Origin of the sequence: Nonomuraea candida, assembly GCF_000725485.1 — a bacterium.
Classification (GTDB): Bacteria; Actinomycetota; Actinomycetes; order Streptosporangiales; family Streptosporangiaceae; genus Nonomuraea; species Nonomuraea candida.
In genome coordinates this window covers 1-57086 of record NZ_JOAG01000024.1, presented here as the reverse complement: position 1 = coordinate 57086, position 57086 = coordinate 1, and the positions used below count along the sequence as shown (strand labels likewise).

The 57086-nt window shown below is 72.1% G+C and carries 50 protein-coding genes and 1 pseudogene (1 of these 51 running past the window's edge); 21 read left to right on the top strand and 30 right to left on the bottom strand.

Features of this window, described 5'->3' with window-relative positions; translation table 11 throughout:
• Positions 1 to 259: the 5' end (the start) of an alanine dehydrogenase gene (gene ald, locus IO39_RS23370; RefSeq protein ID WP_043627096.1), read on the bottom strand. It extends 851 nt beyond the left edge of the window; the window shows 259 of its 1110 coding nt (coding positions 1–259); it begins with the start codon at positions 257 to 259; its stop codon lies beyond the left edge, outside the window.
• Between the two features lie 106 nt (positions 260 to 365).
• Positions 366 to 1748, bottom strand: coding sequence for an aspartate aminotransferase family protein (locus tag IO39_RS23365; protein ID WP_043627093.1), 1383 nt, complete (start codon positions 1746 to 1748; stop codon positions 366 to 368).
• A 274-nt stretch (positions 1749 to 2022) separates the two neighbouring features.
• On the opposite strand from IO39_RS23365, the gene IO39_RS23360 reads away from it, so the two are divergent.
• The gene (locus IO39_RS23360; RefSeq protein WP_084773349.1) at positions 2023 to 3378 is read left to right on the top strand and encodes a dipeptidase; all 1356 of its coding nucleotides are present in this window, start codon (positions 2023 to 2025) and stop codon (positions 3376 to 3378) included.
• A 49-nt stretch (positions 3379 to 3427) separates the two neighbouring features.
• Here the strand turns inward: IO39_RS23360 and IO39_RS23355 are convergent, their stop codons facing one another.
• The 3 genes from IO39_RS23355 to IO39_RS54685 all read right to left on the bottom strand — a co-directional run bounded on the left by IO39_RS23355 (position 3428) and on the right by IO39_RS54685 (position 5559).
• A complete protein-coding gene (locus tag IO39_RS23355) occupies positions 3428 to 4228 on the bottom strand; it encodes a polyprenol monophosphomannose synthase (protein WP_245642158.1) in 801 nt (266 codons plus the stop codon).
• 69 nt (positions 4229 to 4297) lie between these two features.
• The gene (locus tag IO39_RS23350) at positions 4298 to 5422 is read right to left on the bottom strand and encodes a methyltransferase domain-containing protein (RefSeq protein WP_043627090.1); all 1125 of its coding nucleotides are present in this window, start codon (positions 5420 to 5422) and stop codon (positions 4298 to 4300) included.
• Entirely contained in the window at positions 5422 to 5559 is a 138-nt protein-coding gene (locus tag IO39_RS54685; RefSeq protein ID WP_157548792.1) for a hypothetical protein, read from the bottom strand. The genes IO39_RS23350 and IO39_RS54685 overlap by 1 nt, the downstream gene beginning before the upstream one ends.
• 391 nt (positions 5560 to 5950) lie before the next feature.
• Between IO39_RS54685 and IO39_RS23345 the strand changes: the two genes are divergently transcribed.
• Both IO39_RS23345 and IO39_RS23340 read left to right on the top strand, forming a co-directional pair.
• Positions 5951 to 6640 carry an RNA polymerase sigma factor gene (locus IO39_RS23345; RefSeq protein WP_043627087.1) on the top strand — a complete coding sequence of 230 codons (690 nt, stop codon included), beginning with the start codon at positions 5951 to 5953 and terminating at the stop codon, positions 6638 to 6640.
• Between the two features lie 6 nt (positions 6641 to 6646).
• Positions 6647 to 7657: a CU044_5270 family protein gene (locus IO39_RS23340; RefSeq protein WP_043627084.1), complete on the top strand. Its 1011-nt coding sequence runs from the start codon at positions 6647 to 6649 to the stop codon at positions 7655 to 7657.
• A 59-nt stretch (positions 7658 to 7716) separates the two neighbouring features.
• On the opposite strand, the gene IO39_RS56095 is transcribed toward IO39_RS23340, so the two are convergent.
• Together IO39_RS56095 and IO39_RS23335 are read right to left on the bottom strand one after the other, a co-directional pair.
• Positions 7717 to 7872: a hypothetical protein gene (locus tag IO39_RS56095; RefSeq protein WP_169789101.1), complete on the bottom strand. Its 156-nt coding sequence runs from the start codon at positions 7870 to 7872 to the stop codon at positions 7717 to 7719.
• Positions 7873 to 7999: 127 nt separating this feature from the next.
• Entirely contained in the window at positions 8000 to 8530 is a 531-nt protein-coding gene (locus IO39_RS23335; RefSeq protein WP_043627082.1) for a cysteine dioxygenase family protein, read from the bottom strand.
• A 110-nt stretch (positions 8531 to 8640) separates the two neighbouring features.
• Between IO39_RS23335 and IO39_RS23330 the strand changes: the two genes are divergently transcribed.
• A complete protein-coding gene (locus IO39_RS23330) occupies positions 8641 to 9684 on the top strand; it encodes a LysR family transcriptional regulator (protein ID WP_084773344.1) in 1044 nt (347 codons plus the stop codon).
• A 3-nt stretch (positions 9685 to 9687) separates the two neighbouring features.
• Here the strand turns inward: IO39_RS23330 and IO39_RS23325 are convergent, their stop codons facing one another.
• Positions 9688 to 10200 (bottom strand): MarR family winged helix-turn-helix transcriptional regulator, encoded by a 513-nt coding sequence (locus IO39_RS23325; RefSeq protein WP_052423273.1) that lies wholly within the window; start codon positions 10198 to 10200, stop codon positions 9688 to 9690.
• Positions 10201 to 10413: 213 nt separating this feature from the next.
• Here IO39_RS23325 and IO39_RS23320 point away from each other — a divergent pair, with 213 nt between their 5' ends.
• The 3 genes from IO39_RS23320 (at position 10414) to IO39_RS23310 (ending at position 12831) form a co-directional block, all read left to right on the top strand.
• A complete protein-coding gene (locus IO39_RS23320; protein WP_043627079.1) occupies positions 10414 to 11025 on the top strand; it encodes a flavodoxin family protein in 612 nt (203 codons plus the stop codon).
• 127 nt (positions 11026 to 11152) lie between these two features.
• A complete protein-coding gene (locus tag IO39_RS23315) occupies positions 11153 to 11848 on the top strand; it encodes a CTP synthase C-terminal region-related (seleno)protein (protein WP_043627076.1) in 696 nt (231 codons plus the stop codon).
• The gene (locus tag IO39_RS23310; RefSeq protein WP_052423272.1) at positions 11845 to 12831 is read left to right on the top strand and encodes a LysR family transcriptional regulator; all 987 of its coding nucleotides are present in this window, start codon (positions 11845 to 11847) and stop codon (positions 12829 to 12831) included. The genes IO39_RS23315 and IO39_RS23310 overlap by 4 nt, the downstream gene beginning before the upstream one ends.
• On the opposite strand, the gene IO39_RS50890 is transcribed toward IO39_RS23310, so the two are convergent.
• Positions 12770 to 16306 (bottom strand): serine/threonine-protein kinase, encoded by a 3537-nt coding sequence (locus tag IO39_RS50890; RefSeq protein WP_169789100.1) that lies wholly within the window; start codon positions 16304 to 16306, stop codon positions 12770 to 12772. The two genes, IO39_RS23310 and IO39_RS50890, sit on opposite strands and share 62 nt — an antisense overlap.
• A gap of 157 nt (positions 16307 to 16463) precedes the next feature.
• On the opposite strand from IO39_RS50890, the gene IO39_RS23300 reads away from it, so the two are divergent.
• A complete protein-coding gene (locus IO39_RS23300; protein ID WP_052423270.1) occupies positions 16464 to 17363 on the top strand; it encodes an NAD(P)-dependent oxidoreductase in 900 nt (299 codons plus the stop codon).
• 163 nt (positions 17364 to 17526) lie between these two features.
• Here IO39_RS23300 and IO39_RS23295 read toward each other — a convergent pair whose 3' ends face one another.
• Positions 17527 to 18132, bottom strand: a complete 606-nt coding sequence (locus IO39_RS23295) for a TetR-like C-terminal domain-containing protein (RefSeq protein WP_043627071.1) — start codon at positions 18130 to 18132, stop codon at positions 17527 to 17529.
• A gap of 184 nt (positions 18133 to 18316) precedes the next feature.
• Between IO39_RS23295 and IO39_RS56840 the strand changes: the two genes are divergently transcribed.
• The 3 genes from IO39_RS56840 to IO39_RS23280 are packed head-to-tail and all read left to right on the top strand — an operon-like array spanning position 18317 to position 20402.
• Positions 18317 to 18925 carry an MFS transporter gene (locus IO39_RS56840; RefSeq protein ID WP_043627068.1) on the top strand — a complete coding sequence of 203 codons (609 nt, stop codon included), beginning with the start codon at positions 18317 to 18319 and terminating at the stop codon, positions 18923 to 18925.
• Positions 18814 to 19215, top strand: a complete 402-nt coding sequence (locus tag IO39_RS56835; RefSeq protein WP_211267129.1) for an MFS transporter — start codon at positions 18814 to 18816, stop codon at positions 19213 to 19215. Before IO39_RS56840 ends, IO39_RS56835 begins: the two co-directional genes overlap by 112 nt.
• A complete protein-coding gene (locus IO39_RS23280) occupies positions 19212 to 20402 on the top strand; it encodes an epoxide hydrolase family protein (protein ID WP_052423269.1) in 1191 nt (396 codons plus the stop codon). The genes IO39_RS56835 and IO39_RS23280 overlap by 4 nt, the downstream gene beginning before the upstream one ends.
• A gap of 92 nt (positions 20403 to 20494) precedes the next feature.
• Here IO39_RS23280 and IO39_RS23275 read toward each other — a convergent pair whose 3' ends face one another.
• Positions 20495 to 20794, bottom strand: coding sequence for a putative quinol monooxygenase (locus tag IO39_RS23275; protein WP_043627063.1), 300 nt, complete (start codon positions 20792 to 20794; stop codon positions 20495 to 20497).
• A 168-nt stretch (positions 20795 to 20962) separates the two neighbouring features.
• Here IO39_RS23275 and IO39_RS23270 point away from each other — a divergent pair, with 168 nt between their 5' ends.
• Positions 20963 to 21838, top strand: coding sequence for a helix-turn-helix domain-containing protein (locus tag IO39_RS23270; RefSeq protein WP_043627060.1), 876 nt, complete (start codon positions 20963 to 20965; stop codon positions 21836 to 21838).
• Between the two features lie 35 nt (positions 21839 to 21873).
• Here IO39_RS23270 and IO39_RS23265 read toward each other — a convergent pair whose 3' ends face one another.
• Positions 21874 to 22692, bottom strand: coding sequence for an MBL fold metallo-hydrolase (locus tag IO39_RS23265; RefSeq protein ID WP_043627058.1), 819 nt, complete (start codon positions 22690 to 22692; stop codon positions 21874 to 21876).
• A gap of 110 nt (positions 22693 to 22802) precedes the next feature.
• On the opposite strand from IO39_RS23265, the gene IO39_RS23260 reads away from it, so the two are divergent.
• The 3 genes from IO39_RS23260 (at position 22803) to IO39_RS23250 (ending at position 25449) form a co-directional block, all read left to right on the top strand.
• A complete protein-coding gene (locus IO39_RS23260) occupies positions 22803 to 23411 on the top strand; it encodes a helix-turn-helix domain-containing protein (RefSeq protein ID WP_084773338.1) in 609 nt (202 codons plus the stop codon).
• 195 nt (positions 23412 to 23606) lie between these two features.
• Positions 23607 to 24305 (top strand): hypothetical protein, encoded by a 699-nt coding sequence (locus tag IO39_RS23255; RefSeq protein WP_043627056.1) that lies wholly within the window; start codon positions 23607 to 23609, stop codon positions 24303 to 24305.
• 253 nt (positions 24306 to 24558) lie between these two features.
• Positions 24559 to 25449 carry an alpha/beta fold hydrolase gene (locus IO39_RS23250; protein WP_084773365.1) on the top strand — a complete coding sequence of 297 codons (891 nt, stop codon included), beginning with the start codon at positions 24559 to 24561 and terminating at the stop codon, positions 25447 to 25449.
• A 265-nt stretch (positions 25450 to 25714) separates the two neighbouring features.
• Here IO39_RS23250 and IO39_RS23245 read toward each other — a convergent pair whose 3' ends face one another.
• Genes IO39_RS23245 through IO39_RS23220 form a run of 6 tightly spaced genes read right to left on the bottom strand, consistent with a single transcriptional unit; the run spans position 25715 to position 32683 of the window.
• Positions 25715 to 26422 (bottom strand): DUF4158 domain-containing protein, encoded by a 708-nt coding sequence (locus IO39_RS23245; RefSeq protein ID WP_084773336.1) that lies wholly within the window; start codon positions 26420 to 26422, stop codon positions 25715 to 25717.
• A gap of 59 nt (positions 26423 to 26481) precedes the next feature.
• On the bottom strand, positions 26482 to 28068 hold the full coding sequence (locus IO39_RS23240; protein WP_043627053.1) for an acyl-CoA synthetase: 1587 nt from the start codon (positions 28066 to 28068) through the stop codon (positions 26482 to 26484).
• Positions 28068 to 29216: a thiolase family protein gene (locus IO39_RS23235; protein WP_043627051.1), complete on the bottom strand. Its 1149-nt coding sequence runs from the start codon at positions 29214 to 29216 to the stop codon at positions 28068 to 28070. The genes IO39_RS23240 and IO39_RS23235 overlap by 1 nt, the downstream gene beginning before the upstream one ends.
• Before the next feature lie 2 nt (positions 29217 to 29218).
• Positions 29219 to 30238 (bottom strand): thiolase family protein, encoded by a 1020-nt coding sequence (locus IO39_RS23230; RefSeq protein ID WP_043627049.1) that lies wholly within the window; start codon positions 30236 to 30238, stop codon positions 29219 to 29221.
• Positions 30235 to 31134 carry a Zn-ribbon domain-containing OB-fold protein gene (locus tag IO39_RS23225; RefSeq protein ID WP_043627046.1) on the bottom strand — a complete coding sequence of 300 codons (900 nt, stop codon included), beginning with the start codon at positions 31132 to 31134 and terminating at the stop codon, positions 30235 to 30237. Before IO39_RS23225 ends, IO39_RS23230 begins: the two co-directional genes overlap by 4 nt.
• Complete coding sequence (locus tag IO39_RS23220; RefSeq protein WP_043627044.1) at positions 31124 to 32683, bottom strand: acyl-CoA synthetase; 1560 nt, start codon at positions 32681 to 32683, stop codon at positions 31124 to 31126. Before IO39_RS23220 ends, IO39_RS23225 begins: the two co-directional genes overlap by 11 nt.
• A gap of 117 nt (positions 32684 to 32800) precedes the next feature.
• Between IO39_RS23220 and IO39_RS23215 the strand changes: the two genes are divergently transcribed.
• Positions 32801 to 33610, top strand: a complete 810-nt coding sequence (locus tag IO39_RS23215) for a crotonase/enoyl-CoA hydratase family protein (RefSeq protein WP_043627041.1) — start codon at positions 32801 to 32803, stop codon at positions 33608 to 33610.
• Positions 33611 to 33693: 83 nt separating this feature from the next.
• On the opposite strand, the gene IO39_RS23210 is transcribed toward IO39_RS23215, so the two are convergent.
• Positions 33694 to 34800, bottom strand: a complete 1107-nt coding sequence (locus tag IO39_RS23210; protein WP_043627037.1) for an NAD(P)H-dependent flavin oxidoreductase — start codon at positions 34798 to 34800, stop codon at positions 33694 to 33696.
• A gap of 72 nt (positions 34801 to 34872) precedes the next feature.
• Entirely contained in the window at positions 34873 to 35787 is a 915-nt protein-coding gene (gene pgfA, locus IO39_RS23205) for a cell envelope lipid trafficking protein PgfA (RefSeq protein WP_043627033.1), read from the bottom strand.
• Positions 35788 to 36112: 325 nt separating this feature from the next.
• On the opposite strand from pgfA, the gene IO39_RS23200 reads away from it, so the two are divergent.
• On the top strand, positions 36113 to 36832 hold the full coding sequence (locus IO39_RS23200; RefSeq protein ID WP_043627032.1) for a class I SAM-dependent methyltransferase: 720 nt from the start codon (positions 36113 to 36115) through the stop codon (positions 36830 to 36832).
• Positions 36829 to 37974 (top strand): acyltransferase family protein, encoded by a 1146-nt coding sequence (locus IO39_RS23195; RefSeq protein WP_052423266.1) that lies wholly within the window; start codon positions 36829 to 36831, stop codon positions 37972 to 37974. The genes IO39_RS23200 and IO39_RS23195 overlap by 4 nt, the downstream gene beginning before the upstream one ends.
• Here the strand turns inward: IO39_RS23195 and IO39_RS23190 are convergent.
• From IO39_RS23190 to IO39_RS23175, 5 genes are all read right to left on the bottom strand, one after another.
• Positions 37901 to 42088 carry an alpha-(1->3)-arabinofuranosyltransferase domain-containing protein gene (locus IO39_RS23190; protein ID WP_157548790.1) on the bottom strand — a complete coding sequence of 1396 codons (4188 nt, stop codon included), beginning with the start codon at positions 42086 to 42088 and terminating at the stop codon, positions 37901 to 37903. The genes IO39_RS23195 and IO39_RS23190 overlap by 74 nt on opposite strands.
• Positions 42085 to 43197: a glycosyltransferase family 4 protein gene (locus IO39_RS23185; protein WP_052423264.1), complete on the bottom strand. Its 1113-nt coding sequence runs from the start codon at positions 43195 to 43197 to the stop codon at positions 42085 to 42087. The genes IO39_RS23190 and IO39_RS23185 overlap by 4 nt, the downstream gene beginning before the upstream one ends.
• A complete protein-coding gene (locus tag IO39_RS23180; protein WP_084773330.1) occupies positions 43194 to 43997 on the bottom strand; it encodes a glycosyltransferase in 804 nt (267 codons plus the stop codon). The genes IO39_RS23185 and IO39_RS23180 overlap by 4 nt, the downstream gene beginning before the upstream one ends.
• 11 nt (positions 43998 to 44008) lie before the next feature.
• Positions 44009 to 44143, bottom strand: coding sequence for a hypothetical protein (locus IO39_RS59000; protein WP_281200123.1), 135 nt, complete (start codon positions 44141 to 44143; stop codon positions 44009 to 44011).
• 101 nt (positions 44144 to 44244) lie between these two features.
• On the bottom strand, positions 44245 to 46026 hold the full coding sequence (locus IO39_RS23175) for a hypothetical protein (RefSeq protein ID WP_052423263.1): 1782 nt from the start codon (positions 46024 to 46026) through the stop codon (positions 44245 to 44247).
• 78 nt (positions 46027 to 46104) lie between these two features.
• Here IO39_RS23175 and IO39_RS23170 point away from each other — a divergent pair, with 78 nt between their 5' ends.
• Positions 46105 to 47949, top strand: a complete 1845-nt coding sequence (locus tag IO39_RS23170; protein ID WP_043627027.1) for a hypothetical protein — start codon at positions 46105 to 46107, stop codon at positions 47947 to 47949.
• Between the two features lie 44 nt (positions 47950 to 47993).
• Here the strand turns inward: IO39_RS23170 and IO39_RS23165 are convergent, their stop codons facing one another.
• Positions 47994 to 50171, bottom strand: coding sequence for an acyl-CoA dehydrogenase family protein (locus tag IO39_RS23165; RefSeq protein WP_043627024.1), 2178 nt, complete (start codon positions 50169 to 50171; stop codon positions 47994 to 47996).
• Between the two features lie 70 nt (positions 50172 to 50241).
• Positions 50242 to 51048 (bottom strand): hypothetical protein, encoded by an 807-nt coding sequence (locus IO39_RS23160; RefSeq protein ID WP_043627022.1) that lies wholly within the window; start codon positions 51046 to 51048, stop codon positions 50242 to 50244.
• A 1040-nt stretch (positions 51049 to 52088) separates the two neighbouring features.
• Between IO39_RS23160 and IO39_RS23155 the strand changes: the two genes are divergently transcribed.
• On the top strand, positions 52089 to 53519 hold the full coding sequence (locus IO39_RS23155; protein ID WP_043627019.1) for an AMP-binding protein: 1431 nt from the start codon (positions 52089 to 52091) through the stop codon (positions 53517 to 53519).
• An 18-nt stretch (positions 53520 to 53537) separates the two neighbouring features.
• Positions 53538 to 54650 carry a S1C family serine protease gene (locus tag IO39_RS23150; protein WP_043627015.1) on the top strand — a complete coding sequence of 371 codons (1113 nt, stop codon included), beginning with the start codon at positions 53538 to 53540 and terminating at the stop codon, positions 54648 to 54650.
• Between the two features lie 165 nt (positions 54651 to 54815).
• Here IO39_RS23150 and IO39_RS23145 read toward each other — a convergent pair whose 3' ends face one another.
• The 3 genes and pseudogenes from IO39_RS23145 to IO39_RS23135 form a co-directional block, all read right to left on the bottom strand.
• Positions 54816 to 55352, bottom strand: a complete 537-nt coding sequence (locus IO39_RS23145) for an OmpA family protein (RefSeq protein ID WP_052423262.1) — start codon at positions 55350 to 55352, stop codon at positions 54816 to 54818.
• Positions 55336 to 55935, bottom strand: coding sequence for a hypothetical protein (locus IO39_RS23140; RefSeq protein WP_043627012.1), 600 nt, complete (start codon positions 55933 to 55935; stop codon positions 55336 to 55338). Before IO39_RS23140 ends, IO39_RS23145 begins: the two co-directional genes overlap by 17 nt.
• Before the next feature lie 74 nt (positions 55936 to 56009).
• Positions 56010 to 57086 (bottom strand): annotated as a pseudogene (locus IO39_RS23135) (hypothetical protein); the annotation flags it as partial.

Genomic DNA, 57086 nt, shown 5'->3' with positions numbered 1-57086 from the left:
CGCGCAGCCGGTGGTACTCCTCGGCGATGGGCTCCTTGACCTTGAGCACCATGTCCGCCTCGGCCCACACGGCGTCCGCGCTGTCGATGATCTTCGCACCCGCCGCGAGGTACTCCTCGTCGGTGATCTGCGAGCCCAGGCCCGCGCCCCGCTGTACGGTGACGTCGTGCCCGTTGCGCACCAGCTCGTGCACGCCTGCCGGGGTTGCGGCGACGCGGTATTCGTGGTTTTTGACCTCGGCTGGAACGCCGATCTTCATGGCGGTGAGTCCTTTCGGGAGCCGGCACTCCGTCGTACCGGGTTGAGGGGTGTGCATGGCGGGCCGGAGTGAGCGGCCCGCCACAGGGTGGCGGCCCGAACGGCGGCTAGAGCTTGGCCCATGCCTCGCCGAGCACGCCGCGCAGGATCTGCCCGATCTCGTCGAACTCCTTCTGTCCCGCGATCAGCGGCGGGGCGAGCTGGATGACGGGGTCGCCGCGGTCGTCGGCGCGGCAGTAGAGCCCCGCGTCGTACAGCGCCTTCGACAGGAACCCGCGCAGCAGCCGCTCCGACTCGTCGGCGCTGAACGTCTCCTTGGTGCTCTTGTCCTTGACCAGCTCGATGCCCCAGAAGTAGCCGGAGCCGCGCACGTCGCCGACGATCGGCAGGTCGCGCAGGTCGTCGAGGGTCTGGCGGAAGCGCGGCTCGTTGGCGCTCACGTGGCCGAGGAGGTCCTCGCGCTCGAAGATGTCCAGGTTGGCCAGCGCCACGGCCGCCGAGACGGGGTGCCCGCCGAAGGTGTAGCCGTGGGCGAACATGGTGTCGCCGTCCTTGAACGGCTCGAACAGCCGCTCGTGCGCGATCATTGCCCCGATCGGGGCGTAACCGCTGGTCATGCCCTTGGCACAGGTGATGATGTCGGGCACGTAGTCGAACTTCTGGCCGCCGAACATGGTGCCCAGCCGGCCGAAGGCGCAGATGACCTCGTCGGAGACGAGCAGGACGTCGTACTCGTCGCAGATCTCGCGCAGCCGCTGGAAGTAGCCGGGAGGCGGCGGGAAGCACCCGCCGGCGTTCTGGACGGGCTCGGCGAAGACGGCGGCCACCGTGTCGGGGCCCTCCATCTCGATCGCGCGGGCCACCCGCTCGGCGGCCCAGAACCCGTACTCCTCGGGGGTCATGCCCTTGACGCCGGTGATCTCGTCGGCGCGGTAGTGGTTGGTGTTCGGCACCCGGACCGACCCCGGCACCAGCGGCTCGAACATCTGCTTGAACGCCGGGATGCCGGTGATCGACAGCGCGCCCTGCGGGGTGCCGTGGTAGGCGATCTGGCGGCTGATGACCTTGTGCTTGAGCGGCTTGCCGACGAGCTTGTAGTACTGCTTGGCCAGCTTCCAGGCGGTCTCGACCGCCTCGCCGCCGCCGGTGGTGAAGAAGACGCGGTTCAGCTCGCCGGGCGTCATGGCGGCCAGCCGCTGGGCCAGCTCGGCCGCCTTGGGGTGGGCGTAGGACCACAGGGGGAAGAACGCCAGCTCCTGGGCCTGCTTGGCGGCGGCCTCGGCCAGCTCCTGGCGCCCGTGGCCCACCTGGACCACGAACAGCCCGGCCAGGCCGTCGAGGTAGCGCTTGCCGTGGATGTCGTAGACGTACGATCCCTCACCGCGCACGATGGTCGGGATCTCGGACTGCTGGTAGGCACTGTGCCTGGTGAAGTGCAACCACAGGTTGTCCTGCGCGGCCTTCAGGACGTCGTGTTCCGGCTGCGTCATGGTTATCGTCCCTCGTGTCTCAACTCCTCACAGTCTGCAGGTTAACCTGGGGATCTGCCAAGCGAATCGGTCGCAGCACTCTGCAAGAAAATCGGTTTCCGCAGAACCGCTATGTAACGACAACGAAATCCGCAGGTTAGATTAGCCCACGGGTCAAGACCTTCCCAGGCTCGTTTCCGCAGCGCAGGGCCGGTTGTGATCCAATGAGACGAACCGCTGTGAACTAGCGTCAACAGCCCAGAACCGTTGCAGAACAACCCCCGGGGGACCGTCCGTGACTCCAGATCAGATCGAGAGCGCCGTCTCCGCCGCGATGCCACAGGCCATCGAGGAGCTCAGGCGGCTCGCCGCCATCCCCTCCGTGGCCTTCCCCGGGCACCCGGAAGAGCCCGTCTTCGCCGCCGCCGCCATGACGGAGGAGCTGCTGCGCTCCACCGGCCTGCCGCGTGTGCAGCAGGTCCCCGTCGAGGGCAGCTTCCCCGCCGTCTACGGCGAGGCCCCCGCGCCGCCCGGCATGCCCACGGTCCTGCTGTACGCGCACTACGACGTGCAGCCCGCCGGCGACCCGGCCGCGTGGCGCACCCCGCCGTTCGAGCCGACCCTCATCGACGGCCGCCTGTACGGGCGCGGCACCGCCGACGACAAGTCCGGCGTCATCTCCCACATCACCGCCCTGCGCGCCTTCCAGGGCCGCTTCCCGGTGGGCATCAAGGTCATCATCGAAGGCCAGGAGGAATACGCGGGCGACCGGCTGGAGGCGTTCGTCGAGCGCCACCCCGACCTGCTGCGGGCCGACGCCATCGTGGTGGCCGACACGGGCAACCCGCGCGTGGCCGACCCGGCCGTCACCACCTCGCTGCGCGGCATGGCCGCCTTCACCATCGAGGTCCGCACGCTGCGCGAGGCCGTGCACAGCGGCTCGTTCGGCGGCGCCGCCCCCGACGCCCTGGCCGCGCTCATGCGCATGCTGACCTCGCTGCACGACGACAACGGCGACATCCGCGTACCCGGCCTGCCCCGGGGCTCGTTCCTCGGCCAGGGGCCGTCGGAGGAGGAGTTCAGGAAGACCGCCGGGGTGCTCGACGGCGTCTCGCTGGTGGGCTCGGGCTCGCTGGCCGACCGGCTGTGGTCGTCGTACGCCATCACCGTCACGGGCCTCGACGTGCCGACGGTCTCCGGCGCGATCAACGCCGTCCAGCCGGCGGCGCGGGCCCGGGTGACCGTGCGCGTGCCTCCGGCCGGCGACCCGAAGACGACGGTGAACGCGGTGGTGGAGTTCCTGCGCCAGGTGGCGCCGTGGAACGTGCAGGTGGCGTTCGGCGACTTCACCGTCGGCTCCGGCTTCCAGGCCGACTCGGGCGGCAAGGCCCGCGCCGCCCTCAACCGCGCCATGGAGCGCGCCTTCGGCCGCCCGCCGAGGGACGTGGGCGCGGGCGGCTCCATCCCGCTGGTGAGCACCCTGCTCAAGCAGTTCCCGGCGGCCGAGATCCTGCTGTTCGGCGCGGAGGACGAGGAGGCGGCCATCCACGCTCCCAACGAGCGCGTGGACCTGGAGGAACTGCGCCGCGTCGCCACCACGGAGGCCCTGTTCCTGCACGAGCTCAGCCTCCCCTCGGCCCTCGGCGTCTAGCCCTCCGGCCACGCCGGCCGGCCCGCCCGCTACCCGCGTAGCGGGCGGGTCAGCGGTGGCGGCGGGAGAAGCGGAGGGCGAAGGGGGTGAGCATGGATTCCAGCTGCACGGCGAAGCTGATCTTGCTGGAGCCCGCGTTGCGCTCCTCGAAGTGGATCGGCATCTCCACGATCGCGCGGCCGAGGCGCTTGCAGCGGTAGTTCATCTCGACCTGGAAGCTGTAGCCGTCGCTTCTGATGGCGTCGAGGTCGATGCTTTCGAGCACGTCCCGGTGCCAGATCTTGAAGCCGCCCGTCGGGTCGCGGACCGACAGGTGCAGGATCGTGTTGACGTAGAGGCCGGCGAACCGGCTCAGCAGCCGGCGGTGGCGGCCCCACTGGGTGGACAGGGAGCCGCCGACGACGTACCGGCTGCCTATGACCACGCCGGCCTCGGTGGCCAGGATCGTGCCGAGCAGGTGCGGGATGTACTCGGGGCGGTGGCTGAGGTCGCCGTCCATCTGCACGATGTACTCGTCACCGCGGGCGAGCGCCGCCCGCATGCCGGCGAGGTGGGCGCGCCCGATGCCCTCCTTGACCTGGCGGTGCAGCACCAGCATGCGCTCCGCGCGCTCCTCGTTGGCGCGCTTGGCCAGGTCGTCGGCGAGGGCGCCGGTGCCGTCGGGCGAGTCGTCGTCGACGATGACGAGGCGGAGGTTGGGCAGGTCGAGCGCGAGCACGCGCGCGGCTAACTCGCCGAGGTTGCCCGCCTCGTTGTACGTCGGCACCACCACCGCGACGCGCGCCTCGCGCCACGGCGACGGCAGGGCCCAGGCTGGGGCGGCGTCCGGTGCGGCTCCGTCGTTCACCACGCTCTCCTCCTGCCCGTGCGGCGATGGCCGGACTCCAGATGGTCGGGCACCACCCTATGCCGCGCCCGATCAGCCCGACGGGCCGTGCCCTTTCGCGAGCGGATTGCCGGGCGAATCCAGCCACACGTGCTGTCCGACGGGCGAGACCGTCATGCCGAACCGGGAACGCTCGGGACGCCCCCATTCCAGCCAGCGTCCGAATGCCCGCTCCACCTCATTCCACAGATTGCGCGGGCCGGTTTCCGCGATGTGCGATCCGGCGCCGTAGGCCAGGGAATCGCCGGCCCACAGCCAGACCTCGAAACCATTGTCCGCGGCCACGCTCGCGTGCACGTCGGGCAGTGTTCCGGCGATGGCGACATCGGCGCCGTAAGCCGCCCGGAATATCGTCTCCGGGGGGATTTCCGCGGTGCGGCGACGGAAATCGCCGGTGAATCTGGGCGCCGGTGCGGAGCGCTGGCCGCGCAGCGGCATGTAAGTGGCGGAGCCGGCGAAATGCCCCGACGCCGTGCCGGCGGGGCCGGCCGTCAGGCGAAGCTGGTGGCCGGGCGCGTAGCGGGGCATCCACGGCAGCACGATCACCCCGCCGGGGCGGGTCTGGCGCACCCAGGCGTGCGGGACGGTGTGGACGCCGCAGGTGACGTGCACCCCGTCGTACGGAGCGCCGCCGGCCCTGCCTCCCGCCCCGTCGCCCAGCACCAGGCCGGGGCGGCGGCCGAGCGCGCGCAGGTTGGCCGCGGCCGTGGCGAGGACCTGCGGGTCGATCTCCACGCTGGTCACGCCGGCGTCGCCGAGCCGGTGCGCGAGCAGGCCGGCCGTCCAGCCGGGCCCGGTGCCGATCTCCAGCACGCGGTGGCCGGGCTCGGGGGCGAGCAGTTCGAGGAAGTCGAGGACGACGCCGGGGGCCGACAACGAGGAGGTGTAGCGGCCGCTCCCCGCGCCGACCGCCGTCGCCCCGTCGTCGAACTGCGTGATGATCGCGTGATCGGCGTACGCGGCGGCGAGCCACCCGCCGGGGTCGCCGGTCCGGTCGATCCGGTACGCCGGGCCGTCGTCCGGCCGGGCCCAGGCCACGTCGGGCACGAACCTGTGACGGGGCACGGCGAGCAGCGCGGCCCGCCATGCCGGGTCATTCAGCTCTCCGTTGGCGGCCAGCCTGTCGGCCAGCGCGACATTGAGCTTTTCCGCATCCACTAGCTACGCTTTCCGCCCTTGCCGTTCCATTCGGGGCCCGTCGGCCGCTTCGGCTCCAGCGGCACGTCCTTCTTCCGCTCGCCCGCGTGTCTCGGCGTGTATTCCTTGCCGTCCTTGTCGTCCTTGTCCTTGCCCAACGAACGGCTCCCTTCTCCGCGTTTTTCCGGCCGTTCATCGCTGGATTTAACCGGCCTGCCGGGGCGGTTAACCAGCCGTGCGGTAAGAATTCCAGAACCGGGGCCACCGGGCGGCGTTTCGCGCCTTCCGATCGGAGTCACGCGCGAATGGCCGCGCGGCGAATAGCGGGAAATGCGTTTTTGACGGCTAAAAGGAGGCCCTCGGGGCCGGAACGTGATCGGCCGGGGGCTGATCGCCGGGACGTGATCGGCCGGGGCGTGATCGGCCGGGACGCACGCCCGCGTCCCCGCCCGTACCGGACCGGGGACGAGTCAGGGAAAATCATGGAACCGTCGCCGCCGCCCGCGGCAATCACTCATGTCATGACCGGAGACACCCGAGAGGCAAGACATGCGACACGAGAGCCGGGCGGACCTCTCGCCCCGGCCGGGGGCCGCGCGGGCGGGCGCCGATCCGCTGGGGGACGCACCGCCCAAGAACAGGCCACCCACGGGCGGGCCCTCCCCTGGCGGCCACTCCCCGGGCGGGCCCTCCCCGAGCGGGCCCTCCCTGGGCGGGTCCGAGCGGCTCGCCGTCCTGTTCCGCGCCCACGCCCCCGAGCTGAAGCGCTACGTCGTACGGCGCCTGGGGCTGGAGCCCGCCGACGACATCGTCGCCGAGACGTTCGCCGTGGCGCTGCAGCACCTGGACTCCTATGACGAGCGGCGCGGCGGCGAGCGCGCCTGGTTGTACGGCATCGCCACCAACCTCATCGGCCGGCACCGCCGCCGCGAGATCGGCCTCTACAAGGCGCTGAGCCGCACCGGGGCCGACCCCGTCACCGAGCCGTTCACCGACGAGGTCGAGCGGCGGGTGGCCGCGGACGGGGCGCGCAAGCGGCTGGCCAAGGCCCTGGCGGGGCTGCCGGGGAAGCACCGGGACACGCTGCTGCTGGTGACGTGGGCCGAGCTGACGTACGAGGAGGCCGCGGCGGCGCTGGGCGTGCCGGTCGGGACGGTGCGCTCGCGCGTCAACCGGGCCAGGAGCGCGTTGCGCCGCGGGCTCGCCGGAATCGATCCGACCGTCGTGGACGAGGGATGAGCAGGGATGAACGAGATCGAACTCCTCCGGGAGATGCGGAGCGAGGTCCCCGAGCGGCTCGACCTGTCGGGGGCGGAGCGCAGGCTGGCCGGGATGAGGGCCGAGGGGACGGCCGGGATGAGGGCCGAGGGGGCGACCGGGAGGGCGCGCCAGCTCGCGTACCGGCTCACGGCCGGGAAGGCGCGCCGGCCGGCGTACCGGCTGCGGTGGGGGATGACGGTGGCGGGGGCGTGCGTGCTGGCCGTCGCGGCCGTGGCGGTGCTGCGCCCGCAGGACGACGGCGTACGGACCCAGGAGTCCGTGTCCGAGCGGCCCGGCGCGACCGTGGCGGGACCGGGGCGGCAGACGGGCGACCCCGTGGCGGTGCTGGAGCGGGCGGCGCTCGTCGCGGACCGGAGCGCGGCCGTGGAGCTGCGGCCGGACCGGTGGTTCTACCTCAAGGAGTCGCAGCACATGGGCGCCGACCTGCCGGCGTTCGAGACCTGGAGCCGCCTGGACGGGCGGCGGGAGGCGCTCAGGCAGGAGGGCGGCGAGCTCAAGGTGACCGCGGCGGAGAAGGGGCCGACGCACGTCGGGCGCACGCAGCGCGAGATCGAGGCGCTGCCCTCCGACCCGGACGCGTTGCTGGCGCACTTCCGGGGGCTCCGGAGGGAGCTGGCCCCGCTGTCGATCTGCCGGCCTCGCTGCGCGCCGGGGATCGAGGATGACGTCAAGGCGTTCGGGGCCATCGGCTGGTACATGAAGTACGGGCCGATGATCCCGCCGGAGACGGCCGCGGCGATGTACCGCGCGCTGGCGCGGATCCCGCACGTGACCATCGAGCCCGACGCCACGGACGCGGACGGCCGCCGGGGCGTCGGCGTGGTGTTCGACGCCGGCGACGGGGTCAAGGCCTCCTACGTCCTCGACTCCGCCGACTACCGGTACATGGGGATGACGGTGGTGCGGGACGGCGAGACCGTGGGGATGTCGGTCCTCGGCGCCGGCATCGTGGACGAGCCGGGCGAGCTGCCCTGATCAGGGAGCCTGGTGAGCTGCCCTGATCAGGGAGCCGGCGAGCTGCCCTGATCAGGCGGTCACGAGTGGCTCGCGACGCGGCGGCGCATGACGAGCCGCAGGCCGGTCTCCACCAGGGCCCAGCCGAGGCGGGTCTCCCAGGCGCGCAGGAGCGAGCCCCGGGGCCGGGCACGACGGTGGAGCTCGGCTTCGGCTCTCAGCTCGCGGGCTCTCACCCGCTCGACGTAGATAATTTGAGCAAATTTTCCTTTCGCACCTTGCGGTCAGCTCACCTGGCCGCGTGGTGGCGTGCGGCCAGCCGGCCGGAGTGCTACCTGACGAGCAGGTCGTAGGCCCCGAGTGCTACCTGATGGGCAGGTCGTAGACGCGGCGGACGCTGCTGCCGAGTCTGCTCACGTCGGCCCCGTAGACGTGCACCGACACCCCGGTCTCCGCGCTGGTGTTGCGCACCATGTGGATGTCGCCGGGCGGCGCGAACCCGCTGACCTCGCCCGGCCGGTTCTCGGCCCGGCCGATCTCCACCAGGTGGTCGCCCATGTCGCGGTAGAGCGTCTCGTACTCGATGCCGCTGAGGATGCCGAACGTGCACCACGAGACGTGGTCGTGGATGGCGGTGTCCTGGCCGGGCCGCCACACCACACCGACGATCGAGAAGCCGCCCTCGGCGTGCAGCACGTGGGAGGCGTACCGGTCGGGCGAGCCCGCGCGCTCCGCCGGCGTGAGGAGGTCGAGCCCCGGCAGGTTGTCGCGCAGCAGGCCGGCTACGGCGTGGGCGGTCGTGCGGGCGTCGAGGCGGCGGGCGACGATGCGCGACACCCCCGAGACGAGGACGTCGAGTCCGGGCCTGGCGACGGTCGTGGCGGCGGTATTCATGGGATTCCCCTAGGGAAAATCAGTAATCTGCCTTCCCCTTCTACGGTCCGGCATTTCGACCGATAGGTCCAACAGAAGTCTTCTGGCCGATCGATAGATACGATTGATGAATGCTCGACGTCGTACGCCTGCGCGTCCTCGTCGCGGTCGCCCGCAAGGGCTCGCTCACCGCGGCGGCCAAGGAGCTGCACTACTCGCAGCCCTCCGTCAGCCACCACCTGGCCCGGCTGGAGGCGGAGACCGGGGCCAAGCTCATCCAGCGCGCCGGGCGCGGCATCAGGCTCACCGAGGCGGGCCGGCTGCTGGCCGAGCGGGCGGCGGACATCATCGGCCGGCTCGACGCCACGGCCGAGGAGCTGGCCGCGCACGTCGGGCTGCGCACCGGGCGGGTGCGGCTGGCCGCCTTCCCCTCCGCGCTGGGCACGTTCGTCCCAAAGGCCGCCGGACTGCTGGCCGCCGCGCATCCCGGGCTGCGCCTGCAGCTCACCGAGACCGAGCCGCCCGAGGCGCTGCGGCTGCTGCGCAGCGGGCGGGTGGACGTGGCCGTGATGTTCCGCTACGACGACACCGCGCCCGAGGACGGCGGCATCCGCATGGTCCACCTCCTCGACGACCCCAGCTACCTGGTGTCGAGCGGCCCGCCGGGCGAGCTGGCCGACCACGCCGAGTCCGCCTGGATCACCGGCTGCGACCGGTGCCGCGGCCACCTGCTCGACCTGTGCGACAAGGCGGGGTTCGCGCCGCGGATCGCGTTCACGAGTGACGACATCGTGGCCGTGCAGGCGCTGGTCGCGGCCGGGCTGGGGCTGACCGTGCTGCCGGGGCTGGCGCTGGCCGCGCACCGCCATCCGGAGGTGGAGGTGGCGCTGATCTCGGGGTCGAGCAGGCACGTGTACGCGGCGGTGCACGGCGAGCCGCCCTACCCGCCGGCCACCGAGGCCCTGCTCGCAGCCCTGCGCGAAGCCGCCGCCACCACCCCGCCGGCCGGCCCTTCGCCCGCCCCACCGGCCGGCGCGCCGGCCCGCCCGGTTCCACGACCGACACCGAGCCCTCAAGCCCTGGCTGAACTCACATGCGGCCTGAGCTGCAGGGATGTAGTCTCCGGCAGGCACAGGGCCGAGGTGGGGACAGATCGGCGGCCCGGCCGGCCGTAGGCGTCAGCGCCGGACGAGCACTCCCTCCTCCACAGCGGCGAGTGCGTTCCGCAGCAGGTTGTTCAGCAGCCGGGCCTCCGCCTCGGGAATCCTGGCGACGATCCTGGCGTGCGCCTCGGTCACCGCGCGCACCGCGGACTCGGCGACCTCGACCCCCCGGGGTGTGAGCCGTACCCATGAGCTGCGCCCGTCGTCGGGAGCGGCCTCGCGCATGACGAGGCCCGCGCCGGAGAGTCGCTTGAGGACGTTGCTGGTGCCGCCGGACGACAGCAGCAGCGCGTGGGTCAGCTCGGTCGGCTTCAGCCGGTAGGGCTCGCCCACGCGCCGCAGCACGGCGAGCATGCCGTACTCGGCCTGGGTGAGCCCGAGCCGCTCCAGCTCGCGCGCCGCCACCTCGTCGAAGGCGGCGGCGAGCAGCGCGCTGCGCTTGGCCAGTTCCAGGGGAAGGCCCGCGATCTCCGGCAGTTGCTCGTGCCAGGCCGTGATGATGTCGTCGACGTGGTCCGGTTCGGTCATGGCCGGCCTCTCCGTTCCCCCTGTTCTCGTGGCCCGCAGAACGATGCCTGCCCCAGGTTAGCTCACCGCAAAGCTATCTCGGCAGCTGATGCCTCCAGGTTCTGCGGGGGCGTGCTTCACCAGGGCTGTTGTCCGGCAGGGGAAGAGCCGCTACATTGCTCAGCAGAAAGCTTTCCACATAGCTTTCTCGTGACTATTCTTTCGGGAGTGAGCATGCAGGCTCGAATCGTCGTGGCGTATCACAGCGGCTACGGCCACACCGCGAAGCAGGCCGAAGCGGTGGCCGCCGGCGTGGGCGAAGTGGCGGACACCACCGTGCGGTTGGTGTCGCTCGCCGAGCTGAACGACGAGCTGTGGCAGACGCTGGCCGACGCCGACGCGATCATCTTCGGCACGCCGACCTACATGGGCGGCGCCAGCGCGGTGTTCCGCGCCTTCGCCGAGTCCACGACCCAGGTCTGGGGCGACGACATGCAGTGGAAGAACAAGATCGCCGCCGGCTTCACCAACAGCGGCAACATGGCGGGCGACAAGCTCCACACCCTCGTCGACATCGCCCTCTTCGCCGCCCAGCACGGCATGATCTGGGTCGGCCTGGCGGAGTACGGCGGATGGAACACCTCCAAGGGCAGCAGCGAGGACATCAACCGTCTCGGCAGCTGGCTCGGCGCCATGTCCCAGTCGAACAACGACGAGGGCCCGGACGTCGCCCCCTGCGCCAGTGACCTGCGCACCGCCGAGGTCCTGGGCCGCCGGGTCGCCGAGATCACCCACGTCCACCTGCGCGGGCGCGCGGCGACCGAACTCGAAGCGGTTGTCTCCTGACATGTCCGCCCGCACCGGCTGACGCCGGTAACGCTGCGCGGCTTCCGCCCCGGACATGAGCGATCGCTCATGGCGCACGCATGGTCCGGTATTGGGCGCTCAGGCCGGAACGTCCCATAGTGAGGCCATGGACCGATCTCTGCGCGTCGCGGTCATTGGCGACCGCGACCCAGCCTTTCCTCCGCACGTGGCCACCGACGACGCGCTGCGGCACGCCGCCGCGCACCTCGGCATCGGGGTGGACGTCCGCTGGACGGCCACCGAGCCGCTGGAATCCGACCTGGGCGAGGTCAAGGCCGCCGACGTGCTGTGGTGCGCGCCCGGCAGTCCGTACCGCAGCCTGCGCGGCGCCCTCGCCGCGCTCCGGCACGGCCGCGAGCACGGTGTGCCCACCCTGGGGACGTGCGGCGGCTGCCAGCACATGGTCATCGAGTACGCCCGCCACGTGCTCGGCCACGAGGACGCCCAGCACGCGGAGTACGACCCGTACGCCTCTACCCTCTTCGTGTCCGAACTGGCCTGCTCGCTGGCCGGCAAGACCATGCCCGTCACCCTGACCCCGGGTTCCCGGGTGGCCGCGCTGTACGGACGGACCGAGGCCGAGGAGGAGTACTACTGCAACTTCGGTCTCGACCCCACCCGTCAGCAAACCCTGCACGACGGCGGCTTCTCCGTCACGGGCGTGGACGGTGAGGGCGAGGCCCGGGTGCTGGAGATTCCCGGCCACCCCTACTACGTGGCCACGCTCTTCGTGCCGCAGGCCCGCTCGCGTCCCGAGGCGCCGCACCCGCTGGTCGTCGGCCTGCTGCGCGCGGCGCTATGACGTTCACCCAGCTGAGGATCCTCCAGGCGGTCGCACGCACCGGCAACATGACCCGGGCCGCCGAGGAACTGGCCACCACACAGTCCGCCGTCAGCCACGCGCTGCGTGCCCTGGAGAGCGAGCTCGGGATCGCGCTGCTGGTGCGGGGCAACCAGGGGGTGAGCCTGACGGCGGCCGGGCGTGCCGTGTGCCGCCGCGCCGGCCTCATCCTCACCCAGGTGGAAGCGCTGGAGCAGGAGGTGGCCGCGGCCCGCGAGCACGAGCGGGGCAGCCTGCGCGTCGGCGTCATCCCCAGCGCCAACGTCCGGCTGCTGCCGCCGATCCTGCGGCGGTTCGAGGATGCGCATCCGCAGGTGCGGCTCACGGTGATGGAGGGCTCGGACGGCGAGGTGCTGGAGTGGCTCGAAACGGGCGCGGCGGATGTCGCGACCGTGTCAGCCGGGGCGGCGGACGCCCGGACCACCACGGCCGCGCTCCCCGCAGGGGTGATGACGCGCCCCCTCGCCACCGACCGCATGCTGGCCGTCCTGCCCAGTGGTCACGAACTGGGCGTCCGCGACTCGGTACCGGTGGCCGAGCTGGCCCGGCAGCCGTTCATCATGTCCACGGGCGGCTGTGAGCCTCTGATCACGGCACTCGCGCGGGCGGCGGGGGCGAGCCTGAAGTGCCACTACCGGGTGCGCGACACCAACAGCATTCTCGCCATGGTCGCCGAGGGGCTCGGGGTGAGCATCGTCCCTGAACTGTCGCTGCCCGCCCATCGCCCGGGCGTGCACGCGATCCCGCTCGACCCGGCCGCCGAGCGCACCATCCTGCTCGCCCTGCCCGCCGACCCGCTCCCCACGGCCACCGCCTTCGCCGAATGGGCCACCACCCTCACCCCCGGAGGCCGGATGTTCCCGCCGTGCCGCGACGCGCCCGTCACCGGCACACCTCCATCGACGCGATGTCCGGCAGGTGCGCCGCCCACTCCTGCTCGGTGAGCGTCCGGCCGAACCGGTCGCACAGGGCGCCGGCCACGGCAGACGGCGCCACGGGATACTCGTGCCGCGCGCCGAACTGGTCGAAGGTGATCAGGCGGGCGCCGTCCGAGGTGAAAGCCACCCGCTGGACGTTCCCCCGGTCGTCGTCCGGAACCGCGCCGATGGACTGGCCCAGCGCCAGGTCGTAGAGGCGGACCCGGCCGTCGCCGCCCACCAGGGCGGCCAGGTCCTCCGCCGGCGAGACGGCGAGCGGCGCCGTGGGCGTGCCGGGTGTGCCGGTGATGACCGTCCTGGGTGAGCCGTCCTGGTTCCAGACGGTCAGGCGTCCCCGGCTGTCCGCGGTGACGAGCAGGCCGGCCCGGGTGAACCCGGCGTGGGTGAGGGTGGTCGCCCGGCCGGTGGCGCGGAGCCTCGGGCCCGCGCGCCTGCCCGTCGCGGCGTCCAGCAGGCCCGGGTCCTGCGCCAGCACGGCGAGCCGCGTCCCGTCGTCGTTGAAGGCGACGTCGGTCAGCCTGGTGAGGTCGACCGACCACAGCGCGCGGCCGGCCTTCCAGTCCCAGAGCTGGAGGGTGGACTTCGTCGAGTCGTCCACCTGGTGGATCTCCACCGCGACCTTGCTGCCGTCCGGGCTGACGCCCCGCAGAAACGCCTGGCCGACGTCGCTCACGGTGAGCCGCTTGATCTCCTTTCTGGTCACGGCGTCGTGGATGCGCAGGCGGCTGATGTTCTCGACGTCGCCGGACGACGTCTCGTTGATCTCGAAGGTGATCAGCGCGATCACGTTGCCGTCCGGGCTGAAGGCGGTGCCGGTGAAGTCGAACTGGCCCGTGGTCCTGTCACGCAGGAGCAGCTCGCGCTTCTGCGCCGTCCGCACGTAGGCGTCGGTGCTGGAGTCGGTGTTGCGCAGTTCCACGGTGAGCTTGCCGCCGGGGCCGATGGCGGCCGTGTCGGACTCGGGCTCGGCCGGTGCGGTCAGCGCGGAGAAGTCCAGGGAGAACACACGGTCCTCGCTGAGGTAGCGCAGCGTCTTCCCGTCGGGGTCGAATCGCGGTTGCGGCGACATCACCCCGGCCGACCACTGCTGGGGGTCGGACGCGGCGCGGACGGTGAGCGCGGTGAGGAGCATGCCGTCCCGCCAGAGCTGGATCTGGTCGTCCGTCGCCGAGGCGAACAGCTTCTGGTCGTGGCTGAAGATCAGGCTTCCCTGGTTCCACTGGGCCGGGCCGATGCCGATCAACTCGCCGGTCGAGAAGCCCGTCGGGTCCTTCAGGTCGGCCACGCCGAGCCGCCGTCCCGGTAGTGCCTCGACCAGCCGGCCGTCCTTGGTGACGGCCGGCGGGCCGGGGCAGGAGTCGCACGCCTCCTGCTGCGGCCTGGTGCCGGTGAGTTTCAGGCCGGGCAGGGCGAAGCTGCCGATCCGCTTGGTGTCGCGGTACCGCATGTAGATCGCCGAGCCGTCCGGGGCCATCGCGCCGTTCCAGTAGCCGGGCAGCTGCGCGGTGCGTCCTGTCTGGAGGTCCCAGAGGGTGAAGACCTCTCCACCCCGCAGCACCATCACATAACGGTCAACCGTGCCGAAGCGGACGGCGGCCAGGTCGAACTCCTCGCCGCCGATGGCGCGGCGGAACGGCCACGCTCGCCTGGTCCTGCCTGTCTTCACCTCCCAGGCGTGCACGCCCCTGCTGGTCAGGAGCACGAGCACGTCGCCGGACGGGCTCAGCGCCATGTCGATCGGCGTGCCCTTGACGCCCAGCCTCCACTTGCCGATCGGGCGGCGGCCGGGCACGTCCCACAGGCGCACCTCGTCGTCGCCGACGCTGACCAGGGTCCGGCTGTCGGCGCTGAGGGTGCGGATCGTGCCGGGTTGGGCGGCCGGATCCTGGAACATGTCGCTCTCGCGCTGGGCGAGGGAGTCGTTCATGGCCCTGCGGGTCTGCGCGGTCGGGTCGATCCGCCAGGCGGCCACGCTCAGCAGCCCGCCGAGCTCGGGATCGGTGGCGCGGATCGCGCCCGCGGTGGCCGCGATCCTGGCCGCCTCCGCCGCGCGGAACCGGTCCTCGGCCACCTTGCCCTGCCACACCGCGACACCGGTCGCGGCCAGCGAGACGACCAGCAGGACCGCCAGGCTCAGCGACACCAGCCGGGCCCTGCGCGCCCTGCGGCGGCCCAGCGCGGCGCCCGCGTCCAGGAAGTCCCGCTCGAAGCCGGCCAGCGCGATGTCCTTGCGGCCGGTGGCGGCCCACTGCAACGCGTTCTCCAGCGACTGCCCGGTGAACAGGTCGCCGTCCCGCCGGCCGCGCTCGTCCCAGCGCCGGGCCGCCGCCAGGATGTCCCGGTGGACGGCCATTCCGTCCCTGTTGCTCTCGATCCAGCGGCGCAGCCGGGGCCACGCGTGCGGCAGGGCCGGCCGGGCCAGCCGTACCTCATCGCCGCTGATGTCCAGGAGATAGCCGAAGACCCGCAGCACCGCCTGCGCCTCGGTGAACTCGCTCAGGCGGGCCCGCCGGATGGACAGGTCGCCGTCCTCGTTCACCGTCACCAGCCGCAGGAACACCTTCGCCGCCTGCTCGCGATCGGCCGGGCCGAGCAGGCCGTAGGCCTCCTCGGCGAGCGGGCCGAGGCCGGGGTCGTGCGCCTGCGTCGCGAGGTGCGAGGCACGGCCGCCTTCGGCGAGCAGCCGTGCCGTGTCGAGCTGCCCGTCGCCGCTGATCAGGGCGAGCAACAGGGCGCGGGCCGTGGGCCGCTCCAGCGGGTCCTTGCGCAGCGCGGCGTGGACCAGCGGGCGGAGCGACTCCGGCAGGCAGCTCAGATCCGGCTCGACCGACATGACCTGGTGCATGACCGCGCCGAGCGTCTCGGCCTTGAACGGATCCTTGCCGGTCGCGGCGAACAGCATGATCCCGCCCCACGCGAACACGTCGGCGGGCGCCCCGGCCCGCTCGCCGGTGAACACCTCCGGCGCCATGTACGTGGGCGTCCCCGAGATCAGCCCGCTCGCGGTCAGCGACATCTCCAGCGTCCGCGCCAGGCCGAAGTCGATCACTCGGGGGCCGTCGGGGCCGAGCAGGACGTTGTCCGGTTTCATGTCCCTGTGGATCACGCCCGCGTCATGGATCGCGGTCAGCGCGGTGGCGATGCCTGTCGCCAGCCGGTGCAGCTCTCCCGGGGTGAAGCTCCTGCCGTTCCGTACGGCGGAGCCGAGGCTGGGCCCCTCGACGTACTCGCTGACCAGGTACGGCCGCGGTCCGGTGAGGTCGGCCTCGATCACGGCCGCCGTGCAGAAGGAGGAGACGCGCTGCGCCGCGATGGCCTCCCGCTTGAGCAGGCCCACGTCGACGCCGTGCAGCATCTTGATCGCCACCCGTCGCCCGGTCCGGTCGTAGGCCTCGTAGACCACACCCTGGCCGCCCGCGCCCAGCCGCCCGGCCAACCAGTAATCCCCGATCCGCTGCGGATCTCCAGCGATTAGTGTCACGGGATCTTGGATATGCCGTGTCCCCACAAAGTTCGCGAATCATCCCGACTTCGCGGATGCCGGCCGGTGCGGGCCCCGGCCTCCCCTCCTGATCGGGATGTGACAACCGCCACATCCCGTTGACTCTCACGCCGGTGTGAGAGTCCAGCCTGTTGGCATGACAGAACAGCACTCAGTTGGACAGAACAGCACCGCGGTCACCGTCATGGGCCTGGGCCCCATGGGATCGGTGCTGGCAGAGACGTTCCTTGGCAAGGGCCAGTCCGTGACGGTCTGGAACCGCACTGCCGGCAAGGCGGACGCGCTGGTCGCCAAGGGGGCGCACCGCGCGGCCACCGTCGCCGAGGCCGTGGCCGCGAGCCCGGTCACGATCGCCTGCCTCAACGACTACGCGACCCTGCACCAGGTCCTTGACTCCGCCGGCGGTGCGCTTCAGGGCCGTACGCTGGTGAATCTCACCTCGGGAACGCCGGCGGAGGCTCGCGCGGCGACGGACTGGGCGAGCGAGCACGCCCTCGGCTATCTCGATGGCGCGATCATGGTTCCCCCGCCGCTCGTCGGACAGCCCGGGTCGGTCTTCCTGTACGCCGGCCCGCGGGAAGCCTTCGACCGGCACCGGGCGACCCTGGAGCTCCTGGGCGATCCCCGGCACCTCGGCGCCGATCCGGGGCTGGCGGTGCTGTTCAACACGGCCATGCTCGAAATGATGTACACGACCCTGAACGGCTTCCTGCACGGCGCCGCCCTGGTCGGCTCGGCCGGCGTGCCCGCGGCCGAGTTCGCCGAACTCGCGCTGGGCTGGTTCATGCCCGTGGTGCTGAACCCCGCGAGCCTCGCCACACAGGCGCCGAGCCTGGACGAGGGCGCGTACCCCGGCGACCTCGGGACCATGCGCATGAACCTGAACGCGCTGGAGCACATTCTCCGCACCAGCGTCGAGCAGGGCGTCCACTCCGACCAGCCACGGCTGATGAAGGACCTCGCCGAACGCGCGATCGCCCAGGGGCATGGCGCCGAGAACTACTTCTCCATGTTCGAGATCTTCAAAAAGGGCTGAGGACCGCGCCGGCGAGCTCGGCGCAACGCCGCCTTCGTCGGTGACGTCGCAGGCCAGACCGTCGGCGTGGTGGTCAGGTCAGCGGGGGAGCCGGCCGGGCGGGCGGTGACGCGCCCGCGAGTGAGGACGAGGCACTCCTCGGCGCCGGGCAGGTGGGCGAACGCTACCGCTTGATCAGCGGCAGGATGAGCTGGTCCACGATGGCGACCAGGAAGTCGTCGGGGATCGGCGAGGAGTCGCCGAGGAAGCGTTGCACCAGCATGGCCGGGCCCAGGTCGGCCACGAGCGGGCTTATCGGCTCCGGACGGATCTCGCCCCGGCGGCCGCCGCGCTCCAGGATCACCCGGAACACATTCAGCCGCGGCTCGAAGACACGTTCCTGGACGAGGCGGACGAACGGCAGGTCGCGCTCGGTCTCCGCGAGCAGACTCTGCACGGCGCGGCCGACGCGGGAATTGAGCACCGCGGCCTTCTGCCGCAGCAGTTCGATGAGCTCGTCACGGACGTTGCCGCGATCGGGCAGGTCCTCGGGTGAGGGAAGGAGCCGATCGAGGGTGTCGACCACGAGTTCGGCCTTGCCCGGCCAGCGGCGGTAGAGCGCCGCCTTGCCCGTGTGGGCTGCGGCCGCCACGCCCTCCATGGTGAGTCCGGCATAGCCGACCGCCTCGAGCTGTTGGACCACCGCCTCGAATATCGCCTGTTCCAGAGCGGTGCCGCGCCGCCGGCCGGTGGGCGGCGCGTTGCCGGTCCGGTGAGCCTGAGGGGTCATGTCGGCCTTCCCGTCAGCCACAGTGAACGCTTGCGTTCCTAATTCGGGTGGCGTACTGTGCTCCACTTGTGAACGCAACCGTATCTTATCTGGGCCCCGTGGTCGCGTCTTGACCCCGTCCTCATCCGCTCTGACTGCTCCACCGGGCACGGCCCGTGCACCCCGTCACCCTGTCACGGCGCTGGTGGCCATCGCCGGGGCGCAGCTGATGGTCGTGCTCGACGCGACGATCGTCAACGTCGCCCTGCCGAGCCTCCAGCGCGACCTGGGCTTGTCCACCGGGAACCTGTCCTGGGTGATCAACGCCTACACCCTGGCCTTCGGCGGCCTGCTGCTGCTCGGCGGGCGGGTGGGCGACCTCGTCGGCCGTCGCCGCGTCCTCGTCATCGGCGTGGCGCTGTTCGCCGTCTCCTCGCTCGCGGGCGGGTTCGCGCAGTCCAGCGGCGTGCTTCTGCTCGCGCGGGCGGCGCAGGGGGTCAGCGCCGCTGTCATCGCCCCCGCCGTGCTCGCGCTCACGACCACCAACTTCACGGAGGGACGCGCGCGCAACCGCGCATTGGGCCTGCTGGGAGGCGTGTCGGGAGCCGGGGCGGCGGTCGGCCTGCTGGCCGGCGGCCTGTTCACCGAGTGGGCGTCGTGGCGATGGGTGTTCTTCGTGAACGTACCCGTCGGCTCATCGCAGTGGCGCTGGTGTGGCTGTCGGGGCTGTCGGCCGACAGCGGCTACGCCGCATCGCTGCTCGGTCCCCTGCTGCTGTACGGCGTCGGCACGGGCATCGTCTTCACGCCGCTGACCGTGATCGGCGTCTCGGCCGTCGAGGCGGGCTCGTCCGGCGCGGCGTCGGGCCTGCTCAACGCCATGCAACAGGTGGGCGGCGCCCTCGGGTTGTCGATCCTGGTCACCGTGTACGGGGCGGCCACCCGCGGCGGCGACGGCGCCCCTTCCGCCGTCTTGACCTCGGGGGTGTCCACGACCCTCCGCGTAGCCGCGATCTTCGCCGTGGGCGCGCTCGCCGCCGTCGTCTTCATGATCCGGTCTCCTGACCTCGGCCAGGAGACCACGACTGACAGGAGTTCGCAGTGACCACCTCCGCCGGCGCCGACGCCGAACCGACCTACGAGATCACGCCGTTCACCGTCGACGTGGCCCAAGCCGACCTGGACGACCTGCGCGGCCGCCTCACCGACACCCGGTGGCCCGACGAGCTGCCCGATGCCGGCTGGACCCACGGCGTGCCGCTCGGCTACCTCAGAGAACTGGCCGAGTACTGGCGCACCGCCTACGACTGGCGGGTCCACGAAGCACGGTTGAACAGCTTCCCGCAGTTCACCACGCGGATCGACGGGCAGAACATCCACTTTCTGCACGTGCGCTCCCCCGAGCCGGACGCGCTTCCGCTCATCCTGACCCACGGCTGGCCCGGCTCGATCGTGGAGTTCTTCGACGTCATCGGCCCTCTGACCGATCCACGTCGCCACGGCGGCGATCCGGCTCAGGCGTTCCATCTGGTGATCCCCTCGATCCCCGGATACGGCCTGTCCGGACCGACCCGCGAGGCGGGATGGAACGTGCGCCGTATCGCCGCGGCCTGGGCGGAACTGATGCGGCGGCTCCGGTACGCCCGCTATGGAGCGCAGGGCGGAGACTGGGGGTCTGCGATCTCCCGCGAGCTCGGCGTGATGGACGCCCAGCATGTCGTCGGCGTGCATCTGAACAACGTCATCGCGCTTCCCTCGGGAGATCCCGCCGAGCTCGCGGTGCTGACCGATGACGAGAAGTCAAGGCTCGCATCGCTCGACCACTACATGAACGAGCTGTCCGGTTACATGAGGATCCAGTCCACCCGGCCGCAGACGCTCGCCTACGCCCTGACCGACTCCCCCGTCGGTCAGCTGGCCTGGATCGTCGAGAAGTTCAAAGAATGGACCGACTCCGAAGGGTTTCCTGAGGACAGCGTGGACCGTGATCGCATGCTCACCAATGTGATGGTGTACTGGTTGACGGGCACCGCCGGTTCCTCGGCACGTCTCTACCGCGAGGCCGCCCTGTCCTTCGGCAAGCCGGAGCCGTCCACGGTCCCCACAGGCGTGGCAGTCTTCCCCCGCGACATCACCCGGCCCGTCCGGCGTTTCGTGGAACGCGACAACACCGTCGTGCACTGGCAGGAGTACGACCGCGGGGGGCACTTCGCCGCCATGGAGGTGCCGGACCTCCTGGTCAGCGACGTGCGAAGGTTCTTCGACCGGCTCCGGCGCCGGCCCGGAAGCTAGTGCCGCAGCGATCCGCGCGCCAAGCAAGCGCACGAGGCCGCTCCCATGGACGTCACGGGAACGGCCTCGTGGCCGGCCTGCCGGAACAGGCCTCAGGCGGAGACGTCGGTCAGGCGGCGCAGGGTGAACGGCTCGGCCAGGATCTCCTCCAGCACCGCGGCGACGTGGGTGAAGTGCGGCAGCGTGAAGTGGTGGTCCAGCGCCGCGGCATCCGCCCACTCCTCCACGATGACCATCCGCTCGGGGCGGGCCGGATCGGCGTACGGCTGGTAACCCAGGCATCCCTCCTCGGCCAGGGACGGCTCGATCATCGCGGTCAGCTCGTCCCGCAACCGCTGCTCCTGCCCGGGCTTGGCGATGAAACCGGCGACGATGGTGAGGGTGTTCGACATGACTGATCGCTCCTGCTCTGGTGTGCTGATCGGGTGCCCGCTCGGCGGACGATGTCCATCCTGGCCATCCCGCCGCCGGCCACCCAGAGCTCTGATCAACCCGGGCCGCCCGTGCCTGGGTCTGGCAGAACCAGGCACGCTATGACAAACCTCGCGATACTGGACGGCATGGACCGTGCCCAGCAGCTCACCGAGTTCCTCAAGGCCCGCCGCGCCCGTCTGCACCCCGACGACGTCGGCGCCGGAAGCTTCGGCGGCCGGCGCCGTGTGCCCGGACTGCGCCGGGAAGAGCTCGCGTTGCTGGCCGGAGTGAGCGTCGACTACTACACCCGTCTGGAACAGGGCCGCGCCCGCAACGTCTCCGGCGACGTCCTCGACGCCGTCGCCGACGCCCTGCGCCTGGACCACGACGAACGCGCCCACCTGCACAACCTCGCCCGTCCCGCCCCCGCCCGCAGACGGCGGGCCCGCCCTCAGCGCGTCGGCCCGGAGCTGCGCCAGGCCCTGGACGCCCTGACCGGCGCGCCCGCCTATGTCATCGGCCGCCGCCTGGACATCCTGGCCTGGAACGACCTGGCCGCGGCCCTCATCACCGACTTCGCCGCCCTGCCGGCGGGCGAGCGGAACATGGCCCGCCTGGTCTTCCTGGACGAGACCTCCAAAGACCTCTATCCCGATTGGCCGGCCAAGGCCCGCGACACCGTCGCCAACCTGCGCAAGGACGCCGGCCGTTACCCCGACGACCCCGAACTGGCCACCCTGATCGGCGACCTGTCCCTGCACAGCGCCGACTTCCGCCGCCTGTGGGCCGACCACAACGTCCACGGCAAGACCCGCGGACGTAAACGCTTCGCCCACCCGAGGCTCGGCGAACTCGCCCTCGACTACATCGCCATGACCGCGCCTGACGACCCCGACCTGACCCTGATGATCTACAGCGCCCCGCCGGGATCCGGAGCCGCCACCAACCTGCGGCTCCTGGCCAGCCTCGCCACGCCCGCCACCCCGCCTCCGGCCGGCCGGACGGAGCCGGCCGCCTGCTGACCGGCCGGCTCCCGCACCTGGGGTGAAACCCCCGATCAGCCGATCGGTGGCGCCAGGTATTCCAGCGCGTAACCGTCGCCGGAGGGGGTCACGCGCGCGATGCCGGGCGAGTCGAGGTGGGCGCCCGCCACGAAGTGGTGTGGCCGGGTCAGCCGTTCGAGGAGGGCCGCCCGCGCGGCGCGGGCCTGGGACTGGTCGCCGTCGAGCTCCCAGGACACGTCCGGCTGATCGAATTGGAGCGTGGGAACGTGCACGGTGTCGCCCCAGACGAGAAGGTGGCCGGTGCCGCTCCTGATGTCGTAGACGGTGTGACCGGGCGTGTGGCCCGGTGTCGGGATCGCGGTGGCCCAGTCGTTGATCGCGGCCTTCTCCGACACGGGCACGACCCGGTCGCGGATCGGCTCGAGCCGGCCGGTGAACACCGAGGCGTCGCCCGCGCCGATCCACACGCGCTCAAGCTTGGCGAACGCCTCAGAGCCGTCCGGCGCGATCAGGCCGCTCACGTGGTCTTCGTGCCTGTGGGTGATGGCCACATCGGTGACCTGCGCGCGGTCGATCCCCGCTTCGTCGAGCGCGTCGTAGATCAGTCCCATGGTGGGGTCGTGCCAGACGTCGGACGCGCCGGTGTCGATGAGAACCGAGCGCGTGCCGTCGGTGACGAAGAAGGCGTTGACCGACAGCCGCAGGTTGTCGCCGGCCAGCGGGACGGCGGCCGGCAGCTCGTCGAGCGGGCGCCCGTCCTCGTCGCGGAGCCGGGTGGGCGGCATGTCGATGTATCCGTCTCGCAGCGAGATCACCTGCAGCTCGCCGAATTCGAACCTGGCATGGTGCCGGCCACTTGAGATCAAACGCATGGAACCTCCGTCGTTCGGGAGCGCAAGTGCGTCTCCTATAGAAGACTCTATCTTCTATAGGAGAAACAGTACACTGTGCGCGGCGTGGCATTCATCGATCGAGGAGCACGGTGGTCGAGCAAGACGCAAACGGGGCCGGACGGCAGCACGGTGACGACCTGGCCGGCGCGTTCGGCGTCAACGTACGGCGGCGCCGCGAGGAGGCGGGCCTGACGCTGGAGCAGCTGTCCACGCAGTCCTCGGTCAGCCGGGCGATGCTGTCCAAGGTCGAACGCGGCGAGAAGAGCCCGACGATCGGCGTCGCGTCCAGGATCGCCCACGCGCTCGACGCGTCGCTCTCGGACCTGATCGGCGCGCCGGCCGCCGCCGCGTCCGGCGTGGCCATTGTCATGCGCAAGAACGACCGCCCCGTCTTCCGTGACCCGGAAACCGGCTTCGAGCGGCACATGGTGTCAGCGGCCCCGGGCGCGGGAGGAGCCGAGATGATCGTCCACTACCTCCCCGCGCAGGTCTCCACCGGGCTGCTGCCCGCCTATCCGCCGGGCACGGAGAAACAGCTCCTGGTGCTCGCGGGCACCCTCACCGTCGCGATCGGCGGGATCAGCGAGACCCTGAACACCGGCGACTCCCTGTTCTTCCAGGCCGACGCCGACCACGGCTTCGCCAACCGCACGAACGCCCCCTGCGAATACATCATGGTCATCTCGCGCAGAACCTGACGGCCGGCCGCCCTGCGGCTTCGGCCGGCTGGACGTCGGCAGCGCGGGCGTGTGCCTCTGGCCCCGGCGGCCTGGCTCACCACCGGGAAGACCTGACAAGCCGGGAAATTTCCTGGCCGCGGTGCCATAGTGAGATGAGGATCAGGCGCTGATCCACGGGGGCGGCACGTCGAGACGTAGCTGATAGGCGGACCCATGGACACGCCACCGCACCGCCTCGGACGCGAACGGGTCGTCGAGGTCTTCTCCGGTCATGACGACCTCGTCGGCGCGACCGGCTCGGGATACGCGATCGGCGCCGGCCTGGTGCTGACCGCGGGGCGGGTGGTGCGGGCGGGCGCGCCCTGCCACGTACGCCCTGCCTGGTCGGCGCGGTGGCTGGCGGCCGAGCCGGTGTGGCGCGGGCACGGCGGCGCGGACGCGGTGCTGCTGCGCACCGCCGAACCGGCCTGGGCCGACCTGCCCGAAGCCGAGCACACCCGCTGGGCCAGGGTCGCTCCCGGTGGCGGCTACCGGCTGCGTTGTGTGGCCGGCGGGTTCCCGTGGGCGGGGCGGCGGGGCGGGTTCCGCGCCGTGGAGCGGCTGACCGGCCTGGTTGACGTTCCCACGGGCGCGCCGGCCGGGTCTCTGACGGTCGGCGTGCTGAGCCCCGAACCCGGCTCGATGCCCGCCGCGCTCTGGGACGGCCTGCCGGGCGCGGCCCTGCTCGCCGAACCCGCCGGCCAGCTCGTCGGCGTGGCGGTCACCACCGCCGCCGGGTACGCGGCGCGCCGCCTGGACGCCGCCGCGCGGTCGGCCGCCGAGGCCGTACGGAATCTGCGCACGCTCGTCACCCTCGACCCCGGCGGCCGCGGGAACCTCGACCTACTTCGCAAGCGGGTTCTCCTGCCATAGCTCACTGACCGTGACCACATCACGATCTTTGTGCCAGAGCCACTTTTGCACGGCCACGGACAGGCTCATGGTCCCGCAGCCACGATATGGATCCGTACCGTAGCAGGCAGCAGAGCTAAGGATACGAACCGGTTCGTATTGACAGCTCATGCAGGGCGACGTTACGGTCAGCCTCCAGGGGAGCCGGTCCGGTTCGTATCTCTTGTGACCGGGCCGACCGCCTCACATTTCTTCGACAACCTTGGAGATGACCATGAAGCACCAGCGCGTCAACGCCAACGGGATTGACTTCGCTTACGTAGAAGAGGGGGAGGGACCGCTGGCCTTGCTGCTCCACGGCTTCCCCGAGTCCGGGGACACGACCTACCGACACCTGATCCCGGCTCTCGCCGAGGCCGGCTATCGAGCGGTTGCCCCGAACATGCGGGGGTTCGCCCCGTCCTCGCTTCCTGCGGACGGCAGCATGCGGCTCAGAGATCTCGCCGCCGATGCCAACGCTTTGCACGAAGCGCTGAACGGCGGGGGCGATGCGATCCTCGTGGGCCATGACTGGGGCGGAGGTACCGCCTGGGCCGCATCCGTCGCAGCACCGGAGCGGTGGTCACGGGTGGTGGTCAGCGATGTTCCGCCTCTGCAGTTCTTCGGCGAGTACTCCAGCACCTACCAGGGCATCGAGAATCTGAACCACTTCTGGTTCTTCCAGATGGACATGGCAGACGAGGTCCTGGCCGCCAACGACATGGCGTATCTGCGGGAGATCCTGCAGGAGAAGTGGACCGGGCCGGGATACGACGCCACCGAGGAGTTCGAAGGGACGCGCAAGGCCCTGGGCGAGCCTGCCAGGCTGCATGCGGCCCTCGATCTCTACCGGACGAACTTCGGCGCCAAGCAGATGGGGACGCCGGAGTGGGCGGCGGAACACGGTGCTCTTTGGGGGGCTCTGCCGACTCAGCCGACGTTGTACCTCCATGGCACGGAGGACAGAAGCGTTGTCATGGATGAGGCGTCTCTCGCGGCGATTCGCGCCGCCCTCCCCGACGGCTCCGAAGCCGCCTTCGTCGAAGGAGCCGGGCACATCGTCCCGGCGGAGAAGCCTGAGCAGTACAACGAGCTCGTTCTCCGCTTCCTCAAGAAGGCGATCTGACGGAGCTGCGGCTTCGGCGCGCCTGACCGGTGGTGGCTGGAAGGGACTGCCGTGGACGTGCTCGCCGAGGACATGCGGGGCAGCGACCTGTGGCGGAGGTCGGGACGGGGGCTTTCCCGACTACCAGTCCACACCGCCCGGTGCCGCTGACCCGCGACCCGTTACCGGCACTGCTACGTCGTCAACCCGCCGCCTGCGACGCGGGCCGCCGCAACACCACGGCGGCCCGCCGTTGGTGAACATCCTGGCGATCGGCTAGGTGCTACTAGATGTACTCAGCCCGTGAAACCTCGACGAAGGCGGCCGGACCCACATCCAGCGGATTCGGCCGCCTGCATAAATGCCTACAGACGCAGCGTCTCGTGTCCCGCTCACGTGCCGCCGAGCGAGCCGAGAGTACCGATGCCCGGATCGCGTTCAGCTTGCGGATCTCCGCCACCATCGAGTCCAGGCTCACGTTGCCTGGCATCGCCTTGATCAAGGACAGGACCGACCCCTCATCCTCGTCCAGATCCTCATCGCTCTCCTCGGTCTCCACTGCGGTGTCGTCGGCAGTCACCAGGGCAAGTAGCCGGGCCACCGTCATCGCATCCAGCCGCGCCGCGATCCGGTGAAACCAGATCTGCTCCGCGTTGTGCAGTGCCGACCGTACGATTCGGGTGATCCGCCCCGGAGAGGGCGGCTCGATCCGTTCGGCCCGGCACTGCTTGAGCAACTCCTCGCGGACCCGGTCGGGCTGCCGTTCAGCGTGCGCGACGTTCACGACCAGCCAATCGGTCAGCTTGTCGGCGTCGGCGACGAAGCGCTCCCGGAAGCCGAGATGGTCGCGGATCTCACCGCGATGACGCTCGATCGTACGACCTGACCAGTCGCACAGGCCCAGACTGCTGACCGACGTCTTGGTCTGCGTCGCGACGTAGTCGACCACCTCGTCAGGAAACTCCGCCCGCCCCCGCGGGAAGCGCCGGTGCAGAGTGAAGTACTAAGGTCCGGCCAGGGATCTTCGAGGTTTGGCCGCCTATGACACGTCGGTCAACGGCACCCCTTCATGGCGATCTCGCGGGCCCAGCGGTAGTCGGCCTTGCCGGCCGGGGAGCGCAGCATCTCCTCGACGAACGCGTACGTGCGCGGCACCTTGTACCCCGACAGCAGCGTCCTGCAGTGCGCGTCCAGCTCCTCGGAGGTGACCTCGACGCCCGGCCGGGGCTCGATCACGGCGGCCACCCTGCTCCCCCACCGCTCGTCCGGCACCCCGGTCACCACCGCGTCGAACACCCCGGGATGCCCCTTGAGCACGGCCTCGACCTCCTCGGGGAAGACCTTCTCCCCGCCGGTGTTGATGCACTGCGAGCCGCGGCCGAGCACGTTCACGGTGCCGTCGGGCTCCACGGTGGCCAGGTCGCCGGTCAGCAGCCACCGGGTGCCGTCCTCGTCGGTGACGAACGTGGCGGCGGTCTTGCCGGGGTCGTTGTAGTAGCCGAAGGCCACCCGTCCCGACCTGGCGACCGTGCCGAGCTGGCCGGAGCCGGGCTCGACGGGCCGGTTCTTCTCGTCGAGCACGGCCAGCTTGACCACGGAGTTCGGCTGGTAGCGCAGGCCCTTCTCGGGTGAGGAGCCGGCCACGCCGGAGGCGGTGTAGCCGGACTCGGTGGAGCCGAAGCTGTCGACGATCATGACGTTCGGCAGCAGCTCCTGGAGGCGGTCGCGGACCGCGCCGGACAGGATGGCCCCGGTCGAGCTGATCACGAAGAGCGAGGACAGGTCGTAGTCGCCGTTCGCCAGCGCCTCGGCCATGGGCCTGGCCATGGCGTCGCCGGTGATGCTGATCGTGTTCGCGCGCTCGCGCTCGACCGCCCGCCACAGCTCGCCGGCCTCGAACTTGCGGGTGAAGACGATGGTCGAGCCCATCCACCAGGTGAGGAACATGGCCATCTGCGCGGCCCCGTGCATGAGCGGCGAGGCGGCCGCCATCACCATGGGGGTGGCCTTGACGGCCTCGTCGATGACCTCCTGCGGGGTGGCGCGCGGCGCGCCGTAGGGGTTGCCGCCGCCGAAGCCCATGAACAGGTCCTCGACGTGCCACATCGCGCCCTTGGGCATGCCGGTGGTGCCGCCGGTGTAGATGATGTAGACGTCCTGCCCCGAGCGCTCCGGGAAGCCCCGCTCCGGGCTGCCGCGCTCCAGCGCGCTCGCGTACGGCACCGCCGAGGCGATCCCCGGCGGCCCGCCCGCGGCCACGAGGTGTTCGAGCAGCGGCGCCTCCTCGAAGACGGCGGCCACCCTCGGCTCGAACTCCACGTCGTAGACGAGCGCCCGGATGTCGGAGTCGCGGTAGAGGTAGAGCAGCTCGGACTCGACGTAGCGGTAGTTCACGTTGATCGGCACGGCCCGGATCTTGAGGGCGGCGAGCATGCCGGCGACGTACTCGACGCTGTTGTAGAGGTGCAGGCCGACGTGGTGGCCGGGCCGGATCCCGAGGCCGAGCAGGTAGTGGGCGAGCCGGTTCGCCTCCGCGTCCAGCTCGGCGTAGGTGCGGCGCTCCTGGCCGCAGACGACGGCCGTGCGTTCCCCGATCGTGTCCGCGAGCCCTTCGAACAGGTCAGCGTGGTTGAACTCCATCAGAGTCTCTCTCGTCCGACGATCCACATGGCGAAGAACTGCGCTCCTCCGCCGTAGGCGTGGCCGAGCGCCGTGCGGGCGCCCTCCACCTGGTGTTCGCCGGCCATCCCGCGCACCTGCAGCGCGGCCTCGGCGAACCTGATCAGCCCCGACGCCCCGATCGGGTTGCTCGACAGCACGCCGCCGGAGGCGTTCCACGGGATGTCGCCGTCGAGTGCCGTGGCGCCCGACTCCGTGAGCTTCCAGCCCTCGCCTTCCGCCGCGAACCCCAGGTTCTCCAGCCACATCGGCTCGTACCAGGAGAACGGCACGTACACCTCGGCCACGTCGATCTGGCGGCGCGGGTCGGTGATGCCGGCCTGGCGGTAGACGTCGGCCGCGCAGTCCTTGCCCGCCTGCGGGCTGACGGTGTCGCGGCCCGCGCGGAAGATCGGCTCGGAGCGCATGGCCGTGCCGTGCACCCAGGCCGGGGTGCCGGTGACGGCCGACTCCGAGGCCAGCACCATCGCGCAGGCGCCGTCGCTGGACGGGCAGGTCTCCAGGTAGCGGATCGGCTCCCAGAGCATGGGGGTGGACTCGACCATCTTCTGGTCGATGCCGGGGATCTTGAGGTGCGCGTACGGGTTCTTGAGCGCGTTCAGCCGGTCCTTGACCGCCACCAGCGTGCCGATGTGGCCGGGCGCGCCGGACTTGCGCATGTACTCCCTGATGTGCGGGGCGAAGTAGCCGCCCGCGCCGACCACCAGCGACGCGTTGAACGGCAGGTGCGTGGAGAGCGCCCAGGTGGCGTTGGACTCCGACTGCTTCTCGAAGGCGACCACGAGCACCCGCTCGTGCACGCCTCCCTGGATCAGCGAGGCCCCGACGAGCGCGGTGGAGCCGCCGACGCTGCCGGCCGTGTGCACGCGCATCATCGGCTTGCCCGCCGCGCCGAGCGCGTCCGCCAGGTACGCCTCCGGCATCATCACGCCCTCGAACAGGTCGGGCGCCTTGCCGATCACGACGGCGTCGATGTCCTTGAACGACAGCCCGGCGTCCGCCAGCGCGCGCAGCGCCGCCTCGCGGACCAGCCCGGCGATGGAGACGTCCCCGCGCTTGGTGGTGTAGTGCGTCTGGCCGACGCCGATGACGGCGCACCGGTTGCCCATGCTCATGCCTCCAGGACGGTCACGAGGTTCTGCTGCAGGCAGGGGCCGCTCGCGGCGTGCGCGACCGCGCGGCGGGCCGTGCCGTCGTGGACGCGCCGGGCGGCCTCGCCGATGCGGATCAGGCCGGTGGCCATGACGGGGTTGGCGGCCAGCGGCCCGCCGGACGGGTTGATCACGGTGTCGCCGCCCAGCTCCAGGGCCCGGCGCAGGATGATCTCCTCGTGCGGGAACTGGGCGTGCAGCTCAGCCACCTCGACGGGCCCCTTGCCGACCCCGGCGGCGCGGGCGGCGTCGGCCGCGGAGGCCGATCGGGCCAGGTCGCGCATGCCCAGGTAGTGCGGCTCCGTGCGGTGCGCGATGCCCCTGATCCAGGCCGGGTTCGGATGCAGCCGGCCGGCCAGGTCGCCGGTGGCCAGCACGATCGCCGCCGCGCCGTCCGTGATGGGCGGCACGTCCGCCTTCCGCAGCGGCCGCACGGCCAAGTCGTCCCCCTCGGGGTCCGGCAGGTCGAACGCGTACGGGTTGCCGCGGCCGTCCGCCCGGCTGCGGCGGACGATCTCGTCGAGCTCCTTGCGCTCCGCGCCGAGGGCGGCGGCCTGGAGCGCGGCGTAGGAGAGCTGGTCGAGGCCGAGCGGAGCCAGATAGTACGGGTCGAGCTGGAGCGTCATGATCGTGCGCAGGTCGCCGAGCGACGACTTGCCGAAGCCGTAGACGAGGGCCGAGTCGATGTCGCCGTGCTGGAGGCGGACCCACGCCTCGTACAGGGCCCAGGCGCCGTCCATCTCGACGTGGCTCTCGGAGATCGGCGGCCAGGCGGCCAGCGCGTCGAGCGCCGAGACGAACGAGAACGGCGCGCCCGCGAGGTAGTCGCAGCTTCCCGAGCAGGTGAAGCCGAACCGCTTCAGCCCGGTGCGCTCCTTGACCTCGTTGATGACGGGCTGGATCAGCTCGTGCTCGCTCAGCCCCGTGTCGTGATCGGTGTGCCGCGTCTGGGCGAACGCGACGATCGCCACATCCCTCATGACAGCTCCACATCCGGCTCGCCGGTCGGGGCGAACCAGCGGATGTTCGCCATGGACGCGGTGCGCTCGCTCTCGGGGACCCAGACCGCCCTGACCCGCATGCCCTGGCGCACCTCGTGGGCGGGGACGCCGCCGATCAGCGCGATCATGGGGATGTCGGCGCCGTCGAGCAGGATGTACGCCGACACGAAGGGCACCTCGGGGGCCCGGGGGTCGGGCAGGTTGTTGATGGCGAACGTGGTGATCGTCCCCGTGTCGGAGATCTCACGCGTTTCCTGGATGGCGCCTCCGCACTCCGGACAGGACCGGCGCAGCGGGACGTACACCTTCTCGCACTGGTCGCAGCGGCTGCCGAGGAAGACGCCGCGCGCGATCCCCTCCAGGAAGACGCGGAGCGCGCCGCCCGCCTGGAGGCGGTACTCGACGCGGACGCCGGAGGTGATCCGCGTGACCTCGGGCACGAAGTGCGCGAGGTCGGTGATGTGGCCGGTGGGGCGGTCGCTCCAGACCGGCCAGACCCGCGCGCCCGGCGCCAGCGCCTTGGGGTTGCCCGCGTCCACGGCGTGCACCAGCGCGGTGTCCGCGCCGTCGAGCTCGATCAGGGCCCAGGCGAAGGGGCGGTCGAGGGGGTGGCCGTCGAGCGGCTCGTCCACCCAGGCCGACGCGGTGACCGTGCCGGCCGGGCCGACCTCGACGTACTCGCCGGTGACGGGCTCGCCGGTCGCGGGGTCGTACTCCAGGGGCGGGACGAGCACCCGGCCCTCGGCCGTGCGCACCCCGACGATGCGGCGCGCGCGCAGCTCGCTCAGGAACCGGCCGATCACCGGCCCCGTCGTACGCGTGTAACCGCCGGGGAACTCCAGGACGTGCTGAGCGACCAGCGGATCAGATGGCACGGTCGTGTCCCTCCCAGTACGGGGCGCGGAGTTTGCGTTTGAGCAGCTTGCCGTTGGGCTCGCGGGGCATCTCGGCGATGAAGTCGATGCTCTTGGGCCACTTCATGCGGGCCAGCCGGCCCTCCAGCGAGGCCAGCAGCTCCCCGGCCAGCTCCGGCCCCGGCGTGACGCCCGGCGCGGGCTCGACCACGGCCTTGATCTGCTCGCCCCACTCCTCGTCCGGGATGCCGAACACGGCCACGTCGGCCACCTTCGGGTGGACCATGAGCTCGTTCTCGATCTCGGCCGGGTAGATGTTCGTCCCGCCCGAGATGATCATGTCGGCCTTGCGGTCGCAGAGGTAGAGGAAGCCGTCCTCGTCCAGGTATCCGATGTCGCCGACCGTGAAGTGGTCCTTGAGGCGGTTCGCGGCGGTCTTGGCGGGGTCGCCCTTGTACTCGAACTGGACGCCCATCATCTTCATGTAGATCGTCCCGGGCGTTCCGGTGGGCACGGGCTCGCCCTGCTCGTCGGTGATGAGCAGCTCGCTGATGGGCCAGGCCTTGCCGACCGTGCCCGGGTGCGCCTTCCAGTCCTCGGGCGTGGCCAGGGTGCCGCCGCCCTCGGTGGCCGCGTAGTACTCGTACACGCAGTCGCCCCACCAGTCGAGCATCGCCCATTTGACCGGGACGGGACAGGGGGCGGCCGCGTGGATCATCCAGCGCAGCGAGGACAAGTCGTACTTTTTCCTGGTCTGTTCCGGCAGCGCGAGCAGCCGCTTGAAGTGGGTCGGGACCATGTGGGAGTTGGTGACGCGGTGGCGCTCGCAGAGCGCGAGCATCTCCTCGGCGTCCCACTTGTCCATGTAGACGAGCGTGTGCCCCATGTGCAGGGCCGTGCCGCCGAACTGGGTCACGGCCGTGTGGTAGCTCGGGGAGGTGACCAGGTGGGCGTTCGGGCGGCCGGGGGTGATCCCGAACAACGTGAGCAGGAACGTCATGAGCTCGGCCGAGTCGTCCGGGTCCAGGCCGCTCAGCGGGCGTCTGACGCCTTTGGGCTTGCCGGTGGTGCCCGAGGTGTAGTGCATGGTGGCGCCGGCGGTGCGGTCCGGGGGCGCGGTGTCCGGCTGCCCGTCGGTCAGCTCGCCCGCCGCCCTGAACCCCTCCGCGCCGCCGGGGGCGCCCTCCCCCAGCAGGAAGCGGCGCTCCGGCGCGATGGCCTCGGCCGCGCGGGTGCCCTCGCGCAGGAAGCGCGGGTGCACGAAGAACGCCTTGGCCTCGCTGTCGGAGACGATGTACGCGATCTCGGGCCCCGTCAGGTGCCAGTTGATCGGCGTGTAGTACCAGCCGGCCTGCAACGCCGCCAGATACAGCACGAGCCCGTCGGCGCCGTTCGGCGCCAGCCCGCAGACGCCGTCGCCGGGCCGCAGGCCGAGCTCGCGCAGGCCGTGCACGAGGCGGTTGGACCGGGCCAGCAGGTCGCCCGCGCGGTGCTGCGCGCCGTCGGGGTCCACGGCGGCGATCCACTCGGGGTCCGCCTGCGCCAGCCTCCAGAAACCGAGCGTGCCCATCTGATCTCCTGAGGTCAGGGCCAGCAAAACAGGAACCTGTTCTCGTTTCTTTGCACGGAGCGTATCCTGGGCGCATTCCTGTAGCAAGCGCTTGATTCAGCCACTCCGGAGGCGTCCGTGGAGCTCCTGCCGATCAGCACCCCCCACTGCCGGATCGAACGCGACGGCCACGTCCTGATCGTCACCATGAACCGGCCGGAGGCCCGCAACGCGCTCTCCTCGGACATGCTGATCGGCCTGGCCTCGGCGTGGGCGTACGCGTCGGAGGAGCCCGGCGTCCGGGTCGCGATCCTGACCGGCGCGCAGGGCACGTTCTGCGCCGGCGCCGACCTCAAGGCCATGGGCCGGCCGTCGGAGGACCCGGCGGTGCAGGCCAGGGCCGCCCAGATCCCCAACTTCCACTGGAAGGGCCTGCTGCGCGAGGACCTGCCGACCAAACCCATCATCTGCGCCGTGGAGGGCCACGCGGTGGCCGGCGGCACGGAGCTGCTGGTGGGCACGGACCTGCGGGTGGTGGCGGAGTCGGCCACGCTGGGCCTGTTCGAGGCCAAGCGCGCGCTGTTCCCGATGGGCGGCAGCGCCGTCCGCCTGCCCCGGCAGATCCCGTACTGCCACGCCATGGACCTCCTGCTCACCGGCCGCGCCGTCACGGCGGCGGAGGCCCTGTCGATGGGCCTGGTCAACCGCGTCGTCCCGGACGGCCGGGCCCTGGCGGTCGCCCGCGAGCTGGCCGACGACGTGGCCGCCTCGGGCCCGCTGGCGGTGCGGGCCATCCTCCGGACGTACCGCGACACGCTGGGCATGCCGGAGGCGGAGGCGCTGAAGGTGTCGGACGAGCTGGGCTGGCCGGTGATCGGCTCGGAGGACGCCAAGGAAGGCACCCGCGCCTTCCGCGAAAAGCGCCCCCCGACCTACCAGGGCCACTGACGGCCGCCGCCCCGAAGCGGAGCGGAAGCACAGGAGCGGGGGCGGCGGCTGCCGGAGCGGTCGCCGCCCGGGCGGGGGGCGGGTCAGTCGGCGGTGAGGCGTTCCAGGCGTTCCAGGGCCTCGCCGTACTCGGCCACCAGGTCGAACACGACGTCCTTGGCCGGGCGTACCTGGTTCATCACGCCGATGATCTGGCCGGCCGGGAACGTGGCCAGTTCGGCGGCGTCCGAGCGGCCGATGCGGCGCAGGGCGTCCGAGACCAGCATGAACTGCAGCGGCATCGGCAGCGTCCCCGGCGACTCCTCCGACTCCCACGCCTGGGTCCACTCGTTCTTGAGCAGGCGGGCGGGCTTGCCGGTCCAGCTACGGGAGCGGACCGTGTCGCGGGAGGTGGCCGCCAGGATGCGGCGCTTGGCCATCTCCGGGGTGTCGGCCTCCTCGACCGTGAGCCAGATCGAGCCGGTCCAGACGCCCTCGGCGCCCAGGGCCAGGCCGGCGGCCATCTGGCGGCCGTTGCCGATGCCGCCGGCGGCCAGGACCGGCACGTCCACGGCGTCCACGACCTGCGGGATGAGGACCATGGTGGAGATCTCGCCGGTGTGGCCGCCGGCCTCCGTGCCCTGGGCGACGACCACGTCCACGCCCACTTCGACCTGTTTGAGGGCGTGGCGCGGGGTCGAGGCGAGGGCGGCGACCTTGACGCCGTGCTGGTGGGCGAGGTCGACCACGTCGGCCGGGGGCGGGCCGAGGGCGTTGGCCAGGAGCGCGATGGGGTGGCGCAGAGCCACCTCGACCTGGGGGCGGGCGGTGGCGTCCGTCCAGCCGAGCAGGACGCGGCCCGCCTCCGTGTCGGACGACAGGGGCGGCACGCCGTGTTTGGCCAGGAGGTTCTCCACGAAGGCGCGGTGCCCCTCGGGGATCATGGTCTGCAGGCGGCCGAGCAGTTCCTCGGGGGCGAAGTCGGCGCCCTCGTACGAGGCCGGCATGACGACGTCCACCCCGTACGGCTTGCCGTCCACGTGGTCGTCGATCCATTTGAGCTCCGTCTCGAGCTCTTCCGGCGTGAAGTAGAGCGCTCCGAGCACTCCCATGCCGCCCGCCCGGCTGACGGCGGCCACCACGTCCCTGCAGTGGCTGAACGCGAAGATCGGGAGCTCGATTCCGAACATGTCCGTGACGCGTGTCCGCATGGCGTCACCATACGTCCGCGAGCAGCCAACTGCAACGAGTTCTAATTTGTCCTCTCGGCGCCCCGCCGAGGGCTACTCGGTGCGGTGCCGGCGGCCCAGGACCACCGCCAGCACCAGCACCAGCACGCCGGCCACGAGCAGCACGACGGGGATCGTGACCCTCAGCAACGTGATCTGGTTCTTGGCGTCGGTGGCGTTGCGCACCATCTGGTCGACGGTCTTCTGGGTGAAGCTCGCGTTGAGCACCAGCGCCTTGGTGCGCTCGACGCCGTCCTGGGTCTTCAGCGTCTCGACGCGGTTGCTCTCCTGCTTGACGGGGGCGCCGCTGGTGGGCTCGATCCAGTGCGTCTCGACGCCCTCGTACCAGCGGTCGAGCTGGACGTCGCCCTGCTCGGTGAGGCCGAAGAGCGAGCCGGGGGCGGTCACCGTGGCGACCTTCGTCGGCGGCACCTTCATCTGGTACTTGTGGACCCGCAGCCCGCCGACGGTCTCCTCGCCCACGAAGACCGAGTCGAAGGCCTGCCGGGCCGTCTGGTTGAAGAACTGGTAGGTCTTCTTCTCCGCGCCGAACGGATAGAGGTAGATCTGGCCCTTCAGCTGCACCGGCTCTTTGTTGACGCTCACGTTGCAGCAGTTGAGGCCCACCCCGGTGTGGCGGTCGAAGGCGCTGCGCCGCTCGGACATGCTGATCTGCCGCTTGTTGTTGGTGACGTCGTCGACCACGGTGAACTCGTCCCAGACCACGCGCGACTCGGTGGCCTGCTGCACGTCGCCGCGGGTGGTGACCAGCATCTTCAGGTCGGCGGTGAGCACCTTGCCGTCGGCGATGGAGAAGTACTGGGCGCCGGGGGCGGCGAGCTCCAGCACGCTGTACTGGTTCGCCGGCGCGGAGATGATCCTGTCCGCGATCCAGAACCGGGCCAGGCCCGCGAGCACGAGCAGGAACGTGCCGACGGCGACAAGAGCGAGAACGGGTGTGCGTCGCATTCGGAATCCTCACGGGAGTCGAGGGGAACGAGAACGTGTTACATGAGACACCTGGTCCCCCCGAGCGACAAGTCACGCCTCACCAGATCGACCTGATCGCTACTGGAAAGTAGCATTTGCCCGAGACCGCCGCAGCCCCTTCCCGATAACGAACGGATGAATGGGTTACATGATGTCAGAGCGGGATGTTACCGTGCGCCCCACGTCCGTGGACCGCCACCCGGACCGCGCGAAGCACCGGCCGGAACCGCCCTTGACCTGGCCCGGGTTGTTCGGTAGTCAGTCAGCACCAGCCGCCGACGGTGCCGGAAGGGGTCTCACGCGCATGCGCGCCGATCTGGCCAGGTCCGTTCGCCTGTTCCGCGCGTTCATGACCGAACGGGTGGCCCCGGCCGCCTACTACTCCACCCTCGCCGCCGACACCGCCGCCCAGCTCGGACGATACGTCTCGCTGCCGGGCAAGGCCGTGCTCGACGTGGGCGGCGGCCCCGGACACTTCACCCGGGCGTTCCGGCGGCGCGGCGCCCGCTGCCTGTGCCTCGACATCGACGCCGGGGAGCTGACCGGCCACGGCCCGCACGGCGGGGCGGTGCTCGGCGACGCGCTGAGCCTGCCGATCGCCGACGGCAGCGTCGACGTGAGCTTCTCCTCCAACGTGCTGGAGCACGTGCCGGCGCCGTGGCGGATGGCCTCGGAGATGGCGCGGGTGACGCGCCCCGGCGGCCTGGTCTTCCTGGCCTACACCAACTGGCTCTCGCCCTGGGGCGGCCACGAGACCTCCCCGTGGCACTACCTGGGCGGCCACCGCGCGGCGCGCAGGTATGAGCAGCAGTACGGCACACCCCCCAAGAACCGCTACGCCCACAGTCTCTACTCTGTCTCCGTGGCCGCCGGGCTGCGCTGGGCGCGCTCCAGGAGCGACCTGGAGCTCATCGACGCCCTGCCCCGCTACATGCCCGGCTGGTACCGCCCGGTGCTCAGAGTTCCGATCGTCAGGGAGTTCGCCACGTGGAATCTGCTCCTGGTGCTGCGCAAGCGTCCGTGAAGGGGCGCGACGCGGCCCTCGACGGCATCCGGGCGCTCGCGGCCCTGGGCGTCTGGCTGCTGCACGTCGGCGCGCAGACCGGGCTGATCTACCAGGAGGGCATGCTCGCCCGGATGACGAGCCGGCTGGGCATCGCCGTGCCGGTCTTCTTCCTGCTGTCCGGCCTGCTGCTCTACCGGCCGTGGGCGCGGGCCGCCCTGGAGGACGACGCCCCCGCGCCCCGGGCGGGCCGCTACCTCTGGCACCGGGTGCTGCGGGTGATGCCGGCGTACTGGCTGGTCGTCGTGCCGGTGCTGCTGCTGTGGGCGTCGCTGCCGTGGACCGGCTGGGTGCAGTGGCTGCTCATGCTGCAGAACTACACGGGCGGCCGGCCCCCCGACGGGCTCTACCAGATGTGGACGATGCCCATCGAGCTGGCCTTCTACCTGCTCCTGCCGGTGCTGGCGTGGTTGTTGCACCGGTGGGCGCGCGGCGGCGACCGGCTGGTCAGGCTGCTGGCGGGCATCGGGGTGCTGCCGCTCGTCTCGGTGGCGAGCGTGGTCGTGGAGCACGCGTTCGACCTGCACCTGATGTCCCAGTGGCTGCCCCACTACCTGATCTACTTCGCCGCCGGGATGGCGCTGGCGGTGCTGTCGGTCGCGGGCCGGGGCCGGGCGGTCGCCGAGGGGCTGGCGCCGCACTTCCTGGTGCTGGCCCTGCTGCTCTATGTGGTGCTGAGCACGGAGCTGGCCGGCCCGCGCACGCTCATGCTGCCCAGCATGCCGCAGGCCCTCACCCGGATGGCGCTGGAGGCGGCGATCGCGACCCTGGTCGTGGCGCCGTTCGCGCTCGCGCCCCGGCGCGACTCGCTGCGGCACCGCGTGCTGGGCAACCCGGTCATGGCCTACATGGGCCGCGTCTCCTACAGCTTCTTCCTCTGGCACGTGCCGCTGATCACGCTGTTCTACAAGCTCACCGGCATGGAGACGTTCTCCGGCGACTTCCTCCAGGTCGGCGCGGTGACGTTCGTGGCGGCCGCCCTGGTGAGCATGGCCGCCTACCACCTGGTGGAGGAGCCCGTGCTGCGGCTCAGGAGACCTTCTCCAGCGGCCGTTCCGCCACCGGCGCCGGCTCCTGCCCGGCCCGCCGCTCCGGTGTCCTGAGCAGCGCGCCGAACAGCACGCCCATGGCCGCGCAGGCGGCCAGCTGCGGCACCTGGTCCTGGAGCACGGCCAGGTCGAGGCTGTGCGCGCGCAGCACCAGGCCCGCCGCCGACGACAGCGCGGCCACGCCGAAGGCGCCCGCCGCCGGCCAGTGCGCCGCCACGCCGCGGGCGCGCAGCGGGAGCGTCACCAGCAGCGCGCCCAGCACGGCGAGCATGCCGGGCCAGCTCGCCACCCAGCCCCCGAACGCCAGGGCCAGCACGACCGCGTACGGCAGGCGCAGGCGGCCCAGCCGCGTGGCCGGGGCGGGCGCCGTCTCGCGGACGTGCTCGGGGCGCGGCCCGCGCAGCACCAGCGCGATCAGCGCCAGCAGCGCGATGCCCGCCAGCCCGAACGTCAGCGCCAGCCGGTAGGCGCGGTCCGGCAGGTACTCCAGCCGGACCGTGCCCGAGGTGCCGGCGGGCAGCTCCCAGCCCTGTTTCCAGCCGTCGATCCGCACCGGGCGCAGGGTCTCGCCGTCCACCTGGGCCCGCCAGCCGGCGTTGTGGTTCTCGTTGACGATGAGGAAGGAGTCCTTCGGCGCGCTCACCCTGACCTCGCGCACCGCCGGCGTCCAGGCGCCCTGCACGGCGGCGCCCTCGACGCCGCGCGGCCGCTCGGGCAGCGAGCCGACCACGAGATCGTCGATCTGGAACGGCTCCCAGCCCGCCACCCGCACCCGGTTGTCCCCGGCCACCAGCTCGGCCTTCGAGCAGCCGAGGATCTGCACGGGACGCTGTTCGAGCAGGTCGGCGTGGGTGCCGGCGACCTTGGTCTGGATGGTCCGGCCGTTGACCTCGATCCGGGGGCCGAGGCCGCAGGCCAGCCTGAGCGGGATGCCGTCGGGCCTGGTCACCGGGTCGACGCCCGGCACGAGCAGCTCGGTGAGCTGCAGCCGCTTGGAGTAGGGGGTGAAGCGCAGCTTGAGCCGGGTGGTCGTCATCGCCTTGAAGCGCAGCTCGCCCCGCTCGTCCACGCGGCCCGCCCGCACCTCGCCGCGGTCGCCGGTGACGATCACGTCGAGCGGTTGCCGGTCGCTCGCGGGACGGCCGAGCTGCAGCCGGGAGATCGTCTTCTTGCCCTTCCAGACCAGCGTGAGCGTGGGCTCGGTGTCCCCGGCGGCCGGCACCCAGGTCGTGCTCATATCGCCGTCGAAGGCGGACCTGGGCGAGACCTGCGGGTCCTCGGTGAGCCGCGAGGAGCCGGTGATCCGGGTCAGCCCGGGCGAGACGCGGGTGAACCGGTCGGCCAGCTCGGGGTCGCGCAGCACGGCCGATCCCCGCACGTTGGCCTCGGCGGCGGCGCCGGTGACGAAGGTGCGGTCGAACCCGATCTCCTCGCCCTGCCTGGCCAGCTCCGGGCCGTTGCAGACCCAGCGCGCCTGGTTGCGCATGCAGGCGGGCCGGTCGTCGAGCCCCCGGTCCATGACGAAGACGTCGCCGCCCTCCCCGGGCAGCCGGATCGAGCGGCCCGCCGTGACGCCGGGGATCGACAGCTCGACGACGCCGACCCGCTGGCCGTAGCTCCACTCGTCCGAGACGGTCTCGACGACCCTGAGGCGCAGCCAGCCCGTCGGCCCGGCGGGGACGCGGAGCCGCTGCGGGTCCTGCGTCTGCCGGACGTCCTGCACCAGGCTGCCCGCCTCGGTCTCCACCGCCACCCGCCGGACCGCCTGGCCGATCAGCAGGTCGGAGGCGAACATCACGTTCACCGACGGGATCGTCCGGCGTTCCGGCAGGTCCACGCGCAGCCACTCGCCCCGGGGCGGCCGGGTGCCGTCGCTCTCCCAGCCGGTGGCGACGTTGCCGTCCATGGCGGCCCAGGCGCTGCGGCCGGTGCTGCTGATCCCGGCGATCGTGCCCGGGTCGGCGGCCGAGGAGGAGGCCGCGATGCCGGCGATGCCGTGGTACTCGGCCGTCGCGGTGGCGTCGAGCCAGCCGTCCTCCAGCAGGTCGAGCTCGCGCACGCCGGTGAAGCCGGGCTTCCTGCCGGCCGTGAGGGTGGGGGTGTGGTTCGAGCGCAGCTCGCCGAAGGAGCGCTCGCGCAGCCGCAGCGCGTCGCTGACCACGGTGGGGGTGTCCCGGGTGCCCGCGTCGTCGTTGACCAGGACGGGGCCGTCGTCGAGCAGGCCGAGGTCGCCCATCGACAGCAGCGAGTCCGGCCCGCCGCGCACGCCGAGCGCCTCGGAGGCGGGCTCCACGGTGACCAGGGGGCTGCTGTCGCCCACCTCGTACAGGTCCAGGGCGGGGAACGGCGCGTCGAGCTGGGTGACGGCGTCGTCGTCGCCCTGGTCGCCGACCGCCGGCCCGAACGAGCGCACCTTGTCGACGCCCGGCGACTCGCGCAGCGCCTCGTGGACCCGCGCGGGCCAGGCCCCCTGGAGGTTCTGCCTGATCAGGTCGTTCCTGACGAGCAGGTAGCGCACGCCCATGCGGCGCAGCACGGCGGCCAGCCCCCGCGAGCCCTCGCCGGCCGCCAGGCGCTGGTCGATGGCGTCCAGCAGCCGGCTCAGGCCGACCGAGCCCGGGGGCGTGACCTGCCGGGTGGTCCAGCGGGCGGTGGTGAGGGCCTGCAACGGCTCGTCCATGGGGCGGCCCCACACGTACTCGGCGAACTTGGCGCCGGGCACGACCAGCACCCCGTCGTCGCCGGCGTTCTCGTCCAGCCACGAGGCCGCCTCCCGCCAGTGCGCCGGGACCTCCTTGAAGTCCCCGGGCGCGGCCAGGCCCTGGTTGAACACGGGCAGCACGAGCGCCACGAAGGCGGCCACGGCCAGCGTGCGCAGCGGCAGGCGGGCCCGTACCAGCAGGTGGGCCAGGCCGAAGGCGAGCGCGAGGCGGACCAGGGGGTCGAACTTGCGCAGGTTGCGCAGCGGCGCGAGCGGGCCGTCCAGCAGCCAGCGCACCGGCTCGGCCGTGATCGGCTCCAGCGCGCTGACGTGCCCGGCGACCATCGCGGTCACGCCCACCACGAACAGCGCGATCACGAAGCCCCTGGCGGGCAGGTCGCCGCGGGCCAGCCCCGCCAGGCCCAGCGCGGCCAGCAGGCCGGTGACCACGACCATGGTGGCCGAGGTGGCGATGGCGAAGCCGGGCGGCTGCTCGAAGACGCCGGTGAGCGGCAGGTAACGCACCCAGTCGGAGGCGCCGCGCAGCACGTTCGTGAGCGAGGTGACCAGGGTGGTGGTGCCGGAGGTCTCGGTGTACGGCAGGAACGAGAAGGCGTACCGGCCCACCAGCAGCAGCGGCAGCCACCAGAACAGGGTCGCCACGGCGACCGCGCCGCTCCACCAGCCGAACAGCCGCCAGCGCGGCACCGGGCGCGGCCGGGTGAGGATGTAGAGCACGGGGGCGACCAGCACGGCCAGCACCGCCACGGCGTTCACGCCGCCGCACAGCGCCACGGCCAGCGCCGATCTGATCGCGCCGCGCGCCCGCTGGCCGGTCTCCGACGCGGTGAGCAGCGGGAGCAGGATCCACGGCAGCATCGCGGCGGGCAGCCACTCGATCGAGATCTCGCCGAGGATCGACAGCGTGCGCGGAGCCAGCGTGTACGCCAGCGCCGCCACCAGCCGGGTGCCCGGGGTGCCGAGGCCGAGCCGCCCCGCCAGGCGTTCGACGCCCAGGAAGGCCACGCACATGAGCAGCGTCAGCCAGAGCCGCTGGGTGATCCAGGGCGCGACGCCGGCCAGGTCGCCCAGCGCGAAGAACGGGCCCATCGGGAAGACGTAGCCCGCCACCTGGTTCTGGAGCTGGCCGAAGTGCTGCAGGTCCCACAGGTGGGCGGCGCGCTCCAGCCAGCCGACCGGGTTGAGCGCCAGGTCCATCTTGGTGTCGGAGATGAGGTGGCCCGGCTTGGTGGTGAAGGCCAGCAGGGCGAAGCCGAAGCAGCACAGCAGCAGCCACCAGCGGCGCCGCGCCCGGTCGCTGACGGCGGGCCGGTCGGCGCGGGGCGGCGTGGCGGGCGGGGGCGTCGCAGGCGGAGCGGGGGGCGGCGGTGCGGCGGGAGGGGGCTCGGTGGGCTCGCTCAGGGGGCGGCCGGCCACCAGCCGGTCCATGGGGGGTACCCGGCTCACTGTGCCTCCAGGCCGCCGGGACGGGGCCACTCGGGGGTGAGGGGACGGCCGTGCAGCAGCTCCTCCAGGCGTTCGGCGCTGCGGTCCCAGGAGAACGACTCAGCCCATTCCCGACATCTCACCGTATAAGTGTGGTCCAGCTCGTCGAGTGCCGTGGCGAGGCCCTTGGCCAGGTCGGCCCCCTCGGGCAGCAGCCAGCCGGTCCGGCCGTGCCGTACCGCGTCGCGCAGCCCGTCCACGTCGAAGGCCACGGTCGGGACCCCGAGAGCCGCGGCCTCCAGCACGCTCAGCCCCCAGCCCTCCCCCTGGGACGCGCTCACGTGCAGCCACGCCTGCCCGACCAGCCGCGCCTTCTCCTCCTCCGGCACGTGACCGTGCAGCGTGACGCCCTCCGGCAGCCGCGCGCGCAGCGCCGCCTCCTCGGGGCCGCGGCCGATGACGTCCACGGTCAGCCCCGGCCGGCGCGCGCGCAGCTCGGGCACGGCCTCCAGCAGCAGGTGGACCCGTTTGTGCGCGACCAGCCTGCCCAGGCAGACCAGCCGGGGCCGCGGGCTGCGTACCAGGCCGGGCGGGCGCGGGACGCTGACCCCGTTCGGGATGACGTGGATGGGCCCCGTCCACTTCAGCCGCGCGCGCATGGCCGCCACCGTGGACGGCGAGACGGCCACGCTCGGCCGCCGCCGGTACGTCAGCCTGGCCAGCGGACCCTCCAGGAACCGCCCGAACGCGGCCAGCCACGGGGGCAGGTGCAGCCCGAACTGCCGGTCGTGCACGTGGTGCACGACCATGACCACCTCGGTCCGCCGCCGGGTCACCCAGGGGGTGAAGAACGGGATGCCGTTCTGGCAGTCGAGCACCGCGTCGAACCGTCCGCGCCGGGCCAGCAGCCAGCCGAGCACCAGCGGATAGACGGTGAAGACGCCGCCCATCCGGACGAACCGCACCCCTTCCACCGTCTCGCCCCGGCTCTGCCCCGGCGCCCGGGCCGTGACGAAGCACACCTGGTGACCGGCCCGCACCAGGCGGCGGGCCAGTTCCCAGGCGTAGGTCTCGGCGCCGCCCGCCTGCGGGTGCCAGGGGTCACGCCAGTTGACGACAGCGATCTTCACGGAGATCCGACGGGGTCGAGCGGCGGTTCCCAGGCCGGGCGGACGGCCGGGCCGGGCCGGGCGCGCAGCCGCAGCCAGATCCGGCCGAGCTCCACCAGGATGCCGAGGGTGTGCCTGGCGGGGGAGAACCGGGAGCCGGGCATGTCACGCCAGCACACGGGGATCTCGTGCACCTCCGAGCCCTGCTCCAGGCAGCGCGCGAGCAGCTCGACGTCGAAGGCGAAACCGGGGGTGCGCAGCACCGCCGCGATGTCGCGGGCCAGCACGCCGTCGAAGAACTTGAAGCCGCACTGGGTGTCGCTCACCCCCGGCACCAGCACGCCCGCGAGCGCGCGGAAGCCGAAGGCGCCCAGCTCGCGGACCTTGCTGTGCCGGTTCTCGACGTGCGAGCCCTCGACGGCCCTGGAGCCGATGACCACGCGCTCCCCCGCCAGCAGCAGGCCGAAGGCCTCGTCGATGGCGTCGAGATCGGTGGCCATGTCGGCGTCGCAGAAGCCGACGAACGGCGCGGTGGTGCCGAGCAGCCCCGCGCGCACGGCCGCCCCCTTGCCGGGGACGGGGCAGGTGACGAGGCTCACGGGCACGGGCCCCGCCGGCCAGTCCCGGACGATCTGGGCGGTGCGGTCCGTGCTGTTGTTGTCCACGACGCTGACAGCGGTGGGGAACGGCATGCGGGCAAGCTTCGCGCACAGCTGCAGGAGCCCCCCGGGGAGTCGTCCTTCCTCGTTGCGGGCGGGAATGACGATCTCGAGCAGTGGTGGCCGGCTCGCCCTCTCGTCCCCTTGAGGAGAGGGTGTCATGGCAGGCGGGACTACCGGTCGCCGTAGTTGTAGAGCGGCTGGTTGACGGGTGTCGCGGTGGAACCGGTAAAGGAGACCGTGGTGACCGTCGCCACGAGGGCCGCTACGGCGACGCCGATGATCGCTGCTAAGAGGATCTTGATCACGAGGGGTTCCTCCTTGCGCGGACTTGGTGCGGGCCAACCCAACCTAGAACCAATTCTTGCTACTCGGAAGTAGCTAGATGGAATCTTAACGAATGCGCAGATCAGCGTACATGTGGGGAAGACGCGGTCGTGACCGGCCCGTCGAAGCGGTAGAGCCGCAGGTCAGCCGTGTCGACCAGGATCCGCGCCGTACGGAGCCACTCGGCGAATCTCCGGCGTTCCACACCTGTCCCCGCGTTGACAATGACGTAGCGGAATCCGGCGGCCGGCAGGTCGGGCGAGGGGCCTTCTAGTACGCGTTCTACCTCCTGGGCGCGGGGGTCCTCGCTGGCGACGACCAGGCTCCCGACGCGTACGGCGTCGTTGCAGACGACCCTTCTGCCCGGGGTGGCGAAGAAGCGCTGCGCCGGGTCCAGCACCGGCCGGCCGCCGTTCCAGGGGAAGCGCCGGTACGCCTCGTAGGGCAGCACGAGCACGTCCCCCGGCGCGCGGTCGGCCCTGATCGCCGCGCGGGCGGCCGTCCAGCCCTCCGGGTACGGCACGGCCGCCAGCCTGCCCAGCGCGCCCCAGGCCATGGTCGGCAGCACGGCCACCGGCACCAGCACCAGCGCCACCACCCACCCCCGCCACCCGGTCACCGCCCCGGCACCGGCGCCGTCCGCCACCCGGGCCGCTGCGGCAGCGCTCCCGTCCGCCGCAGCGGCCCCGGCCATGACGCCGGCCCGCCCGTCCGCCGCCGGGCCGGTCACCGTCCGGGCCAGCAGGCCCAGGCCGAGCGCCGCCAGGAGCGCCAGCGGGGCGACGAACTGCTGGGCGTCCCTGAACACCGCGAACCCGCCCCACACCTCGACGAGCCACCTGAACGCCGCCCTGCCCGGCTCGCTCACCCCGACGAGCGCGATGCCCAGCCCCGCTCCCGCCGCCACGGCCAGCCCCCTGCGGAACGGGACCGGGCCGCGCAGGAAGAACACGATCCCCGTCAGCGTCAGCAGGAGCCTGGCCACCGCGCCGAGCGGGTTGTCGTAGCCCGGCGGCACCGCGTACGCGTTCCAGATCCCGCCCAGGGACAGCACGCTGCCCAGCGCCCCGAAGGGGGTGTCGGCGCGGGCGGCGAAGGCGTCCACGCCGGTCGGGTCGCCGTGCAGCCCCTCGGGACGCAGCGCGGTCACCGCCAGCCACGGCAGGCTGAAGGCCGCCAGCGCGACCGCGACCCGGACGAACCGCCGCCACCCGGACGCGGTGGGAAGGACCGTGATCGCGGTGACGGTCATCGCCGCGAACCCGCCCACCGCCGCCGGCACCATCGCCACCGCGACCCGCCACCCCGGCCCCGGCCCCGGCCTCGCCCGCGACCCCGGCTCACGCGCCGGCCCCGGCTCAGGCTCCGGCCCCGGCTCAGGCTCCGGGTCCGGGTCCGGGCCGGACCCCGGGCGCGGGTCGCGGGTCGCGTACAGCGCGCGGACCACCCAGGGCAGCCCGGCGTAGCCGAGCAGGAGCGCCCACTGGCCCATCAGCAGCCGCTCGGCGACGTACGGGTTCCAGACGTAGAACGCCCCCGCCACCAGCCGCGGCCCCGGCGCGCCCGGCGGCAGCAGCAGCGCGGCCCCCGAGCACCCCAGCACGAAGATCGCCAGCAGGATCGCCTTCTGTACCACCTCGGCGGGCAGCACCTGGGCCAGCGCGGTCACCACGGCGTCGCTCGGCACCACCCGCGCCGCCCCGCCCGCCAGCCCGAACGTGAAGGCCGAGAACGCCGGCTCCGGCACGAACACCATGTCCTGGAGCAGCGTGAACCCGGGCCCCAGGGCCGGGCCGAGCGCCAGGCAGCCCAGGACCAGCCCGAGGAGGGCGGCGGCGGGTCCGGCCCGGACGGTGTGCGGCACCGGGCTATGACATCACAACCCAGACACGGCCATTCCACCGCCGCCCGCCGCGTGATTAGTCTGCGCGAGGGGTGGCTGATGATCGGCACGGCGATGGCGGGGCTCCGGCGGCGGGCGGCCGACGGCGAGGTGGTGCTGACGGCGGCGCTCCTCATGATCGCCGCACAGCTCGTCTGGAAGTACGGCCTGGTCAGCAGGACGTACTTCCGCCAGGACGACTTCGTGTTCATCGCCAGGGGCCTGGCGAGCCCGCTGTCGTGGGACTACCTCATGCGCATCGACTTCGGCCACCTGATGCCGGGGGCGTTCGCGATCCAGTGGGCGATGGGGCGGCTCGGCGTCTACAACGACCTGCTCGCGCACACCGTCACGATCTGCCTCCAGGCGGCGGCCGGGCTGGCGCTGCTGCGGCTGCTGCGGCTGCTGTTCGGGACGCGGCCGGCCATCCTCGTCCCGCTCGGGTTCTGGCTGCTGACGCCGATGACGATCCCGGGGCTGTCGTGGTGGGCGGTGGTGGCCGAGACGCTGCCGTTCCAGATCGCGCTGCCGATGGCGCTGGCCGCGCACGTCCACTACGTCCGGACCGGCCGGCTGCGGCACGCCGTGGCGGCGGCGGGGTGGACGGTGTTCGGGATGGTGTTCTTCGTCAAGGCGCCGTTCATCCCGGTGCTGGCCTTCGTGCTCACGCTCGGCTGGCTCGGGGGGATCGCCTGGCGGCGGACGTGGCGGGCGTGGCTGCTGTACCTGGGCGTGCTGGTGCCGTACGCGGTGCTGTTCTTCAGCCGGCTGTTCACCTCCGTGCAGCTCACGAACCAGACCTTCACCCCCGACCCGCCCAGCGCCGAGGTGGCCGTGAAGTCGGCGTGGACGCTGCTGACCGGCTCGCTCGTCCCGACGTCGCTGGGCGGCCCCTGGCGGTGGCACCCGATCGGCGAGGACTACGCGCTGGCCGCCACGCCGGTGGTGCTGATGTGGGCGAGCGGGCTGGTCGCGGCCGTCGCCGTGGCCGTGTCGGTGAGGTGGCGGCGGCGGGCCTGGCTGGCGTGGCTGACGCTGCTGGGCTACTTCCTGCTGGCCGACGTGGTGCCGATCCTGCTGGGCCGGGTGGAGGCGCTCGGTCCCGACCTGAGCGGCTTCGAGCTGCGGTACGTCTCCTCCACCGCCGTACTCGTCGCCGTGGTGATCGGGCTGGCCTTCCTCCCGGTCGAGGGCGAGGAGCGGCCCTGGCGGCGCCCGCCGCACCGGCTGCGCTGGGCGTGGGCGCCGGTGGCGCTGGCGTTCGCGGCGGGCTCGGTGTGGTCGGTCGCCGCGTACGCCGACCGGCCACTGGGCCGCAACGTCAAGAGCTACGTCACGACCGGCGCGCAGGCGCTGGCGCGCGTCCCGGCGGGCACGGTCGTGCTGGACGGGCACGTGCCCGCCAAGGTGGCCCTGCCGGCCTTCTTCTACGACTACGCCCGCCAGTCCACGGTGCTCGGCCCGACCGCCCCGCACGAGATCGCCTGGACCCGGCGGCTGAGCGGCCCGATCCAGAACCCGATGACCTTCGACGGGCAGGGCAGGCTGCGCCCCCTGCGCGTCGAAGGCGTGACGATCGCGCCGAAGACCACCCCCTGCACGCCGGTCGGCGCCAAGGAGGTGGTCTTCCGGCTGCCCGCGCCCGTCGCGCCCGGCGAGCACACCGTCCAGCTCGCCTACCTCAACGGCGCGGAGACCACCCTGAACGTGCGGCTCGGGCTCGCGCAGGCCGCCGTGCCCGCGGGCAAGGACCTGGGCAGGACGTTCGCCACCCTCACGGGCGGCGGCGCCGAGCTGGCCGTCCGGGCGCTCGGCGCCGGCGCCTGCCTGGGCGAGATCAGGATCGGCCGCCCCGTCCCCGACGAGAACGGCGCGGCCGTGCCCCCGCAGGCCCTGCAGGGCTGATCACCTGCCCGGCCCGGGCTCCAGGGGAGCCCGGGCAGGGCCGGTCACTTGCCCGGCTCGGGGTCCCTGGGCAGGCCGAGCATGCGCTCGCCGATGATGTTGAGCTGCACCTCGGTCGTGCCGCCGTAGATGGTCATCGCCCTGGTCGCGAGCACCGCCCGGTTCCAGTAGCCGGCGTCGCCGAGCTTCATGTCGGCGGCCGTCACGGCGGCGGTGCCGAGCAGCTCCACCGCGGTCTCGGAGACGTGCTGGGCGTGGGAGGTGGACAGCAGCTTGCGCACGGAGGCGTCCGCGCCCGGCTCCGACCCCGCGAGCTGCCGCAGCGTCACCCGCAGCGAGAGCGCGTTGATCGAGTGGCCCTCGCAGACCACCTCGGCCACCCGCTGCGCCTCGACCGGCGTCAGCTCCCGCCCCAGCCGGCCGACCAGGCCCAGCAGGTCGGGCACCGACGCGCCGGTGCCGCCCGAGCCGGACGACAGCGAGACGCGCTCGTTGGACAGCGTGTTGCGGGCCACCTTCCAGCCCTCGCCGACCTCGCCCACGACCAGGTCGTCCGGGACGAAGACGTCGTCGAGGAAGACCTCGTTGAACAGGTTCTCGCCGGTCATCTCGGTCAGCGGCCGGACCGTGACGCCGGGGGCCTTCATGTCGACCAGGAAGTAGGTGATGCCCTCGTGCTTGGAGCCCTCGCTGGAGTTGCGGGCGATGCAGATGCCCCACTCGGCGACATGGGCGACGGAGGTCCAGATCTTCTGGCCGTTGAGCTTCCAGCCGCCCTCGACCTTCTCGGCCTTCATCTGCAGCGAGGCCAGGTCGGAGCCGGCGCCGGGCTCGGAGAAGAGCTGGCACCAGATCATCTCGCCGCTGAGCGTCTTGGGCAGGAAGCGCTGCTGCTGCTCCGGGGTGCCGTACGCGGCGATGGACGGCACCACCCAGGCGCCGATGATCATAGCGGGCAGGCGCACCCTGGCGGCCTTGAGCTCCTGCGCGATCAGCACCTGCTCCAGCGGCTTGGCGTCGCGGCCCCACGGCCTGGGCAGGTGGGACATCACGAAGCCCTGGTTCGCCAGCGCCCGCTTCTGCTCCTTGCCCTCCAGCTCGGCGATCTCCGCGATCTCGGCGCGGATCGACTCGCGCAGCTCCTCGGCGCCCTCGGGCAGGTCGATCTCCATCTCGCGGGAGACGCCCTGGAGGCTGAGCCGGGTCACGGTCGCCGCCCACTCGGCCGACGAGCCGAGCAGGGCGCGCAGGGTGAGCGCGCGGCGGTAGTAGAGGTGGACGTCGTGCTCGAAGGTGTAGCCGATGCCGCCGAAGGTCTGGATGGCGTCCTTGGCGCACTGCACGGCGGCGTCGGGGGCCATCACCCCGGCCACGGCCGCGGCGAACTCCAGCTCCTTGCCCTCGGCGCGGGTGGCGTCCCAGACCGTGGCGCAGGCCTGCTCCTGGGCGACGAGCATGCGCGACAGCTTGTGCTTGATGCCCTGGAACTGGCCGATCGGGCGGCCGAACTGCACGCGTACCTTGGCGTAGTCGGCGGCGGCCGAGACGCACCACGACGCCAGGCCCGCCGCCTCGGCGCCGAGCAGGATCGCGGCCAGGTCGCGCACGTCGGAGCTGCCCACGCCGTCGAGGATGCCCGCGGCGGGCACCACCACGTCGGACAGCTCGACCCTGGCGACCGGCCTGGTCAGGTCGAGCGAGGGGAGCTCGGTCACGGTGGCGGAGGAGGCGTCGACGAGCACCCACTCCTCACCGTCGGCCGTGGTGACCGGCAGCACCAGCGCGTCGGCCAGCGAGCCGCCCAGCACGGGCTCGGCGGTGCCCGAGACGACCAGCGAGCCGTCCTCGCGGCGGGTGCCGGTCAGCGCGCCCGTGAGCGCGACGGCGCCGGTCAGCGTGCCGTCGGCGAACGACTCCAGGTGCTCGGGGCGCTTGGACGCGTTGATCACGGCACTGGCCAGCACGGTCGGCACGTACGGCCCCGGGGCCATGCGTTCGGCCAGCGCCTCGATGGCCACGGCCGCCTCCAGCAGCCCGTAGCCCGAGCCGCCGTGCTCCTCCGGCACGTGCAGGCCGAGCAGCCCCTGCTCGGCCAGGCCCGGCCAGAACGCGGGCCGCCCGTCCGTCGCCGCGCGCAGCAGCTCCGAGGGGATGTTCCGCTCGGCCCAGCCGCTCACCGACTCGCGGAGCGCCTCGTGCTCCTCGCTCAACCCGATAGCCATTGCTCATCCTCCAGCGCAGATCCGGTCCCAGAATCATATTCTAGAGGATGCTTCTGGCATACCGCCTCTCCTAGATGGGACGAACCCGTTCCGCGAGCGTGTTCAGGTCGCGCCAGTACTTCTTGTTGGTCTCCGGGATCGAGGCCATGAGCATCGCCGGCTTCGTCTTGCCGATCTCGACCACCGTCACCATGGCCTGGGCCTCCTGCTTCTTGCCGCCGAAGGTGTAGGAGACCTTGTAGCCGAGCGTCCAGCCCTTGCCCACCGGGATCTTCTTGGAGGCGGTCCACTCGTCCAGGGTGGCGCCCTCGGGGTACTGGGTGCGGATCGTCCAGCGGGCGGCCTCGGTGGCGATCTCCCGGTAGTCGGCGTTGGAGTCCGGCTTCTCGGCCGGGGACTCGCCGGGGTACATCGCCGAGGCGATCACCGTGTGCGGCACGGCGACCTTGCCCATCCGCTGCGCGATCGAGAACGGCGGGAACGACCGGGCCTTCCACGGCGAGGCCAGGCGCGGGTAGGTGATGCCGACGGTCTTGTCGGTGATCGTGCCGGTGACGGCGGAGGCGGTGCCGGACAGCGTGGCGTACTTCTTGCTCGCCGGCACCGGCGGCAGCACGATCGGGGTCTCCGTCGGCGTCGGGCTGGCCGTCGCCGTCGGGGTCGCCGAGACCGACGGGACCGGGGCGACCCGGACCACCTCCTCGGCCGGGTCCTGGCTGGTGGGCACGTCGCCGGAGAACACGACGAAGACCAGCAGCACGGCCAGGACCGTGCCGACGATGGCGCCGACCAGGTAGATGGCCTTGATCGGGATGTCACCGAGCCGGCGGCCCGCCGGGGGCGGCGGGAGCGGGGGCAGCGGAGGCGGCGGCTGCATGTACTGCTGCTGCGCCCCGGCCCCCTGCCCGAACCGCGGCCCCTGGTGGAGCCCAGGCCCCTGGTGGAGCCCGGCCCCCTGACCCGGCCCTGATCCCTGACCGGGCCCCTGGTTGAGCCCCGGCCCCTGGACGGGCCCGGGCCCCGGGGCGGGGTGCGGACCGCTGGGCGAGGGGCCGGGCCCGATGCGCGCGGGCCCCGCCCCCGGCACCGGTCCGGTCCCCGGAGCACGCCCCGGCGGCGGAACGACCAGCCGATCCTGCACCGGCCGACTCGACACGGGCCCCTCCGACACGGGCCGAGCCGGAGCAGGCTGAGCCGGAGCGGGCTGAGCCGGAGCGGGCTGAGCCGGAGCGGGCTGAGCCGGAGCGGGCTGACCCGGTGCAGAACCGGACGCGGCGGGCTGCCCCGACGCGGAACCGGACGGCGCGGGCTGACCCGGCGCGGAACCGGACGGCGCGGCCTGACTCGATGCGGGACCGGCGGATGCGGGCTGAGCCGGAGCAGGGCGATCCGACGCGGGCTTGGGCGGCGCGGGACGCTCCGAGGCGGGCTTGGCCGGCTGGGGCGGCGTGGGCTTGTCCTGAGCGGGTCGGGTCGGCGCCGGCCGGTCCTGCGTAGCCCGGTCCTGCCCAGGGCGGTCCTGCTCAGGGCGGTCCTTGGTGGGCTGCTTGGCCGGCGCGGACCGGTCCTTGGCGGGACGGTCCTTCGTAGCCCGGTCCTGCGTGGCTCCCTCCTGCGCCGGGCGGTCCTCGGCCGGGCGGTCCTTGGCGGGGCGGTCCTCGGCCGGGGCCGGGGTGGTGGGTCGGGTCTCGGGCGGGGTGGACGGCTTCACCGGACCGGATGATCCGGCCGCCGGAGGCCGCGTGATCCTGACCGTCTCTTCCGCGGGCAGGACGACCTTGCGGAACGGGGTGGTGGGTGGATCATATGTACGCTTGCGCTCGCCGTCGTCCGCCATGGCCTTGAGGTTACGTCACCACGGAGCGGGATAATTCCTCTATTCCCTCTGCAGAATCTAATTCTGTAAGGTCTGCGGACATGAGGGGTTTCTATGAGATCGCCGCCGACGACCCGGAACGCCCCGCCCTCCTCGGCGACGAGGGCATCACCTACGGCCGCCTGCTGGAGCGCGTCAACCGTGCCTCCAACGGCCTGACCTCACGCGGAACCCGCCAGGGCGACTGCGTGGTGACCGTGTTGAAGAACGGCCTCGACGCCCTGACCATGATGCTGGCGACGTACCAGATCGGGGCCTACCTCGTCCCTGTCAACTGGCACTTCACCGCCGAGGAGATCGACTACATCATCGCCGACTGCGGGGCGAAGGTGGTGATCGCGCCGGACGCCCTCACGGTCGCCGAGCTGATCGCCGGGCAGCCCGCCACGACGCCCGCCCACCGCCGCGCCGGGTCCATGATGCTCTACACCTCGGGCACCACCGGACGCCCCAAGGGGGTGCGCAGGCGGCTGCTGGACCTGACGCCGGAAGAGCTGTACCCGATCCTGATGCGCAAGAGCTGGAAGCACTTCGGGCTGCCGATGGGCGGGGTGCACCTGGTGTGCTCGCAGCTCTACCACTCGGCGCCGTACGGCCAGGCCATGATGGCGCTGCAGTTCGGGCACGCGATCGTGGCGCCGGAGCGGTTCGAGGCCGCCGCCGCCCTGGAGCTGATCCAGCGGCACCGGGTGACGAACGCGTTCATGGTGCCCACGATGTTCCACCGGCTGCTGGCGGTGCCGGACCGGGAGGCGTACGACCTGTCGTCCCTCACCCACCTCTACCACGGGGCCGCGCCGTGCCCGCCCGCCACCAAGCAGGCGATGATCGACTGGCTGGGGCCGGTGTTGTGGGAGTACTACGGCTCCACCGAGGCGGCCGTGGCCACCATGGTCTCCTCCGAGGAGTGGCTGGCCAGGCCGGGCACGGTCGGCAGGGCGCTGGAGGGGATGTCGTTCACGATCGTGGACGAGGACGGCAGGGAGGTGCCGCCCGGCACCCCCGGGCTGGTCTACATCGGCGGGATCAACCGCTTCGAGTACCACGGCGACCCGGACAAGACGGCCGCCGCCATGCGCGGGCGCGACTACACGCCCGGCGACATCGGCTACCTCGACGAGGACGGCTACCTGTTCCTGCTGGACCGGCGGACCGACCTGATCATCTCCGGCGGGGTCAACATCTACCCGGCCGAGATCGAGGCGGCGCTGCTCGAACACCCCTTGGTCGCGGACGTGGCGGTGATCGGCGTGCCCGATGACGAATGGGGGCAGAAGGTCGTGGCGCTCGTCCAGCCGGTCCCGGGCGTCTCCGGCGGGGAGGAGCTGACGGCCGACCTGCTGCGGCACTGCGCGCCCCGGCTGGCCAGGCTCAAGCACCCGCGGGTGATCGAGTACCGGGAGTCGCTGCCCCGTACCCCGACCGGCAAGCTGAGCAGGAGGAACGTGCGGGAGGCGTATCTTTCCGGCTGAGCTGGGCAGTGTCCTGCCATGAGGGAGACCACCGCGGCACTGGCCGCTGCCGCCGTACTGCTCGCCGGGTGCGGGCCTCCTCCGACGTCCACCGGCACGCCCGCGCCGTCTCCGGAGACCTCGACGCCCGCCGCCTCGCGGACGCGCACGCCCACGGGCTCGCCGACGGATTCGCCCGCGAGCTCGCCCACGAGCTCGCCGCAGGCGTTGGAGGCGGCGTACGAGAAGGTGATCGCGGAGGTGCTGCCGTCCATCGTGCAGATCACCACGAAGGCGGGGCTCGGCTCCGGCATCGTGTTCGACTCGCGCGGCCACATCATCACCAACGCGCACGTCGTCGGCCAGGCCACGGAGATGAACGTCACCATCGCCACCGGCGGCGCTCCCCGGCCGGCCAGGCTGGTCAAGTCCTTCCCCGCGGGGGACCTGGCGGTGATCAAGGTGGACAGGCCCGACGGGCTCAGGCCGGCGCGCTTCGGCGACTCGGCCAAGCTGCGGGTGGGGCAGATCGTGCTGGCCATGGGCAACCCGCTGGGCCTGTCCGGCAGCGTGACGAACGGCATCATCTCGGCGCTCGGCCGTACGGTGACCGAGCCGCAGAACCCCGACTCGCCGGGCGCCACCATCGCCGGGGCGATCCAGACCTCGGCCGCGATCAACCCGGGCAACAGCGGCGGCGCCCTCGTGGACCTGACCGGCCGCGTGATCGGCATCCCGACGCTCGCGGCGACCGATCCCGCCCTGGGCGGCGGCACCGCGCCGGGCATCGGCTTCGCGATCCCGAGCAACACCGCCATCGACATCGCCCGCCAGATCGTCGAGAACGGCCGGGTCACCAACAGCCACCGGGCCGCGCTGGGCATCCGGGGCAGCACGGTGATCGGCACCGACGGTCAGCCGAGCGGGGTCGGGGTGGCGAGCGTCGAGCGGGGCGGCGGCGCCGAGAAGGCGGGCATCCGCGCCGGGGACGTGATCGTCTCGATCAACGGCAAGGACACGCCGACGATGGCGGTCCTGGCCGAGACCCTCACCACGCTCAAACCGGGCGACCGGGTCCGGGTCGGCGTGGTCCGGGGCGGAGGGGACGCCGAGACGCTCGACGTGACCCTGGGCCAGCTTCAGGGCGAGTGACCACCGCTGTTCCGGAGCCGGTGACGACCTCTCGCCCTCCGTGGCGAGTGACGACCGCGCGCCGCCCGTGACAGGACCCCACCGCGGGCGGCGCGTCGGACCGGTCGTCGCGGTGGTCCTCGGTGCGACTCGTCGGGGTGGCCGTCGGGATGGCCGTCGGGATGGTCACTGCCTGGCGGTGAAGACGATCTCGACGCGGCGGTTCTTGGCGCGGTTCTTCTCGACGGGCCTGCCCTCGACCAGGTTGGGCAGCTTGGGCCGGCTCTCGCCGTACCCGTGGGCCTCCAGCGTCACGCCCGGGGTCGTCAGCAGCCCGCGCATCGCGCTCTCGACGGCCTGCGCCCGCCGCCGCGACAACCCCCTGTTGTACGCCTCCGCGCCCTGGTCGTCGGTGTGCCCCTCCACCTTGACCACGCCGCCGGCCCCCTCGGCGTCCACCTTCTCGGCCACCTTCGCCAGCCGCTGCTTCGCCCTGGCCGTGAGCTGCCACTTGTCCAGCGCGAACAGCACGTCGCTGGTCACCGCCACCGTCACCTGCCGCCCCTGCTTGCTCTCGCTCTCGGTGCCGTCCATGGACTCGACCTCGCCGATGATGTCCTCGACGGGCAGCACGAGGTCCTCGACCGCGCCGGCGGCGTCCGCCGGCGGGCTGGGGGCGGGGGTCAGGACGAGCGCGAGCGCGACGCTAAGAGATCGGAACATCGGTCAGCACGCCGATCATGGGCAGCTCCACGTTGACCTTCGTGACGTCCGCCGGCGGGGCCGCGAACACCGCGTAGAGCGTGGACGCCTCGCCCGACTCCAGGAACTGCCCCTGGGTGCCGGAGCACACGCACTTCGCGTCCTCCCCGGTGCCGTTGCGGGCCACCCGGTAGCGCTTGGCGTTCACCGGGTCGATCAGGGAGACGCCGGAGACGGTGTAGTCGAACGTGCCCGTGCCCATGCCGTTGTGCAGGTTGACCTTGCCGTCGGTGGCGGTGACCGTCCAGCTCAGGCTGACGGTGCGGCCCTGGCGCTTCAGTTCGGTGATGTCGGCGCGGGCGGAGCCGTACATGTCGCCCGAGCCGACCTTGGCCTCACGGGTGGCGATCACCTTCGTCTCCTGCGGCGGCGCGCTCTGCTCCGGCTCCGCCGGGGCGGGCGTCTGCGTGACCGGGCTCTCCTCCGTCGCCGTCGCCGCCTGCGACTGCCTCTCCTCGCCGCCGCCGCCCTGCGGCCCCGGCAGCACGCCGCAGCCGGAGGCCAGCGCGACAGCCACGACGACCAGCGCGAACGTCTTACGCATCGATGTGGTCACCTTCGTTGTCGGGGATGTGGCCCTCACCCTAGGGAGACGACCTTCAGCATCCGCATAGTCGGCTAAATCCGCAGGCCACGCCGCTTGCGGGCCTCCTGCGCGAGCCGTTCGGCCCCGGCCCTGCCCTGCGCGTCACCGAGGCGGTCAAACTCTGCCATAGCTCGCGCAAGGGTCTCAACCACCCCATCGAGGTCGCCGAGGTCCAGCTCGATCTCCGCCCGTACGAGCAGCGCCACCGCCTCCGGCAACCGGTCGCCCAGGCGGCGGTTGATCCGCAGCCGGCGCTCCACGTGGTCGCGGGCCTGGGCGTGGCGGCCGGCGGCCAGATGCAGCCTGGCCAGGTCGAGCAGCGCCTCCGCCTCGCCGCGCGGGTCGCCCAGCTCCTGGTAGGCGGCCAGGCTCTCGCGCAGCGCGGCCTCGTCGCCCCGCAACGAGCCGAGCGCGCGCAACGTGTCGGCCCGGCCGCGCCGGTCACCGGCCTCCTCGAACACCTGCAACGCCCGCACGAACGCCCGCTCGGCCTCCCCCAGCCGCCCCGGCCGCGCACCTCCCCTCTGCGGCCCTCCGGATCGGGCGGCTGCCGAGGCGGCCTGGACCAGGCCCAGCCTGAGCGTGATCCGGGCCAGCTCCAGCCCGTCCACCAGCGGCTGGGCCGCCCGCAGCGCCGCTGCCGCCGCCTCCATGCGGCCCTCCGCCCGGTGCAGGTCGGCCAGGCCCCGCAGCAGGAGCGCCTCGCCGTGCCGGTGGCCCGCCGCCCTGGCCGCGTCCAGCCCGGTCGCCGTCGTGGCGTGCCAGTCGTCGTGGTGCGCGCCCAGCTCGAACAGCGGCGTCAGGTAGAAGGCCAGCCGCCACGCGGCCTCGTACAGGCCGGCCCGGTGGAAGTCCGCGACGGCCGCCACCAGGAACCGGCGCTCGGCGCTCAGCCCCCGCGCCTCCCGCCGCAACCACCCGGTCTCCAGCCCGCCACCGTCCCCGGGGGAGGGCGGGTGAGGGTGCGGGTAGCCGTCCCAGGACGGGGAGGGCGGGAGGGGTTCCGGGTGGCCGCTCCACGACGGGGAAGGCGGGAGGGGTTCCGGGTGGCCGCTCCACGACGGGGAAGGCGGGTGGCCGGCCCAGGGCGGGGAAGGGCGGTGAGGGTG

Bases quoted from the DNA above. Each gene is read 5' to 3' on its own strand.
- IO39_RS23315 (WP_043627076.1), top strand. From the start codon at position 11,153: ATGGACCGATCTCTGCGCGTCGCGGTCATTGGCGACCGCGACCCAGCC.
- IO39_RS23345 (WP_043627087.1), top strand. From the start codon at position 5,951: ATGCGACACGAGAGCCGGGCGGACCTCTCGCCCCGGCCGGGGGCCGCG.
- IO39_RS23160 (WP_043627022.1), bottom strand. From the start codon at position 51,048: ATGCAGCCGCCGCCTCCGCTGCCCCCGCTCCCGCCGCCCCCGGCGGGC.
- IO39_RS23325 (WP_052423273.1), bottom strand. From the start codon at position 10,200: ATGACCGAACCGGACCACGTCGACGACATCATCACGGCCTGGCACGAG.
- IO39_RS23275 (WP_043627063.1), bottom strand. From the start codon at position 20,794: ATGTCGAACACCCTCACCATCGTCGCCGGTTTCATCGCCAAGCCCGGG.
- IO39_RS23270 (WP_043627060.1), top strand. From the start codon at position 20,963: ATGGACCGTGCCCAGCAGCTCACCGAGTTCCTCAAGGCCCGCCGCGCC.
- IO39_RS23235 (WP_043627051.1), bottom strand. From the start codon at position 29,216: ATGGGCAACCGGTGCGCCGTCATCGGCGTCGGCCAGACGCACTACACC.
- IO39_RS23170 (WP_043627027.1), top strand. From the start codon at position 46,105: ATGATCGGCACGGCGATGGCGGGGCTCCGGCGGCGGGCGGCCGACGGC.
- IO39_RS23140 (WP_043627012.1), bottom strand. From the start codon at position 55,935: ATGCGTAAGACGTTCGCGCTGGTCGTCGTGGCTGTCGCGCTGGCCTCC.
- IO39_RS23210 (WP_043627037.1), bottom strand. From the start codon at position 34,800: ATGCGGACACGCGTCACGGACATGTTCGGAATCGAGCTCCCGATCTTC.
- IO39_RS23250 (WP_084773365.1), top strand. From the start codon at position 24,559: ATGAAGCACCAGCGCGTCAACGCCAACGGGATTGACTTCGCTTACGTA.
- IO39_RS23320 (WP_043627079.1), top strand. From the start codon at position 10,414: ATGCAGGCTCGAATCGTCGTGGCGTATCACAGCGGCTACGGCCACACC.
- IO39_RS23310 (WP_052423272.1), top strand. From the start codon at position 11,845: ATGACGTTCACCCAGCTGAGGATCCTCCAGGCGGTCGCACGCACCGGC.
- IO39_RS23240 (WP_043627053.1), bottom strand. From the start codon at position 28,068: ATGGAGTTCAACCACGCTGACCTGTTCGAAGGGCTCGCGGACACGATC.
- IO39_RS23165 (WP_043627024.1), bottom strand. From the start codon at position 50,171: ATGGCTATCGGGTTGAGCGAGGAGCACGAGGCGCTCCGCGAGTCGGTG.
- IO39_RS23180 (WP_084773330.1), bottom strand. From the start codon at position 43,997: ATGACACCCTCTCCTCAAGGGGACGAGAGGGCGAGCCGGCCACCACTG.
- IO39_RS23300 (WP_052423270.1), top strand. From the start codon at position 16,464: ATGACAGAACAGCACTCAGTTGGACAGAACAGCACCGCGGTCACCGTC.
- IO39_RS23230 (WP_043627049.1), bottom strand. From the start codon at position 30,238: ATGAGGGATGTGGCGATCGTCGCGTTCGCCCAGACGCGGCACACCGAT.
- IO39_RS23255 (WP_043627056.1), top strand. From the start codon at position 23,607: ATGGACACGCCACCGCACCGCCTCGGACGCGAACGGGTCGTCGAGGTC.
- pgfA (WP_043627033.1), bottom strand. From the start codon at position 35,787: ATGCGACGCACACCCGTTCTCGCTCTTGTCGCCGTCGGCACGTTCCTG.
- IO39_RS23155 (WP_043627019.1), top strand. From the start codon at position 52,089: ATGAGGGGTTTCTATGAGATCGCCGCCGACGACCCGGAACGCCCCGCC.
- IO39_RS23220 (WP_043627044.1), bottom strand. From the start codon at position 32,683: ATGGGCACGCTCGGTTTCTGGAGGCTGGCGCAGGCGGACCCCGAGTGG.
- IO39_RS23365 (WP_043627093.1), bottom strand. From the start codon at position 1,748: ATGACGCAGCCGGAACACGACGTCCTGAAGGCCGCGCAGGACAACCTG.
- IO39_RS23335 (WP_043627082.1), bottom strand. From the start codon at position 8,530: ATGAATACCGCCGCCACGACCGTCGCCAGGCCCGGACTCGACGTCCTC.
- IO39_RS23200 (WP_043627032.1), top strand. From the start codon at position 36,113: ATGCGCGCCGATCTGGCCAGGTCCGTTCGCCTGTTCCGCGCGTTCATG.
- IO39_RS23340 (WP_043627084.1), top strand. From the start codon at position 6,647: ATGAACGAGATCGAACTCCTCCGGGAGATGCGGAGCGAGGTCCCCGAG.
- IO39_RS23330 (WP_084773344.1), top strand. From the start codon at position 8,641: ATGCTCGACGTCGTACGCCTGCGCGTCCTCGTCGCGGTCGCCCGCAAG.
- IO39_RS23145 (WP_052423262.1), bottom strand. From the start codon at position 55,352: ATGTTCCGATCTCTTAGCGTCGCGCTCGCGCTCGTCCTGACCCCCGCC.
- IO39_RS23150 (WP_043627015.1), top strand. From the start codon at position 53,538: ATGAGGGAGACCACCGCGGCACTGGCCGCTGCCGCCGTACTGCTCGCC.
- IO39_RS23295 (WP_043627071.1), bottom strand. From the start codon at position 18,132: ATGACCCCTCAGGCTCACCGGACCGGCAACGCGCCGCCCACCGGCCGG.
- IO39_RS23265 (WP_043627058.1), bottom strand. From the start codon at position 22,692: ATGCGTTTGATCTCAAGTGGCCGGCACCATGCCAGGTTCGAATTCGGC.